A 56864-nucleotide genomic window follows, 5' to 3' on the forward strand; every position below is an offset into this window, starting at 1 on the left:
CTATCCTCGCCACAGCAGGGCCCGAACATGAGGAATTACGTGACGGCAGCCCCTGGGGAATTACGTGACCGTCGGCAGCTACACCGCCTCGGAATCCGTCAAATCAACTCCACCCCCAACCACCCCACCACCTGCGGGAAGGTCGAACGCTTCCAACAAACACTCAAAAAGTGGCTCACCCACCAACCCAAAGCCAGCACCATCGACGAACTCCAAACCCAGCTCGACGCATTCACCGACGAATACAACCACCGCCGACCCCACCGCTCACTACCTCACAAAGCCACCCCAGCAGTCATCTACACCAGCCGACCCAAAGCCACCCCAGCAACACGAATAGACACCCACAACCGGGTCCGCACCGACCGCGTCGATCAAGCCGGCGCCATCACCCTGCGCGTCAACGGCCGCCTCCACCACATCGGCATCGGACGCCACCGCTACCGAACCCGCGTCCTAGTCCTCGCCCAGGACCACCACATCACCGTCATCAACGCCGCCACCGGAGAAGTCCTGCGCGACTTCATCCTCGACCCCACCAGGGACTACCAGCCCACCGGCGCCCCCAAAGGCCCCAAACGGAAAAAACCGCGGACCTAAAGTAGGTCCGCGGCTATTCCGATGTCTTGCGACATCACATGGTAGCGGGGACAGGATTCGAACCTGCGACCTCTGGGTTATGAGCCCAGCGAGCTACCGAGCTGCTCCACCCCGCGTCGGGTGAACGCTAGGTTACCGGGGCCGCGGCCAGCCCTCCAAATCGCCTGCTCAGCGACCCGTTGGGGGCTAAAACCTGTCTAGGACGAGTCCCCGACCGCGCGTGTCAGCCGCTCTGCCAGGAGCCCTGCGAACCGCGCCGGATCCTCCAGCACGCCTCCCTCGGCAAGAAGAGCGGTGCCGTAGAGCAACTCGGCGGTACCGGTCAGCTCGTCGTCGGCGCCCCGGCTCAGGTGCGCCTGCCGGAGTCCCACGACGAGCGGGTGGTTGGGATTGAGCTCCAGAATCCGCTTCTCGACCGGGACCGGTTGACCGGACGCGCGGTACATACGGGCCAACGCCGGTGTGATGCCGAAGGTGTCGGTGATCAGGCACGCCGGCGAATCGGTCAGGCGGGTGGACAGCCGCACTTCCTTGACGTGATCGCTGAGGGTCTCCTTCAGCCAGGCGGTCAGGTCGGCGAACTCCTTCTCACGCTCCTGGCGTTCGGCTTCCTGGGCGTCTTTGTCGGCCTCGGAGTCGAGGTCCACCTCGCCCTTGGCGACCGACTGCAGCGGCTTGCCGTCGAACTCGTGAACCGACTCCACCCACACTTCGTCGACCGGGTCGGTGAGCAACAGCACCTCGTAGCCCTTGGCCTTGAACGCCTCCAGATGCGGCGAGTTCAGCAGCTGCTGCCGCGATTCGCCTGCGGCGTAGAAGATTTGGCTCTGCTCCTGCGGCATGCGGGCGACATATTCGGCCAGCGTGGTCGGTTCGTCCTCACTGCGGGTCGAGGCGAACGAACACAGGCGCAGCAGTGTCTCCTGGTTGTCGGTGTCGCTCAACAATCCTTCCTTGAGGACTCGGCCGAACTGGGTCCAGAAGGTGCGGTACTTCTCGGGCTGCTCGTTCTGCATCTCGGCGATCGTGGAGAGCACCTTCTTGGTGAGCCTGCGCCGGATCGCCCGGATCTGCCGATCCTGCTGCAGGATTTCGCGAGATACGTTGAGCGACATGTCTTGTGCGTCGACGACGCCCTTGACGAATCGCAGATACGGTGGCATCAGCTGGTCGCAGTCGGCCATGATGAAGACACGTTTGACGTAGAGCTGAACCCCGACAGCAGCGTTCTGGTTGAACATGTCGAACGGCGCATGCGATGGGATGAACAGCAACGCCTGATATTCGAACGTGCCCTCCGCCCTCATCGCGATAATTTCCAGCGGCTGGTCCCACGCATGGGCGATGTGCTTGTAGAACTCCGTGTACTCCTCGTCGGAAACCTCGTCGCGGGGCCTGGCCCACAACGCCTTCATCGAGTTCAAGGTCTGTGTCTCCACGGTGACCGACTCCTCGCCACCGTCCTCGGTCGCCGGCGTCCGGCGCTCGACGTCCATACGGACGGGCCATGCGATGAAGTCCGAGTACTGCTTGACGAGCTCCCGGATCTTCCACTCCGAGGTGTAGTCGTGCAGCTCGTTCTCTCGGTCTTCGGGCTTGAGGTGAAGCGTGACCGAAGTGCCCTGCGGCACTGCGTCTCCGGTCGCCTCGACCGTCTCGATGGTGTAGCTGCCCTCGCCGGTGGACTCCCATCGGGTCGCCTCACTCTCCCCGGCCTTGCGGGTGAGCAGCTCCACGCGGTCGGCCACCATGAAGCTTGCATAGAAGCCGATCCCGAACTGGCCGATGAGTGCCTCGGAGGCATCTTCCTTGGCATCGCGCAGTTGTTGCCGCAGCTCGGCCGTTCCCGACTTCGCCAGCGTCCCGATCAGCCCCACCACCTCGTCACGCGACATGCCGATGCCGTTGTCACGCACGGTCAGAGTGCGCGCCTGCTTGTCGACATCGATCTCGATATGCAGATCGGAAGTGTCGACGTCCAGCTCCTTGTTCCGGAACGCTTCCAGTCGAAGCTTGTCCAGCGCATCGGAAGCGTTCGAGATGAGCTCCCGCAGGAACGAGTCCTTGTTGCTGTAGACGGAGTGGATCATCAGATCCAGCAGTTGGCGTGCCTCCGCCTGGAATTCGAGCTGCTCGACGTGTGCGGCCATGCGCGTTTCCCCTTCGACAAAACGACCTCGGATGCCGGGAGGAAAATAGTAACCAGTGTCACCGGAGATCTGTACCGGCGGCTACGCAGGCGTCCGGATGACCTGACCCGTCGCCAGCACCCGCGCGGGGTCGTAACGATCGGCGAGTGCGGCGAGCCAATGCAGCGTGTCCGGGGTGTAGACCCGTGACGGGCGTGCCGGGTCATAGGAGGGTGCGAAGTTCGGCATCTGACCGCCCGTCGACCACTGCGCCACGGCCTGCGTCACCGCCCTCGCGTGCTCGACCACCATCGCCGCGATCTCGGGAGCCGACACCCCGATGACCGTGAGCGCGAACGCCGCATTCCGGTGGCAGAACGCGCTGCGGTGCTGCGGTTCGCGTGCCATCGCTCCCCCGAGCATCCGAAGTTCGACGATCACCTGCGGCGACTGCGATCCGGGCCCCGCGACCGCGAGGATCGCGTCAACGGCCTCGGCGGGCAGGCCGGACAGCAGCGCCTGGTCTTCGTTGACCGGCATCGGGTCCAGCGGATCGGCATGCACCGCGCCGATGGCCGCGTATGGCAGCACTCCGGCCGTATCCATCAGCGGAGCGGCCGCATTTCGGATCGGGGCGAGCAACCGCTCTGCTTCGGCGAAATCGCCGACAGCGGTGTAGCGCACCGAGATTGTCATCCGGCCCGCCAGCGGCTCGGGCACGCCCGGCAGCGGTGGCAACTGCTGGATCGCGATCGACGTGTTCACCATCTCGGGCAGATCCGCACACCATTCGCGCCAGGCGTGCAGCACCGCCGCCGCGTCGGGGCCGTCGAAAAACACAGCACCCCCGTAGAATTCGGAGACCGACGGCAGGTCGATCTCGACTGACGTCACGATGCCGAGCGTCGCCTTGCCCCCGCGCAGACCCCAGAACAGGTCGGCGTTCTCGTCGGGTGCCGCCCGCAGCAGGCGACCCTCTCCGGTCACCACATCGAACGAGCGCACGTGGTCCGACGAGACCCCGAACGTCCGCACCAGGGGACCGATCCCACCGCCGGTCAGGAATCCCACCACGCCGACGTTGGGCGCCGACCCGCACAGCGGAGCCAAGCCGTGCGGCGCCGCGGCGTCGATGACGTCTTGCCAGCGGGCACCCGCACCCACCCGCGCGGTGCGATTCAGCGGGTCCACATCGACGTGCTTCATCGCCGAGGTCTGCACCAGGATGGTGTCCGGGCCGACACCGACGGCTCCGTGCCCGGTCGCCTGCACCGTGACGGTGAAGCCGTGCGCGGCGGCGAACCTGACCGCGCCGGCCACGTCCTCGGGGGAAGTCGCCAGCACCACCGCCGCGGGGTTCACGGGTGCCGCCACGTTCCACGGCATGCAGCGCTCATAGCCGGGTTCACCGGGCAGCGCCACATGCGTCGCAACCTGGTCGCGCAGCGTGCGCAGCGCCTCGTCGCGCCTCAGGTCGGCCGTCATCGTCATGGGAGTCCTTTCTCGGATGCCTTGTGTCGGCGTGCAGCATCGCCGACCAGGCTTGGCAGCGCCTTAAGCAGGCGAACCAAGAAAAATCCAAGCGGACGCTACCGCGCGCTCACGAATGACGCGCGGCAGACCACGACGCGTCTACACCAGTTCGGGCACCCGCAAATGGGCCAACACCAGGTCGAAGTCGCACTTGTCGAGCACCTGCACGCCATCGCGTATCGAGGCGGTCTCCAGCTCGTCGAGGGCGTGGCGACTTCTCCTCATAGCCTCGGCGCTGTCGAAGGTCACCGACACCACGCCGAAGCCCGAATCGCGATCAGCCATAAGGCTGGCACTGCAGAACCCGTCCGACTCCTCCAGCGCCGGCATGGTGGCCAGCCGGAAGCCGTCGATCGCGCGATCGGCTTCGTTGGCGTCGACCCGGGCCCACGTGACCCGCACGCACGCGCCGGGCAACGAGCGATGGTCGCGGTGCAGCGCCGCGATCTCCCACTCGTCGACTGTGGGGCGCCCACCGAGGATCTCTGCCGCCCGGTCGCGGTAGTCCTTGGTGGCGGGCCCACTGGCCTTCATCGCCTCCTCGGACTCCCAAGCCGTGGTCGCGATGCACCGGCCGCTGAGCCGGTCGACCAGTAGCGACAGGCCGATGTAGCCGTCCAGACCCGTCAGCGCGGGCCAGACCGTGTCGTGGATGTAGGCGATCCCCGCGTCTATCGCCGAGGACCGTGCATGGATGGTGGAGCTGCGCGCATACATATCTGCCTCCGTCGAACGCGGCAGCGTCCCAGCGGCGCCGCCGGACCTTTCGATCGTCCTCCTGCCAAGGATTCGGGGCAATGGGCGATGCGGGCGCTCGATCGCGGCGAGCGTGCGCGAAATGCCGGCGATAGCGGCGCGTCGGCGTGCAAACACGCGCGCTCGCGGTGCAACCGAACGACCGGTCATATAAGGGCGCGGGCGGCGGCAGCGACCGCAGCCATGCCCACCCCGGCCGCTTCCGATGCCAATGCCGATGCCGCCGCAGCGCGCTCGGCTGTCGGTTCGGCCATTTGCAGCTCCAGTAGCCGGCACCGCAGAAGCGCCGGGACCCCTGCAGTGCGCTCGGCGATACCGCGCGCCACAGCGATGTCCGCGAGTGCACGCGGAGTTTCCCCCCGCAACGCGTGGAGCCGCGCCGTCGCCAACGCGACGGGCCCTGCCAACCCGACCTGGCCGATGACCGCGATCCGATCGCGGAACGGGTTCAGCGCGTTCAGCAGCGGATCGATGAACTCGGGCAGGTCATGGTCGGCGGCGAGATGGGCCAGCAGCGTGTGATGGCCCAGCGTCGTCCAGATGTGAGCCCGGTCCGGGTTGCCCGCCCACTGGCGCAAGGTGGCAAGCCCTTCGGCCCGAGCCTCGGGCCCGTCCAGCAAGGTCAGCACCGCGGTGCGCACCACGCCGACCATGCCCATGCCACCGGTCTCTTCGTTGGCGCGCAGGCTGTTCCAGCTCGGATCGACCGGGCCACCTCTCTCACGCAACAGCGTCGCGGTGGCCAGCAGCCCGCTGCCGGCCTCGTACAGTTCGGTCTGCTCGTGGACGTGGGCGGCGATGGCGTGGTGGCGTTCCGCCTCGGCGAAGTCACCGATCCAAACCGCGAGCACCGCCTCCATCCACCGCAGTTGCGCGCGCAAGACCGGTAACTGCAGCTCTTCGCTACCCGCGATCCCGGCTTGCACGTATCGGCGTGCCCCGTCGACGTCACCGAGGTTCATCGCCGCCATCGTCGCGACGGAATGCGCGATCACCGCGTCCTCACGAGACCTGCTGTGGTGCAGTGATTTCAGACGCTGCACCCAGGACAGAGTTTCTGCGCTCAGCGTCGACACGCCGGAAAACGTGATCAGCCGGCCGATCAAGACGTCGGCGATGACGTCCGGATCACCCGTCCCGGTAGCGAGAATCTCGGCTCGATCCAGCAGACCGGGCGCTATGGTCGCATCGGGGTGATAGCAGTGTCCTACGGCGAGCGCGGGCAGCACCCGCGCCGCCGACGCCGGCTCTGCTTCCGATAGCGCTGCGGCGCGTTCGAGCAGCCCCAGCAGCTCACCGGGATCGTGACCCGGCGCCAGCCACGGCCATCCGCCGCTGGCCCGCAGCAGTGCACTGGCCACCCGTCCGGCAGATGCGACCTGCCTGCTGCGCAACGCCTCACCGAGGTAGCGCTGCACGCTGTCGAGCACCAATTGCCCACGGCCCGCGCGGGAGTGGGCTTCCAGAAGTTCCACCGTCAGCGCATCGCGCTCCCCGTCATCACGTACCGATACGGGCTGGCTGTCATAGGCGTCCAGCGCGGCCTGCCACCATCGCGCGGCGATGTCCGAACTCCACTGCGCCGTCGCGTGTTCGGCCGCAAGACGGCAGGCCTGCACGATCAGCGCCGGTTCGACGAGCGGCTGAGCGGCGACGAGATGTTGCGCCCGGCGCGTCGGCGCATCCTGGGCCGTGCTGTCGGCCAGAACCTCGGCAACCTTGGCGTGAATCCGCTGACGCCGCAACGCAGGCATGCTTGCCAGCAGTTGCTCTCGGAGCAGACCATGGGCGAACTCGTAGCCGCCGCCCGCATGCGCCGCGACGATGATGCGCTCATCGGCCGCTTCGTCGAGGTAGTCGGCAAGAGTGTCCAGGTCCAGCCTGGTGGCAGCGGCCAGCACCGGGACGGCACCAGCATCGATCTCGTCGCCGATCACCGCAGCGACCCGCAGCACCTGCACCACGGCCGGGTCGAGCGCGGCGAGCCGGCGGTCGAGGACCGAACGCACGGCATGCGGAATGTCATTGCCCACCCGCTCTTCTCGCGGCAGTCGCGCATACTCGGAGACGAAGAACGGGTTCCCGCCGGTGCGCGCGGCGAGCTCCGCGGCCTCGGCTGCGGTGACGGTGTCCTCGGCGACCTCGTTCGCCAGGACGGCGACATCGGCCGACGACAGTGCGGGCACCTCGATGTGACGGTTGTGTTCACCGCGGGCAACCGTGCTGAGCAGCCGCGCGACTTCCGGCGAGTGCTCACCGTCGCGGACGGTGACGACCACCAGGACGGGATGGTCGCGAAGCGAGCCGCTGATGTAGGACAGACAACTCGCGGAGGCGGTGTCAGACCACTGGACGTCGTCCACGACGACGGCCAGCAACCGTGGCGCCGATTCGAGGAGTGTCTGAATACGTTCGTAAACAAGAAATCTGGCCGTGTCGGGATCCGCGTGCGGCGGCACCTCAAGTACCTCGTCGGCGTCGGCACCGAGCGCCCTGACGAGGTGCCGCATCGGCCACCACGGTGGCGTACCACGTTCATCGGGGCAGTTGACCCACACCACGTCACCGCCACCCTCAGCAACGAGGCCGGTGATTTCCTCGGCCAGCCGGGTCTTGCCGATCCCCGGCGGTCCCGACAGGACCAGCCAGCGCGCTGCGCCGGCCGCTACGCGGGCCAGAACCTCTGCAGCCCTTGCGAGTTCGCGGTCACGTCCCACCAGCGGGGCACGATGCGCAGTGGCTTCCACGGCCATCGCCGGTGGCGGCACCGGGTCAGGCTCCGGGAGGGCACCCGCGCCCGTCCACTCCGGAGTACGCGGCCACCCGGCGAGCTCGGGGGCCTGCCGAAGCACAGCGGTCTGCAGACCACGCAGCTCCGCCCCCGGCTCGAGCCCGAGCTCGTCGTCCAGCATCCGCGCATGACGCGTATAGGCGTCCAACGCGTTAGCGGCCCGCCCCGCCTGATAGAGCGCCAGCATGTGCAGCCGACAGCCCCTGTCAGCCAGTGGCTCCAGTTCACGCAACCGGGACGCCTCGGTCACCGCCTGCGCCGACTTTCCCAAGGCCAGAAGCGAGATCACCTTATTGGCAAGGCATTCCGTGCGCATCTCGGTCAGCCGCGCCGCGTCCTCGCGCAGCCAGTCGACGTCTCCCATGTCCTCGAGCAGGTCACCCCGCACCACGCCCAGCGCTGCGTCGGCCTCGCGGAGCGCCTCATCCCACCGCTCGCCGTCGATGGCCGCGGCCGCACGGGCGCAGCTCGCCGCGAACACCGAGACATCCACATCGTCGGTCGCGACGTCGAGGTAGTAGCCGGGTGACCGACGCACGATCGGCGACGCCATCTGCGACTCGCCGCGCAGTGCGCGCCTCAGGTTCGAGATGTACACCTGCAGGCTCGCAGTCGCACTGGCCGGGACGTCATCACCCCACACGGCATCGATCAGCCGGTCCGTCGACACCACCCGGCCCTGCGCCAGCAGCAGAGCGGCCAGTACTGCCCGCTGCTTGCGCGGCCCGACGTCGACCGGCACTTCCCCGTCGACCACCTGCAGCGGCCCGAGCAACCGATAGCGCACCGGCGTCGGTGGCTTAGTTGGTGGACTGGTACTTGGTCACAGCGTCGTCGAGGCGTTGCAGCGCTTCGCCGTACTGCGCGAAGTCACCACTTTCCTGGGCGCCCTTCAGGGCATCCAGTGCCGCGTTGACATCTTGCAGCGCAGCGGCTTTGGCTGCCGACAGCTGAGTCGGGCCCGCCCCAGGAACCGCCACCGGAACCTCCGGTTGTGCAGCGGGCGGCGCCTGTCCCTGGCGGGTCGGCGGCTGTGCCGCCGGCGGCTGGTTGTTGGCCGGCGGACGCTGCTGCGACTGCTGGCCGGCCGGCGGCTCGGTGGCCGCAGGCCCCGTGGCGGTGGCGTCCGCACCCGGACCGAACAAATCGGTCAGCGCGTCGCGCACCGTCGGACCGTAACCGATCTGGTCGTTGTACATCATCGCCACGCGGATAAGTCGGGGATAGGTGGATGCCGCGTCGGTGTTGCCCGGCGACGCATAGATCGGTGCGACGTACAGCAATCCGCCGTCGCCCATCGGCAGCGTCAGCAGGTTGCCCCACCGGATCCGGTTCTGGCCGTCGCGACCGATCTGACCCAGCTCAGTCGAGATCGCAGTGTCGGTGCTGATCGCGTTGAACGCCAGCTTCGGACCGTTGACCTGTCCCGGAACGGTCAAAACGGTGATTCGACCGTACGTTTCGGGATCCGAGCTGGCGCTGATGTAAGCCGCCAGGAAGTCACGTCGGAACCTGTTCATCGCACTCGTCAGCTGGAACGAGGTCGAGTCGTTGTTCTCCGCCAGGTCCTTGGCGACGATGTAGTAGGGCGGCTGAAAGCTGCTGGCCGTCGGGTTCGGATCCAGCGGCACATCCCAGAAGTCCGACGTCGAGAAGAAGGTCACCGGGTCGTCGACGTGGTACTTGGCCAGCAGAGCTCGCTGCACCTTGAACAAGTCCTCGGGGTAGCGCAGATGGTCCTGCAACTCCGGGCTGATGTCGCTCTTGGGCTTGACGGTGTCCGGGAAGACCTTCATCCACGCCTGAAGCACCGGGTCCTGCTCGTCCTGGGCGTACAGCGTCACGGTGCCGTCGTACGCGTCGACCGTGGCCTTGACCGAGTTGCGGATGTAGGAGACCTGTTTGTCGAGTTGGAGCCGGTTCTGCGCGACCTCATTGGAGTCGGTGGTGACCGAGGACAACACCGACAACTCCGAATACGGATAGTTGTCCAGCGTCGTGTAACCGTCGACGATCCAGACGATGCGCTCGTTGACGATCGCCGGATACACCGTGGTATCAGTGGTCAGCCACGGCGCGACTGCCTCGACACGTTCCGCCGGGTCGCGATTGAACAGGATCTTGCTGTTCTCGTTGATGACGTTGGAGAACAGGAAGTTCCGCTCGGCGTACTTGGCGGCGAACACGCTGCGCGTCAGCCAGTTGCCGATCGGGACGCCACCGCTGCCCGTGTACGTGTAGTTCCTGGTGTCGGTGTTGGTTTCGTAGTCGTACTCACGAGGGGTGCCGCTCCCACCGACGATCGCGTAATCGTCGGCGGCGCCGGCGATCACCGGGCCGAAGTAGATGCGCGGCTGCGCCAGCGGTGCGGGCCCGGGTGAGACGACCTCACCATTGGCGCCGACGACGCTGGCCAGGAACTCGGGGTAGCCACCGTTCTGGTTGGGGTCGTTGGCAATCCCGCGCACCGTGTTGGCCGGCGAGGCGATGAACCCGTTGCCGTGAGTGAACACGGTGTGCCGGTTGATCCAGTCGCGCTGGTTGTCGATCAGGCGGTCGGGGTTGAGCTCACGGGCGGCGACCACGTAGTCGCGCAGGTTCCCCTGCGCGTCGCGGTAGCGGTCCATGTTGAGCCGCTCGGGGAAGAAGTAGAAGTTCTTGCCCTGCTGGAACTGCGTGAACGCCGGGCTGACGATGTTGGGATCCAGCACGCGAATGTTCGACGTCGTCGCACGATCTGCGGCAACCTGCTGTGCGGTAGCCGTGGCATTGCCCGCATAGTCGCGGTAGGTCACCGCCTCCTCGGTGAGGCCGTAAGCCTGTCTGGTGGCGGTGATGCTGCGGCTGATGTATTCGCTCTCCTTCTGTGCCGCGTTGGGACGCACGCTGATCTGCTCGACCACCAGCGGCCAGCCCGCACCGATCACCAGCGACGACAACAGCAGCAGCACGACACCGATCGCCGGGATCCGCAAGTCGCGCAGGACGATCGCGGAGAACACGGCAACAGCGCAGATCACCGCGATCGCCATCAGGATCAGTTTGGCCGGCAGCACCGCGTTGATGTCGGTGTAGCCCGCGCCCGTGAACGGCTTCCCGCCGCGGGTGTGGCTGAGCAGCTCGTAGCGATCCAGCCAATACGCAACGGCCTTGAGCAGCATGAGGATTCCGACCAGCGTGATCAGCTGGATCCGGGCCGCGCGGCTCAGGGCCCCGCTGCGACCGGCCAGCCTGATGCCACCGAACAGGTAGTGCCCCAGCAGGTTCGCGATGAACGCCAGGAACGTGGCGACGAACAGATACGACAGGATCAGTCGGTAGAACGGCAGGTCGAATGCATAGAAACCGAGGTCGATACCGAACTGGGGATCGGTCACCCCGAAACTGCCGCCGTTGAGGAACAGCTGCACCTGCTGCCAGTAGCTCTGCGCCACGAAACCGGCGAGCACGCCGATGAAAGCGGGCACGCCGATGCCCACCAGACGGAGCCGCGCCATCACCGCGGTGCGGTAGCGCGCGATCGGATCGTTGGGTCCCGCCGTCGGCACGAACACCGGCCGGGTGCGGTAGGCCAGCGTCAGCGCGGCGAAGACGACCGCGCCGAGCAGGATCGCGACGACGAAGAAGATCACCAGGCGGGTGACGATCTGCGTCGTGAACACCGACCGGTAGCCGAGCTCGCCGAACCACAGCCAGTCGACGTAGGTGTCGACGAACCGTGGTCCCAACAGCAGCAGCACCACGACGGCCAGGGCGACCGCGATCAGAACCCGGCTTCGTTGCGTCAGCTTCGGCATTCTCGCCGCGGGCCGCATACCCACTCGATTACTCCACTCTCAGAAATTCCCAGCAGATTTACAGGTGCGCTATCTCAGCCATAACTTTACGCATCCGACCAGTGCCGCCGACTCAGCAGCGGGGAGGTTCGCCACCAGCCGAAAGCGTCCTCAGCCCGTCGATCGCGTGTTCCAGCGTGTCGACCTTGAGGAGCTCGATCCCGGAGACCTCCGCGGTCTTGGCTTCTGCGCAGTTGTCCGCAGGCACCAGGAACGCCGTTGCGCCCGCCTCCTGAGCCGCCACGATCTTGTGGGTGATGCCGCCGATCGAGCCGACGACACCGTCGCCGGTGATCGTGCCGGTACCCGCCACGAACTTGCCTCCGTTGATGTCGCCTGTGGTCAGCTTGTCCACGACGGCCAGGCTGAACATCAGGCCCGCGGACGGGCCGCCGATGTTGGCGAGGTTGAAGTCGATGGTGAACGGGGCCCACGGGGCGTCGAGGACGTTGACCCCGAGCAGGCCTTGATCCTTGTCGGGATGCTTGCCGAGCGTGATCTCGATGGTGCCCGCCGGCTCGTTCTTGCGGCGGTAGTCGACGATGATCTTCTCGCCGGGCTTGGTGGACTTCAGCAGTTCCTGGAACTCCTCCAGCGTCGCGATCGGCTTGTTGTTGACCGCGTCGATCGCATCGCCGGCCTGCAGCTTGCCCTTGGAGGCGCCGTCGGAGTCGATGCTCTCCACGGTCACCGCCATCGGATACTTCAGGTAATGAAGTGCGGCGTACTCGGCGCTGTCCTCGGACTGCCGGAAGTCGGCGCTGTTGGCCTCGTCGATCTCTTCTCGCGTCTTGTCCGGCGGATACACCAGGTCCCGCGGCAGCAGCTGGTCACGGCCCGAGGCCCAGAAGATGAGTGCCTGGCCCAGCGTGAGCCCGTCGCGCTGGGACACCGTCGTCATGTTCAGGTGTCCGGACGTCTTGTGCAGGTCGGCACCCTCGATGTCGACGACTTCCTTTCCATCGACCTCACCCAGGGTGTCGAACGTCGGCCCCGGCCCCAGAGCCACGTACGGCACGGTCACCGCGGACAGCAGCAGCCCGAAGATCAGGATCGGCGCCATCGCGACGATCAGGGTCGACATCCGCCTGTTCACGCCGCCCACAGTAAAGGGCAATGGCTGAGTCGGGCCGCGAAGACCACCCCGGTTCACTCTCAGCGTGACCCGCGCAGGCGCATGACGAGCCCACCATGAGTACCGTTGGGGGCATGGCTGACCTGCCCTTCGGCTTCTCCGCCGGGGACGACCCCGACCGCGACAAGCCCAAGAAAGACCAGGATCCGTTCGGTATGGGGATGCCGGGCGGTGAATTCGACATGTCTCAGCTCGGTCAGATCTTCTCCAAGCTCGGTGAGATGTTCAGCGGGGCAGGCACGTCGATGACCGGCGGCTCGTCCGGCGGTCCGGTGAACTACGACCTGGCGCGCCAGCTCGCGGCCAGCTCGATTGGCTTCGTCGCCCCGGTCCCCCAGCAGACCGCGACGGCGATCTCAGACGCGGTGCGTCTCGCCGAGACGTGGCTCGACGGCGTGACCCCACTGCCTGCGGGCACCACCCGGACGGCGGCGTGGACGCCGACCGACTGGATCGACAACACCATGGACACATGGAAGCGGCTGTGCGATCCGGTCGCCGAGCAGATCTCGACGGTGTGGGCGCAAGCGCTGCCCGAGGAGGCCAAGGCCATGGCCGGCCCGCTGCTCGCGATGATGTCGCAGATGGGCGGCATGGCGTTCGGATCTCAGCTGGGTCAGGCTCTCGGCACGCTGTCCAAGGAAGTGCTCACGTCCACCGACATCGGACTTCCGCTGGGCCCCAAGGGTGTCGCGGCACTCATGCCTGAAGCGGTCGAGTCGCTGTCGGAAGGCCTCGAGCAACCTCGCAGCGAGATCGTCACGTTCCTGGCGGCGCGCGAAGCCGCCCACCACCGCCTGTTCAGCCACGTGCCCTGGCTGTCGAGCCAACTGCTCAGCGCCGTCGAGGCGTTCGCCAAGGGAACCAAGATCGACATGTCGGGCATCGAGGAGTTCGCCCGCGGTTTCAATCCCGCGTCGCTGACCGATCCGTCCGAAATGGAGCAGCTGCTCAATCAGGGCATCTTCGAGCCCAAGGCCACCCCGGAGCAGACTGCTGCGCTGGAACGGCTGGAGACGATGCTGGCGCTGATCGAAGGCTGGGTGCACACCGTCGTATCCGACGCGTTAGGCGAGCGCATTCCGGGCACGGCAGCTTTGAGCGAGATGCTGCGCAGGCGGCGTGCCACCGGCGGCCCCGCTGAGCAAACATTCGCGACGCTGGTGGGACTGGAACTGCGTCCTCGCAAGATGCGCGAGGCCGCCGATCTGTGGGCGAAGCTCACCGAGGCAGTCGGCGCCGACGCCCGCGACGGCGTCTGGCAGCACCCCGACCTGCTCCCGAGCGCGGCGGATCTCGACGAGCCCGCAGGCTTCATCGACCGGATGATCGGCGGCGACACCAGCGGTATCGAGGAAGCTCTCGCCGATTTGGAACGCGACATCCAGCGCGGAGACGACGGCGACGACCAGCCCAAGGCGTAGTTCGTCTGCCTGTGGATAACTCGCTGCGGCGTCGGTGCAGCGTGACAGGGTCGACGCATGACGCGATACGCGCTCAGCCCCAGCACCCCCGTGCTCTCACGGCCCGACGGCACCGTCCAGGTCGGGTGGGATCCGCGGCGCGCGGTCGTCGTCCGCCCGCCTGACGGGCTGTCGCGCACCGTCCTCGTCGAACTGCTCCGCATACTTCAGAACGCCGCGACGACAACCGAACTCCAGACGATCGCGGCGGGCCACGGCGTGGATGCCGCCGTCGTCGACGGTCTCGTCGCCCACCTGGTGAGCAACGGCGTCCTCACGTCCGCCCCGCGCACTCACGTCCCGGCGATCTCAGTGCGCGTTCACGGTGACGGTCCACTGACCGACCTGCTGATCGCGTCGTTGCGTTGCTCCAACATGCGTATCAGCCACAGCACGCGGACGAACGCGTCCACCGGGCGGTCCGATCTAGTGGTCCTGACCGACTACCTGGTGGCCGATCCTCGGCTCGTCCGTGATTTACACGAGGCCGGCGTGCCGCACCTCCCCGTCCGAGTCCGGGACGGCACCGGACTCGTCGGTCCTCTGGTAATCCCGGGAGTGACCAGCTGCCTGCGGTGCGGCGATCTGCATCGCAGCGATCGGGATGCGGCCTGGCCCGCGGTCGCCGCACAGCTGTGCCGCACCATCGGCAGCGCGGACCGGGCCACCCTGCTGGCCACTGCGGCGCTCGCGTTGCACGAGATCGAATCGATTGCTCGCGGAATCCGCGCCGACGGCGCCGGATCTGCGGCACGCTCGCCGTCGACGTTGGACACCACACTCGAATTCGACGTCGCGAGCGGTTCGATCGAGGCTCGCCGATGGTCGCGCCACCGCGAGTGCACATGTTGAGAGCACGGGTTCCCAACTGGTTGGTGGAAGTTCGTCGGAGTCGTGGATGATGGACTCGTGAGTGAGATCAAGCGGGGGCGCGCAGCCAGAAATGCGAAACTGGCGTCGCTGCCCGTCGGCATGGCCGGGCGTGCCGCCCTCGGCTTCGGGAAACGACTGACCGGCAAGTCGAAAGACGAGGTCAACGCGGAACTGCTCGACAAAGCTGCTCAGCAGCTGTTCACCGTCCTCGGCGAACTCAAGGGCGGCGCTATGAAGGTCGGCCAGGCACTGTCGGTGATGGAAGCCGCGATTCCAGAGCAGTACGGCAAGCCGTATCGCGAGGCGCTGACCAAGCTGCAGCGCGAGGCACCCCCGCTGCCTGCCGCCAAAGTGCACCGCGTCCTCGACCAGCAGCTCGGCACGAAGTGGCGTGACCGCTTCCGGTCGTTCGACGACAAGGCGGTGGCATCGGCGAGCATCGGCCAGGTTCACAAAGCCGTGTGGTCCGACGGCCGCGAAGTTGCCGTCAAAATCCAGTATCCCGGCGCTGATGAGGCGCTGCGGGCCGACCTCAAGACGATGCAGCGCATGGTCAGCGTGCTCAAGCAACTCTCCCCCGGCGCCGACGTCCAGGGTGTGGTCGACGAACTGATCGAGCGCACCGAGATGGAGCTCGACTACCGGCTGGAGGCCGACAACCAGCGGGCGTTCGCGAAGGCCTATGAGGGCGACCCGCACTTCGTCGTTCCGCACGTGGTGGCCAGTGCGCCCAAGGTCGTCATCCAGGAATGGATCGAAGGCATCCCGCTCTCGCAGATCATCCGCGACGGCGATCAGGCGACACGCGACCTCATGGCCACCCGGCTGTTCGAATTCTGCGACGACGCGCCGACCCGGCTCGAGATGGTGCACGGCGACGCCCATCCCGGAAACTTCATGTTGCTGCCCGGCGACAAGATGGGTGTCATCGACTTCGGCGCAGTGGCACCGATGCCCGGCGGCTGGCCGATCGAACTGGGCCAGATCTTGCGCTATGCCGTTGACAAGAATTACGACAAGCTGCTGCCCACCATGGAGAAGGTCGGTTTCATCCAGAAGGGCCAGAAGGTGTCGACGCGGGACATCGACGACATGCTCAAGCAGTATGTCGAACCACTCGAGGTTCCCGTCTTCCATTACACACGCAAGTGGCTGCAGAAGATGACGGCGCTCGACCTCGAGAAAGCCCCCGGGCAGATCAAAACCGCACGGCAGATGGACATCCCGCCGAAGTTGATCATCCCGATGCGGGTTCTCGCGTCGATCGTCGCCATCTCCTGCCAGCTCGACGCCCACGTCGATACGCGGCGCATCGCGATGGATAAGGTGCCGGGGTTCGCCAACCCCGATGAGGTCTGACGGCGGTAGACCCCGTCGCCGCGTGAAACTTACGCGGCGACAGGATCTTTCGCGTCCTTACGCGGCCGGCCGCGCGGCCGCTTGCGAGCGATGACCGTACCCCGGTCGAGGATCTCGCCACCCCACACGCCCCACGGCTCCTGACGCTCCAGCGCCGCGTTCAGGCACTCCCGCCGGATGGGGCACTGCGCGCACAGCGCCTTGGCACGTTCGAGATCACGCGGATCCTCGGCGAACCACAGATCGGGTTCCTCAACATGACACGGCACGATCACCTTCGTCTGCGTCGTCATCTCGCATGTCGGCGAAGACATGTCCGGTCCTCTGCTTCCTGGTCGTTAGTTCTCGTCGGTTGGGTTTTGCGAACTCTTTTCGGTGGATCGATGACCAGTTGCTCTGAGAAACAAGAAGGCCACGGATCCGGCGATTGCGGGTCCGTGGCCTTGGGTGGCGGTTCGGGCTGTACCTAGACGAAGCCCCTCACGGACGCGGCAACCGTGCCGGCGGCACGACGCTTACGCGGCGCGGCGACAGCAGCTGCGATGGCAGCGGGGTGCGCGGGATGCCCTGCGACATGGAGGGTGCGCACACCGGCAGCGCTTACGCCGGAGAACATTTCATTGCTCAACATGATCGGACACCCTCCTTTCGCACATGGCAGTCGTCTGTGTGTCTTCGAGGCTAGACGCTATCAGGAAAAACCCACAACCCATTTTTGACCAGCACTTTTGGCACGATCTTTGTCATTTTTGGCGGCCTTTGACCAATGCGAGGACGTCGGGGCCGTACTGTTCGAGCTTGCGCGCGCCGATTCCGGGGATCGCGACGAGCGCGGCATCGTCGGACGGCAGCGATTCAGCGATCGCGATCAACGTGTTGTCGGAGAACACCACGAAGGCGGGCACGCTCATCTCCTTGGAAATCCGCAGCCGCCACTCCTTGAGCTCGGCGAGCAGCTCCTCATCGATATCGGAGGGACAGGTCTCGCAGCGGCGCAACATGATCGCCGGCGGGGAATTCAACGCCGCGTTGCAGACGCGGCACCGCGGCTGAGGCCCGCGCTGTTTGCGTGGCTTGCTGGGGCCGTCGTCGCGCTGGGACTGCGGCGCGATGCCGTTGAGGAACCGTGACGGACGCCTACCCTGGCGACCCCCGGGGTTGCGGGCCAGTGCCCAACTGAGTGTCAGATGCACACGAGCCCGAGTGACGCCGACATACAGCAGCCGGCGCTCCTCCTCGACCGGCTCACTGTCGGGCCCATGCGAGAGCGCGTGGGAGATCGGCAGGGTGCCGTCGGCGAGCCCGACGAGATACACCGCGTCCCACTCCAGTCCTTTCGCGGCGTGCAACGAGGCCAGCGTGACGCCCTGCACCACCGGTGGATGACGCGCGTCGGCGCGCTGACGTAACTCGGTGAGCAGCGCGCGCAGATCAAGCTGCGGACGTTGCGCGACTTCGTCGTCGACAAGTTCGGCCAACGCGACGAGTGCCTCCCAGCGGTCGCGGGCGCGGGTGCCCGGCGGCGGTTCGGCGGTCAACCCGAGCGGTTCCAGGGTGGCGCGCACGATCTCCGGCAGCGATCCCGCCGCGAACCCCTCGGCGCGTTCGGCCACGCGCTGCAGCGCCAACAGTGCCTGCCGGATTTCCTGGCGACTGAAGAACCCCTCGCCGCCGCGCACCTGAAACGGGATCCCGGCCTCGGTGAGTGCCTCCTCGTACACCTCCGACTGTGCGTTGATGCGGTAGAGGACCGCGACTTCCGAAGCGGGAGTACCGGATTGGATCAGCTTTTGAATGCTCTTGGCGACGGCCGTCGCCTCGGCGACTTCGTCGGGGTACTCCTTGAAGACCGGATTGGGCCCCGGTGGGCGCTGGCCCACCAGGTGCAGCTTGCTGCCCGCCATCCGGCCTCGCGCCGCCGCGATCACACGGTTGGCCAGCGACACCACCTGGGGCGTGGAGCGATAGTCGCGCTCCAGCCGAACGACCGCCGCATCGGGGTAGCGACGCGAGAAATCCAACAGGTAGCGCGGCGAAGCGCCTGTGAACGAGTAGATGGTCTGGTTCGCGTCGCCGACGACGGTCAGGTCGTCTCGGCTGCCGAGCCAGGCATCAAGGACACGCTGCTGCAACGGGGTGACGTCCTGGTATTCGTCGACCACGAAGCAGCGGTACCGGTCGCGAAATTCCTGGGCCACCGCGGCGTCGTTTTCAATCGCAGCAGCGGTGTGTAACAGCAGGTCATCGAAATCAAGGAGCGTCATGCCTTCGCGCCGGGTCTTGAGCGCCTCGTAGTTGGCGTAGACGGTCGCGATCTTGGCGGCGTCGAACGGGATGTCGCGGCCGACGTCGGCGACGGCTGCGGCGTACTGCTCGGGGCTGATCAACGAGGCCTTCGACCATTCGATTTCGCCGGCCAGGTCGCGGACGTTGTCGGTGCCGGTGGGCAGCCCGGCGCGGTTGGCAGCTTGTGCGACGACGGCGAACTTGCTGTCCATCAGCTGCCAATCGGTGTTGCCGACGACCCTCGGCCAGAAGTAGGCCAATTGCCGCCGCGCGGCGGCGTGGAACGTCTGCGCCTGCACCGAACCCGTCCCCGCACCCTCGTCGAGCGCACGCAGCCGGCCGCGCATCTCGCCCGCGGCGCGCTGGGTGAACGTGACCGCCAGCACCTGACTCGGGGCCACGTGCCCGGCGGTCACCAGATGCGCGATGCGGCGGGTGATGGTGCGGGTCTTCCCGGTGCCGGCACCGGCGAGCACGCAGACCGGCCCCCGGGGTGCGAGCACCGCGTCGCGCTGTTCCTCGTCGAGATCACCCAGCAGCCGGTCGCGGGAGGCCGTGGGGGACATGGCGACCATCATGTCAGCGGGGCCTGACAAGCGCGGACCTCCGGCCGGGCATGTCGGCGCCGTCGACTACGTTGAGGGTCTTATGAGCACTGACGGCGCAGCCCTGACCATGTACACGACGACGTGGTGCGGCTACTGTTCGCGCCTGAAGATGGCCCTCAAGTCCGAGGGCATTGCCTGGACCGAGGTCGACATCGAGGCCGACCCTGCCGCGGCGGAGTTCGTCGGATCGGTCAACAACGGCAACCACGTGGTGCCGACGGTGAAGTTCGCCGACGGATCGACCCTGACGAATCCGAGCATCAAGCAGGTGAAGGCCAAGCTCGCCGGTTAGATCGCGACCCGCTCGTCACCGTCGCCGCGCCAGACCTCGACAGCCTGCGCAAGCGGAAGCCCCAGTGCGTCGCACAACCCGACGACCGTGCCGAAGCTTGGGCTGGGCAGCCTGCCGACCTCGATCTTGCGCAATGTCTCCGGTGAGATTCCCGCCTCGCGGGCGATCACGTCGGCGGGGCGGCCGGCACGCGCGGTTCTGATCAACGCGCCGAGGCGCTGTCCGGCACGGATCTGATCGGGACTCAGGGGCACGCGGACCATGGGGTGATCCTAACCGAGCGCGGTATTAAAGTACCGGGACTGGTACTGTCGGGCCCGGTATAAAAATACCGAGCCGACCGGACCTGATGGGGTTGCCCGACATGATCGAACTCAAGACCGCCGCCGAGATCGACAAGATGGCTGTCACAGGTGCGTTCGTGGCGCGGACGCTGGCCACCTTGGCGGGCGAGGCCGAGCCCGGCGTCGACCTGATGCAGCTCGAGCATCGCGCGAGGGCATTGATCGCCGACTCCGGCGCGGTGTCGTGCTACTGGGACTACTCGCCGTCGTTCGGCCGCGGCGCTTTTCGGAACGTCATCTGCCTGTCGGTCAACGACGGTGTGCTGCACGGACTTCCGCGCTCATACGTGTTGCGCGACGGCGACGTCCTCACCATGGACTTCGCGGTGACCATCGACGGCTGGGCAGCCGATTCCGCGGTCACGCTGGTCGTCGGCGACAGCAACGATCCCGCCGACACGGCGTTGGTCGAGTCCACCCGACGTGCGCTGGCCGCAGGCATCGCCGCTGCCGTCCCCGGTAACCACCTCGGCGACGTCTCGGCGGCGATCGGCGCCGTCGCTGCCGCCGACGGTTACGCCGTCAACACCGATTTCGGCGGGCACGGCATCGGCCGAACCATGCACGAAGACCCCCACGTCCCCAACCGCGGGAAGCCGGGACGCGGACTGCTGCTTGCGCCGGGCATGACCCTTGCGCTGGAACCGTGGTGGGGACGCGGAACGAATCAGTTGATCGTCGACGCCGACGGCTGGACGCTGCGCTCAGCAGATGGCTCCAACACCGCGCACTCCGAGCACACCATCGCGGTGACCGAAGACGGTCCGCGCGTGCTCACCGCTGTCGCGGATTAATCCAGCGCCGCCCACGACTCGATGATCTCGCGCGCAATCGAGATCGAACCAGGAAGAAGCAGCCGGGAATCGCTCGTCGAACCCCAGTCACCCAATTCGAGCGCCTCGCGGATCTCAGCGCGGGTGAACCAGTGGGCCTCCTCGATTTCGCCGTCGTTGAATGCGAACGGCTGCTCGGGATCGCCGAGCGCGTGGAAACCCACCATCAGCGACCGCGGGAACGGCCACGGCTGAGACCCGAGGTACTGCACATCGGTGACCGTCAGGCCGATCTCCTCGGCGATCTCGCGCACCACGCACGACTCGAACGACTCCCCCGCCTCGACGAACCCGGCGAGGATCGAGAACCGGCGCTGCGGCCACACTGCCTGCCGGGCCAACACCGCGCGATCGTGGCCGTCGTGCACCAGGCAGATGACTGCGGGATCGATGCGCGGAAACTCCTCGCGGCCGGTCACGGGGTCGATGCGCGACCAACCGCTCTTGATCGGTTTGGTCGGGGCACCGGTGGACGGGCTGAACTGAGCGCTGGCGTGCCAGTTCAGCAGCGCGGTCGCCGTCGCGACGAGCTGGGCACTGACGTCGTCGAAGATGTCGCCGGTGCCGCGCAGATCGAGCACCTCGGTCTTGACGGTCGGATCCTCGGGTGGCTCCAGGTCGGAACGCAGTGCCCACACGTGACGGCCGTCGTCGAGCTTGCCGAGGAACACGGCGTCCTCCGGCGGGGCGTCGCCGACCTTGCCGGCCCTGTTGAGTACGACGCTGCCCTCGGCGATCAGGACCTGATTGCGACGATCCACCCGCAGAAGCAGCGCATCGTTCCAACCGGCCACCGCGGCGTCGATGTCGGTGCGCAGCGTGTCGGCGCGGTCGGCGCCGACCCGGGACAGCAGCGGGATATTGCGCAGTCGAAACGGCGTCATCGCTGCCTTCTGCTCTTCGCGACGCAAGCGCTCATCGCTCCTCGTCCGCGCTGCGGATGTACAACAGCCGGTCTCCTAGTTCGAGCGCGTCGACCTCGGCATCGTCGACCCGGATGAGCTTGTTGTTACGCACCACGCCCAGCACGATGTCGGATTGATGCCGAGGCGAACTGCCCGCTTCTTTGGGTGTGACCTCACGTTCGGCGATCGCGAACCCGCGATCGGGGGTCAGTAGGTCTTCCATCATCTCCACCACGCTGGGTGTCTGCACGGCGATGCCGAGCAGTCGGCCTGCGGTCTCAGACGTGACCACGGTGGAGTCCGCGCCGGATTGTTCGAGCAGATGCTGGTTTTCGGCCTCGCGAACCGCGGCGATGATCTTGGCCTTCGGAGCGAGTTCTCGCGCGGTCAGCGTGACCAGCACAGCGGTGTCGTCGCGGTTGGTGGCGACGATGATTGATTTGGCGTGCTGCGCGCCCGCGAGCCGAAGCACCTCGGAGTCGGTCGCGCTGCCGCGGACGGTGACCAGCCCCGCGCTCTTGGCTCGCTCAAGTGAGGCAGCGTCTTCGTCCACCACGACGATGTCGGCGGGGGCGACCTCGTCGCCGACCATCGCCGCGGCGGCTGTCCGGCCCTTGGTGCCGTAGCCGACGATGATGATGTGGTTGCGCAATCTGCTCCTCCAGCGCTGGATTTGATAGACCTGCCGTGATTGCGTGGTGAGGGTTTCGACCGTCGTACCGATGAGCACGATCAGGAACGCCACCCGCAGCGGCGTGATCACCAGGACGTTGACCAGCCTCGCCGTGGGCGTGATCGGAGTGATATCGCCGTAACCGGTGGTCGACAGCGACACTGTCGCGTAGTACAGACAGTCGAGGAAGGACAGCTGATTTTCCTGGCTGTCGCGGTAGCCGTCCCTGTCGATGTAGACGATGAGCACCGCGGCGAACAGTGCCGCCAACGCGTAGATGACACGCACCGTGATGCGACGCGCCGGACTGACTGTCTCGGTCGGGATCTGGACGCGATCGGTGATCGCGTGAACCGGCATGTCGGTCAGGGACCGGTCGAACCGGCGCACCCGGCGGCGCAGGCGTCCCTTAGCCATGAGGCCCGGTCAGTTGGTGAGGCAGCCGCACCAGCACAATGTACTCATGTCCGCTTCCGCATCTGCACTGCAGCAGATCTCCAAGTCCTCACGTGGCGCCAAGATGGGCGCCTGGCTGGTCGGGATGGGGGTGTTGCACTTCGCCGCCCCCAAGCCGTTCGACACCATCGTCCCCGAGGAGCTCCCCGGCACCCAGCGCTTCTACACCTACGCCTCCGGTGTCGCCGAGATCGGTGTCGGGGCCATGCTGCTCGCGCCGCGGACGCGGAGGGTCGGCGCACTGTCGGCCATCGCCCTGTTCCTCGGCGTGCTGCCCGGGAACGTGAACATGGTGCGGCTGTGGAAGGACAAGCCGCTGCCGATGCGCGTCGGCGCGTATGCCCGCCTTCCGTTGCAGATCCCGATGATCACGCAGGCCTGGAAGGTCTACAAGGAGAGTTAGGCAGCCTCCGCCCCCGCCTGATCGCTCAGCAGAGCGATCAGATCGCTCTCGTCGGGGAGCACGTCCGGAACCACGGTCTCACCAGACCGCACGTAGTGGAACACCGCCCGCACCGACGACAGCGGGCATTCGTGGAGCCGGGCCCATGCCAGCCGGTACACAGCCAACTGAATGGCATTGTGCTGTAATTCTTCTGGAGTGGACGGCACCTCACCAGTCTTCCAGTCCACCACCGTGACCTTGCCGTCCTCGCCGGCGAAGACCGCGTCGATCCGGCCTCGCACCACACGGCCCGCAATCATCATGTCGAACGGCACCTCGACATCAACCGGTGTGCGGGCAGCCCACGGCGACAGTGCGAATGCTGACTGCAGTTCCTCCAGCTCGCCCCTGTCCTGGCGATCGGCGTCGGCCGCGCCGGGAAGGTCGTCGAGATCGAAGAGCTTCTCGGCTTGGAAGTATCGCTGCACCCATTCGTGAAAAGCTGTACCCAGCAGCGCCTGTGAGTCTGGCCGACGAGGGAGCCGCCTCTGCAGCCGCTGCGCGACCGCTTCGGGATCCTTGCCGAGTTCGACCATCGCACTGACCGACAGCTGCACGGGCAACGCCGGAGCGGGTCTGTGTGCGGCCAGTTCCCGTTCCGCCAGAAGCGCGTCGACGTCTGCGGCCCAGCCGTGTACATCGGTCTGCGGAACGATTGAGGCGCCCCCTTCGATGGCGGCCGCGACGAGGTGTGCACCCCGGTCGGTGGGTTCCCGGCGGCCGCCCATCGGGTCCACCGGCCACATTGCCTCGATCTCACGTTCCCGCAATGGGTTGGCCTCGCCGTCGGCGGGTGCCTCAGCCCAGACGTCGACCGTTCCGCACGGTGTACCCGTCTCCGCCGAGGTCTCGATGACATCTTTCAGCCCGCAGAGGAATTCCGAAGGGCCGCGAGGTTTGGACTCGGTCGCTCCCCAGTGATGTCCCGACACCAGCAGCGTGTGCTCGGCGCGGGTGACCGCCACGTACAGCAGCCGCCGTTCCTCGTCGGTGCGCCGCTGCTCGAGACGGCGCTTGTGATCGGAGATCTTGTCGGACAACCCTTTCCGGTCGCTTACATCAGAGGTGTCAAGGACAGGGACACCGTGTGCGGACACGGTGGCGCAGTCACCGCGCAGCAGCGGCGGAAGGTCGGCGGCGTCGGTCAGCCAGGTGCGAGGTGATGCGGTCGACGGGAATACCCGCTTCGACAGGTGTGGCACCGCAACGATCTGCCATTCGAGGCCCTTGGCTGCGTGCACGGTCAGGATCTGGACCCGATCGGCGGACACGGTGACCTCGGCGGGCGCGAGACCGTTCTCCACCTGCTCGGCGGTGTCGAGATAGGCCAGCAGGCCCGAGGCCGTCGCCGACCCGCGTGACGAGAAGTCGGCGACCACGTCGCCGAAGGCGTCGAGATGCTCGGTGCCCGACCATCCCGCTGAAACTGGTTGAGCAGCACGGACTTCGGCGTCGACACCGAGGACGCGCCGTATTTCGGCGACAAGGTCGGGCAGCGGGCTCTCCAGGTGGGCGCGCAGCGCGGTCAGCTCCCGCCCCAAAGTGATGATCCTGGCGTGGCCTGCCGCGGAGTACGCCGCAGCCGGGCCGGGATCGCAGATGGCGTCGGCCAGACAGGCGGTGTCGGCGTCCGGTCCCAGCGCCGCGACGATGTCCGCGGTCGCCGACGATGCATTGGGAGAGCCCGGGTCGACCAGCGCCGCGGCCCGTCGCCACAGCGCGGCGACATCGCGGGCGCCCAACCTCCAGCGCGGTCCGGTCAGCACCCGAACGGCGGCAGCGCCGGCGGTCGGGTCGACGCACAACCGCAGCATTGCCACTAGGTCTGCGACCTCGGGCACGGCGAGCAGGCCGGCGAGCCCGACCACCTCGACCGGCACCCCTCGCCGGTTCAGGGCTTCAGCCATCGGCGCGGCATCGGCGTTGCGGCGGACCAGCACCGCGGCGGTGGGAACCGCGGCGGATCGCCGGCTCCCGTCGTGCCAACGGGCAGCGATCTGGTCAGCGACCCAGTCTCGTTCGGCCTCCACGTCGGAAAGCAGCGCGCAGTGCACAGCACCCGGCTCGGCGCCGGGCCGCGATTGCAGCGACCGCACCGACACCGACCGGCGCCGGGCGTCGACGGACATCTCGTTCGCCAGGTGCAGCACCTCCGGCGGGTTGCGCCAACTGGTGCGCAGCTCCAGCGTGGGCGCCGGCGTTCCGTCCGACCGGGGGAAGTCGGTGGTGAAGCGAGGGAGATTGGTCGCCGATGCACCCCGCCAGCCGTAGATCGACTGAATGGGGTCACCGACGGCGGTCAGGGCCAGATCGTCGTCGGCGCCGCCGCCGAACAGCGCCGACAGCGCGACACGCTGTGCGTGGCCGGTGTCCTGGTACTCGTCGAGGAGCACGACGCGGTATCTCTGTCGCAATTGTTCGCCGACGGAGGGGAATTGCGAAGCCAGCCGTGCTGCCGAAGCCATCTGCATACCGAAATCCATCACACGTTGCTCGCGCATCCTGCGGTGCAGTTCGTCGATCAGCGGGACCAGCATCGTGCGTTCGGTTTGGGTGGCCAGCATGCGCAGCAGCCACTGGCTGGGGCCGCGGTCGCGCTGGTATCTGCCCGCGGGCAGGGTATGCACCAGCCGGTCGAGTTCGACGTGGGTGTCGTTCAGTTGCGCCGTGTCAACAAGGTGCTCGGAGAGCTGCCCGGCCAGTCGCAACACCATGCCGGTGATGGAGGCCGGCGATTTGTCGGTCTCCAGCACTGCCGGATGTTCGCAGACCACACGAAAGGCCAACTGCCACAACTCCGTCTCGCTGAGCAGTCGGGTATCGGGCTCGACGGGAAGCATCAGCCCATATTCACGCAGCAGGTTTCCCGCGAAGGCGTGATAGGTGCCGACGGTGACGGGGTCTTCGGTGAAACCGGCCCCCGCCGCCGAGGGCACCACAAGCCCGGTGCCGGCGAGGCGCGCAAGCCGGGCCCGCACCCGCCGCAGAAGCTGACCGGCGGCCTTCCGGGTGAAAGTCAGGCCCAGGACCTCTCCGGGATGCGCGTAGCCATTGGCGACGAGCCACACGACACGGGCCGCCATGGTCTCGGTCTTTCCTGCGCCGGCTCCCGCGATGACGACGAGCGGCCCCGGGGGCGCGGCGATCACGGCCGCCTGTTCCTCGGTCGGCTCGAATATTCCCAAAGCCTTTGATAACTCAGCGGGACTGTATCGGGGTGTGGTCATTCCTTGCTCCTGGAATTCTGTGCCGGACACATCGCGCGAACCGGGCAGTGGGCACATCCTTCGTTGACCCGTGCGACGAACTCCGGGCCCTGGGTCGCCGCGGCTGCCTGGCGGACCCGCGAGTGCCACTCGGAATGACCATCGGAGGTCAAAGCGTCCTGATGGCGTTCGGTGGCCCCGCCACCCGTGGCCTTGCCGAGATAGACGAGCCGCCCGCCCCCGGGCTCGTCGCCCTCGGCGAGCAGACCCGCGGCCACCGCCAGCTGATACATCGCCAGCTGCGCGTGGGACTGTGCGTCGTCCTTGGTAACAGGACTCTTGCCGGTCTTGATGTCCACGACGACGAGCCGGCCCTCGCTGTCGCATTCCAGCCGGTCGAGCCGGCCGCGGATCCGCACCGAGGGGCCCTCGGAATCTGCGTCGCCGATCAGGCCGTCGACGTCGACCTCGGTGCCGACCTCGGTCAATTCGGAGCGGCTGTCGGTACGCCACCGCAGAAAGGTCGAGAGCATCTCCAGATGCCGCGCCAGCTCGTTGTCCGAATGCCACTGTGCATCGAAAGGCAATTCCTGCCAGACCTTTTCGAGTTCATTGAGCAGCTGACTTTCGGACTTCCCCGAGTCCGAGACAAGGGCGTGCACCAGCGACCCCAGGGCCGAGCGGATATCGCGACCGCGCGAGCCTCCGTGGCGTTCCAGTAGCCAGCGCAGCGGGCAGTCCGCCAGCATCTGCAGCGTCGACGGCGACATGGTGACCACATGGTCGTCGCCCTCCCACAGAGGCTCGTGGGTCGACAGTTCACGCGTGCCGTACCACGAGTCGGGATCCGCCCCGTGCACACCCGCCTCGGCCAATCGCGCCAACTGAGCTGCCGCACAGGCTCTTTCCGTGTCGTCCACCGCGCCGGGCGGTGCGCACACCACGGCACGCAGCCGCCCGACCAACGCGGCGGGTGCCAGCATCCGCGGAGCCCTGATCGGCACGGCGGGCTCGGTCGCCGGCTCGGTAGCCAGTGCGGCGAGCTCGTGACAGAACGACGACGGCAGCAGAGCGGAATCACCGCAATCGCTGTCGACTGCCGTCACGAGCAGGCGGCTGCGTGCCCGGCCCATCGCAGCGATCAGCAGCCGCCGTTCCTCAGCCAGCAGCGGCGCGCGGCTCGACAACCGTTGGCCCGCTTCGACAACACCATCGATCACGTCGACGAGATGCTGGGTGCCCAACACGCCGCCACGAGGAGATACGTTGGGCCACAGTCCTTCCTGCAGACCGGCGATCACCACGAATTCCCATTCGCGGTTCAGTGCCGAGTGTGCGCTGACCAGCGAGACGCCGGCGCGGGCCTGATCGTCGCCGCGGGGCGGAAGGGAAAGAGACCGGATGTGATCGATCAGGCCGCGAATCGATGCCCCTGCCGTGCGGTCGACGTACTGCTCGGCGACGTCGAACATCGCCGTGACGGCGTCGAGGTCGCGCTCTGCCTGGGCGGCTGCGGGTCCGCCGCGCTCGCTCGCTGCCAGCCACCGCCGCTGCAGGCCAGAGCGGTGCCATGCCTGCCACAAGGTGTGGCGCGGATCGCTGCCCTCCTCGGCGCTGCGGCGCGCGGCGGTCAGCACCGAGCGCACCCGGCGCAGAGCACGCGCCTGCTCATCGGGCAGCACCACGAGGTCGGAGTGCAACGCCGTCACCAGGAGCTCGCCGAAACCGTCGGGTGAGCCCGGCGAGGCCCGGCGCAGTGTGCGACGCAGCTGGCGCAGCGACACCGGGTCGACGCGCCCGATAGGTCCGGTCACCAGGGCCAGCGCCCGGTCGCCATCGAGGTGGTCGGCGGTGGCTTCCAGGATCGTGAGCAGTGTCCGCACGGCCGGCTGATCGGCAAGGGGCGCATCGGTGTGCGGTTGGTCCACGGGGACACCAGCCGCAGCCAGCGCGCGCGCCAAAGCCGTGCCCGAACGGGGAACCGAGCGGACGATCACAGCCATCTGGTCCCACGGCACGCCGTCGACGAGGTGTGCGCGACGCAGCGCGTCTGCGATCAGAGCTGATTCGGCGTGTGGCGACGCGGCGATGCGCACCGTCAGCGAGCCCTCCCCTTCTCTGCCGGTGAACTCGCGCGCAGCCTCAGCTCCCGGAAGCCGCCGTGTGACAGCGCTTATCGCCTCTGCGAGCGGCGCCGCGCAGCGGTGGGATCGGGTGAGCGCCAGTGTATGGCCGTCACCGCGCAGTAACGCCGGGTCGGCGCCGCGATACCCGAACACCGTCTGGTGCGGATCGCCGGCGATCACAGTGAGTTCGGCACCGGCGGCCAGGATCTCGACGAGCCGGGCGGTCTGCGGGTCGAGGTGTTGCGCATCGTCGACCAGCAGCAGTTGAATGCGCGCCCGTTCGGCGGCCAGCAGGTCGGCGTCCACGGCGAAAGCCTCCAGCGCCGCGCCGACCAGCTCCGCGGCGCCCAATGCCGGCACGGTGGCCTGGGGGGCGGCCATGCCAACAGCGGAACGCAGAAGCATGATCTGCTCGTAGGCCTGCGCGAACCGGCCGGCCGCCTGCCACTCGGGGCGGCCGCTGAGACGACCGACGCGTTGCAGCGCAAGCGGATCGACGCCGCGCTCACTGCAGCGGGCCATCAGGTCGCGCAGTTCGGTGGCGAAGCCGACGGTGCTCAGTGCAGGGCGCAGCTGCCCCGGCCACCGGACCGGCGACGCGTCGCCGTCTTCGAGGTCGCCGGCGAGTAGCTCGCGGATGATCCCGTCCTGCTCTGCGCTGGTGATCAGCCGCGGCTGCGGGCTTCCGTTGCGCTGCGCGGCGAGGCGCAGCACCGCGAACGCGTACGAGTGCACGGTGCGTACGAGCGGTTCGCGCACCGCGTCACGCCCACCCGCACCCAGCAACCGAGAGGTGATGGATGCCCGGGCGTGGGCGCTGAGTCTCGCCGAACCCGTCAGCAACAGAACCGATTCCGGATCGCAACCGGCCGCGATGTGGGCCACCGCGGTGTCCACGAGCAGGGTGCTCTTGCCCGTGCCCGGCCCGCCCAGCACTCTGACGGTGCCGCGCGTATCTCGGCGACCCAAGGCGTCGAGTGTCAGTTCGGTGTGCGGGGCGGACATGCCACGCATGACATCACGAGGGTCCGACAACTCCGCCTCACCTGGTCTGCGCCGGACGCGCCTGGCACCATCGGCAAGGTGACCGACCTGCTGTGCACCTACCGATTCGGACCGACCGGACCCGCCACGGTCCTTGCTCTCCATGGACTGACCGGACACGGCAAGCGCTGGGAAACGCTGTTCACTCGCCATCTGCCCGACGTGACGGCGATCGCCCCCGACCTCCTCGGACACGGGCGCTCGTCGTGGGATGCGCCGTGGACGATCGAGGCAAACGTCGCGGCGCTCGCTGCCCTTGTGGACGCCGAAGCCGATGGTCCGGTCGTCGTGGTGGGCCATTCGTTCGGCGGTGCTATCGCACTGAACCTCGCTGCGGCGCGGCCGGATCTGATCACCGGCCTGGTGCTTCTGGATCCGGCCGTGGCGTTGGACGGGCGATGGATGCGTGAAGTGGCCGACGACATGTACAGCTCGCCCGATTACACCGACCGAGCCGAGGCCCGTCAGGAGAAGGTCGGCGGTTCGTGGGGCGAGGTGCCCGACGACGAGCTCGATCGCGAACTCGACGAGCACCTCGTCGATGCGGCCGACGGCCGCGTGGGGTGGCGCATCAGCATTCCGGCCATGTTGTCGTACTGGAGCGAGCTGACCCGACCTGTTCCCGTGCCGCGCGATGGCACCCCCACCACGCTGGTACGGGCCACGCACACCGACCCGCCCTACGCGAGCGACGAGCTGATCACCGCGCTGGAAGCTGGTCTCGGACCGAATTTCACGCTCTTGGAATGGGACTGCGACCACATGGTTCCGCTCGCGAAGCCCACCGAGACCGCGGCCGCGATCCGGGACCGGCTGGCCTGACGATGGCCGCGATCACCGAGGAGCAGGTGGAGACGGTGCGCGGCCTGGTGGCCTCCATTCCGTCCGGTCGCGTGTCCACCTACGGTGACATCGCCGACGCCGCAGGGCTTTCCAGTCCGCGAATCGTCGCCTGGATCATGCGGACCGACTCGTCAGACCTGCCGTGGCACCGGGTGATCCGGGCATCGGGACGGCCCGCGCCGCATCTGGAGACGCGCCAGCTGGAGCGTTTGCGCGCCGAGGGGGTGCTGGCCGACGACGGCCGGGTATCGCTGCGAGAGTACCGCCACACGTTCTGAGGATCGCGGGAGCGAAGTCACGGCTGTGGATTCGGGCGCGATCACAGCCAGGAATGCTATTCCGCGGCACTCACAACGCGAGGCGCACCAGTGCCGCTGTGCGCGCAAGACCGGGGAACGCCGCGGCCGTCGACCTCGGGTGCAGCGCATGCACACTCAAGCGGAACATCAACGCACGCAACAGCATCTGCGGCCATTCTGGCAGTGCGGACCACCGCTCGATCAGCGCGTCGTCCGCCTCGCCCCAGGCCAGAGCGTCCACGACGACAACGCCCGCGGCCCACGCGGGTGGACGCCAATACGGCGTGATGTCGGTGATTCCCGGTGCCGCAGTGCCCGCGAAAAGCACTGTGCCGTAGAGATCTCCGTGCACCAACTGGCTGGGGCTCTTGGTCGGGCGACGCAGCATGGCGAGCTGGTTGATCAACTCGATGGACTTCTGTCCGTCAGCGGTGCCCGGCCCGACTCGCGCGCCCGGCGGCAGGGAATGAAGCGGGCGCTCCTCCCACGCCGCACGGTCGGCGGCGATGAACACGTCGACATCTCCCCACGGAGCGATCGGCGGCTGGGTCAGGAAGCGGGGACGCTCCAACTTGGACGTCGCCTCGTGCAACCGCACTGCGGCGGAGACGACTTCGTCGTGACGGGGCTCCGGGGTCCCCGCGACGTAAGTGTCCGCTCGCCAGCCCGCGACGACGTAGCGCCCGTCCGTCGAACGGACGGGGCGGGCCAGCCGCACCCCGTCGACGAACAGCGTCTCCCTAACCTTCGCCGACCAGGCGGCACGGGCGTGGTCGGCGACCATCGACAACACGACCTCGCCGCAGCGCCAGCCACCCTCCCAGCTGGATCCCAGCGGCGCCGGCTGCACCCCGGACAGCCCGAAAGCTGCAAGTACATGCTCGGGCGGGCGCTCTGCGGTCACCGCAACAGCGTAAGCGCAGCGGCGGCCAACCCAGCGTTAGTACATGACCATGTCGGGTTCGAGTTGCTTGCCCCACGCAACGATTCCGCCTTGCACGTGCAGCGCGTCGGAAAATCCCGCCTTCTTCACGATGGCGAGCACCTCGGCAGAGCGGACCCCGGTCTTGCAGTAGAACACCGGAGTCTGGTCGACCTTCAGCTTGGACAGCGCCTCGCCGGTCTCGAACGAACCCTTCGGGATCAACTCGGCACCCTGGATGTGGTTGATGTCCCACTCGACCGGCTCCCGGACGTCGATCAGCGCCAACGGCTTGCCGGATTCCAGAAGCTCCCGCAACTCGCGGGGGGTGATGGTCGATTCGGCGGCAGCCTCCGCAGCCTCGTCGGAGACGACGCCGCAGAACTCCTCGTAGTCGATGAGTTCGGTGATCTTCGGCGTCGACGGATCCTTGCGGATCTTGATCGTCCGATACGTCATGTCGAGCGCGTCGTAGACCATCAGGCGGCCCAGCAGCGGCTCGCCGATACCGGTGAGCAGCTTGATGGCCTCGGTGCCCATCACCGACGCGATCGAGGCGCACAGGATTCCCAGCACGCCACCCTCGGCGCACGACGGCACCATCCCGGGTGGCGGCGGCTCGGGATACAGATCGCGATAGTTCAGACCCAAGCCGTCGGGCGCGTCCTCCCAGAACACCGACACCTGGCCTTCGAAGCGGTAGATCGAGCCCCACACATACGGCTTGCCTGCCAGCACGGCGGCATCGTTGACCAGGTAGCGCGTCGCAAAGTTGTCGGTGCCGTCGAGAATCAGGTCGTACTGGGCGAACAGGTCGACCGCATTTTCCGGTTCCAGGCGGAACTCGTGCAGGTTGACGGTGACGAGCGGGTTGACCTCGAGGATCGAGTCCTTGGCGCTCTGCGCCTTCGAGCGGCCGATGTCGGACTGGCCGTGGATGATCTGACGCTGCAGATTGGACTCGTCGACGACGTCGAACTCGACGATGCCGATGGTGCCCACGCCCGCGGCGGCCAGGTAGAGCAGCGTCGGCGATCCGAGGCCTCCGGCCCCGATGACGAGGACCCTGGCGTTCTTCAACCGCTTCTGCCCGTCCAGGCCGAGGTCGGGAATGATGAGGTGGCGGCTGTAGCGCGCGACCTCTTCGCGAGTCAGTTCAGCCGCTGGCTCTACCAGCGGCGGCAACGGTGAGGACACCGACTTCTCCTTGGTTGGCTGTATGACCCATCTCAGCAGGTACGCAGTTCAACAGCAACGAGGCCCCATCGCTTCCCGCGCGGTCACGATCGCCGGGCGTGCGCGAATGCACAGAATTACCGGCGCGGCGGGGTACAGACACGCACGCTCGCGGTGCGTGTGGGGCCCAGGATCAGGCGATCGGATAGGGCCAGGGATTGAATCGGCACGTCAGCCCATCGGCGGTGACCGTGCCCGGGTCGAACTTGGCCGCGTCGTTGTTGTTCGTGGAGAACGTCTGCTGCATCATGATCGGCGCGAGAGCACCGTTTTCCAGACACTGCTCGTGACGCGCGTAGCCCATCGCGTGCCCGACCTCGTGATTGATGACGTACTGCCGGTAGGACCCGATGTCGCCCTGGAACGGCACCGCACCCCGCACCCAGCGCGCCTCGTTGATGAACACCCGGGACTGGCCCTGGAAGGCAGGGTTGTAGCAGGACGCTTCCAGCGGGATGTCGTATCCGCAGCCGTCGCGAATGGTCATCGGCGAGGTCAGCGACACCCGGAAATCGGGAACCACGCCGGCGGCGGCATCGATGCGCGTGAACGCGAACTCCGGGTTGTGCGTCCAGCTCTTCGGGTTGGCCAGCGTCTCGGTGACCATGCGCGCGAAGCCTTCGTCACCGCCGAAGGTGGTGGTGTCCACGCCGTCTTCGACCTCGACGGTGTAGGTGAACACTTTGGTAGTGCCCTGGCCGACCTGGGGTGTCGTGCCCGGGACGACGTGCCAGGTACGGGCGCCTGCCTCGGTGAACGGCCCGCCCTGGGGCAGGATCCCGGTGGGCAGACTGGCGTCGAATTCGGTCAGACCCTTGGGCGGCGCGCCGACGATGGCGGTGCTCGCCATCCCGATCGTGGGAGGACCCTGAACGGGTCCTTCCTCCTCCACCACCTGTGGGGCGCTCGTGCCGGTGATGGTCTGGTAGACGACGACCACGGTGAGAACGACCAACAGCGGCAGCGCGTAGGCACGCCACCCGTAGGTGGAGATGAAGCGTCCGATCCAGGACTGCTTGCGCCAGCGCGCGTGCTCGTCCCGGTTGGCCCGCGGCCTACCCGGCTGCTCGGCCAGCGGGTCGCGTTGCGCACGAAGCGGCTCCCGCCACTCGTCGCGCAACACCGGCGCGCGACCGCCCCCGCGACTCCCTGGGTCGTAGGTCACCGAAACAGAATGACACAGCTCAAGGGACTTGCAGGTCCGGCGCGCCACCGAAGCACTGCTCAGGCGACCCTTGCATGTAGAGCCGACGGACCCGCTGTCCTGAGGCGTAGCGTCGATCAACGGTAGTACTGTCATTCGCAGCCATTTCAGGACGCCGGTCGCGCCGGCTGAATTTTTCGAGGTTTTGATGAGCGAACTCGCCAAGGCGGCGCAGCGACGAGGGGGCCAGCCGGCCAACGGCACCAGCTCCCCTGTCGCGGCGCGGCGCGGCAACCGTCTGCCTCGCGACGAGCGCCGCGGACAACTGCTTGCCGCTGCCAGCGAGGTGTTCGTCGACCGCGGCTACCACGCCGCGGGCATGGACGAGATCGCCGACCGCGCCGGAGTCAGCAAACCGGTTCTGTATCAACACTTCTCGTCGAAGGTCGAGCTGTACCTGGCGGTGCTGCAGCGTCACGTCGACAACCTGGTCTCCGGTGTGCGGCAGGCGCTGCGGACCACCACCGACAACCGTCAGCGCGTGCGTGCCGCGGTGCAGGCGTTCTTCGATTTCATCGAGCACGACAGCCAGGGGTACCGGCTGATCTTCGAGAACGACTACGTCACGGAGCCGCAGGTCGCCGCGCAGGTCAAGGTGGCGACAGAATCGTGCACCGACGCGGTGTTCGACCTCATCAGCCACGATTCCGGCCTCGAGCCGCACCGGGCGCGGATGATTGCCGTCGGGCTGGTCAGCATCAGCGTCGACTCGGCGCGGTACTGGCTCAACAACGAGCGCCCCATCGAGAAGGACGACGCCGTCGAAGGCACCGTCGCGTTCATCTGGGGCGGGTTGTCACACGTTCCCTTGACGCGGTCCTAGACACCGGACCCGAAACCGCGCTCCCGCAACCGTTCACGCGCAAGGCGGAACCGCGGGAGCGTGTTTCGGGCCGCGTTACTGGCTCTTGGTCACTTCCGCGCCGAGGGCGTTCACACCGAAGCCGACCCGTCGCGAATCCGCGGCTCCGATCTCGACATAGGCGATGCGCGCGGATTGGACGAGGAAACGCCGACCTTTCTCGTCGGTGAGAGCGAGCACGGCCGGATCGCCGCTCAATGCATCGGTGACCAACTTCTCCACCTCGGCCGGGGTCTGCGCGCTGGCGAAAATCAGCTCGCGCGGGCTGTCGGTGACACCGATCTTGACCTCCACGGTGAGAACCCTTCTGTTCGTGTGCTCGGCTACTCCAAGGAGGCTAATGGACGTCGGCACGGTGAGCGGCCGCTGGGCTTCTGCGTACGCGAGGAGCGAAACAGCAGGGGCGTACGCGAGGAGCGAAACAGCAGGGGCGTCCGCGAGGAGCGAAATAGCAGGGCGTGACGCACGTGCCGCGGCCATAACGCCACGGCGACCGAACCGAGTCCCGACCGTGACCGCCAGCGAGGCCGCGTCAGCCTCATCTGTCACTTCTGCCTCAGTACCATCGGCCCCGGAAACGGACAGAGCTGACTGGGAAAGTGGCATGAACAGGCCTTACACCGCACAATCGCCGTATTCTCTGACGCCGACGGAGCGCATCCGCAGCCCGCGCGGCAGCGGTCGTTACGGCGGCTACGGAACCGCCACCGACGATCCGGATCGTTACGACGACCTGGACACCGATGCGCTGCCGCCGTATCACGGCGGCGACTACGACGCCGACGATGACTACGACGCCGAGAGCTACGACGAGTACCTCGACGAGGCTCGTCTGGACCGGCGGTGGATGTGGATCGCCGGCGTCGCAGGCGCGATCCTGTTCGTCGCGGTGATCACGGCCAGCATGATCCTGGGCGGCGGCGACAGCGGTTCAGTGTCGGCGACCGTCGGGTCTCCGCTGCCGACATCCAGCGCACCCGAACCTTCCGCGGCGCCCACTCCTCGTGTCGCGGCGCCGGCTGCTCCGTCGCTTCCCGCCGAGACGGTCACGACGATCACCCCGACGGCCGAGACGCCGGTGCCCGCCCCTACGACCCCCGCACCGTTGCTGCCCGCACCGCAAGCCGCGCCACCGCCCGCGGCAGCCGCCCCCGGCACCGTGACCTACCGGATCACGGGCAACCGCGCGCTCCTAGACCTCGTGACAGTGATCTACACCGACGCCCAAGGCGCACTGCAGACCGACGTGAATGCGGCTCTGCCGTGGTCGAAGACGATCGTGCTCAACCCGGGCGTCACGTTGAGCTCGGTCACCGCGACCAGCGTGTCCGGTCAGCTCAACTGCGCAATCCTCGACGCCAACGGATCGCTGATCGCCGTCCAGAACAACAACTCGATCATCACCAACTGCACACGCTAGAACCCGCCGAAACTGCATTCCATGCGCAAAAACCCGCGGAAGCGGCGCGTGGAATGCAGTTTCGGCCGTCAGGCCAGGCCGAGCTCCTGCATGCGGGTGCTGTGGGTGTGCTGAAGCCGGTCGAAGAACTCGGTCATCTGCGAAAGGCCACCGCCGGCCATCACGAGGTCGACGAGTTCGTCGTGGTCGGCCATTACGAACTGGGCCTGGGTGATCGCCTCGCCGAGCAGCCGGCGCGACCACAGCGCCAAGCGGTGGCGCTGACGGTCGCTGGCGGTGACCGCGGCCCGGACCTCCGCGACGACGAACTGTGAGTGCCCGGTCTCGGAGAGCACCGACCGCACCACCTCGGCAACCTCGTCGGGCATTACGTCGGCGATCTCCAGATAGAAGTCGGCGGCGAGAGCATCGCCGACATATGTCTTGACCAGCGCCTCAAGCCATGTGCTGGGGGTCGTCAGCCGGTGATAGTTCTCCAGCGCGGACGCATACTTCGTCATCGCAGGGACGACGTCGACACCGCGGCGTTCCAGCGCATCGCGGAGCACCTCGTAGTGGTTCATCTCCGCGGCCGCCATGCTGGCCATGTTGATCCGACCGCTCAAATTCGGTGCCATCCTGGCCTCTTCGGTGAGCCGGTAGAAGGCGGCCACTTCGCCGTAGGCGAGCAGCGCGAACAGCTCGTTGATACCGGAATGGTCGAGCGACACGCGCGGTGCGTCCGGGCCGTTCGGCTCTGCTGCGGAGGCAGATGAGGCGGCCGCGCGCGGCGTCGAAGTCATGCCCCAACTCTAAACGCCACCGGCGTCAATGCCGCCAGAGCGCAGTCGACCGGCTACCATGGAGTTGGTGTCGGCGCGCAAGCCGACGGATCTACCCAGGTCACGCTGGCATTCTTTTGCCGCAGACACCTTGGATATGTGCGTGCATGCAGGCGGCCCGCCCCCTCAGCGCAGGGCCCGGCGAAGGTTCACTTCACAACTCATGTGCGCGTGAGAACACATGAGGATTGACAAGTGAAAGGCTTCGTTTTCTAAGCATGACTCCCGTAACACCGCACACCACACCGACATTCGCCGAGCTCGGCGTCCGCGACGAGATCGTGCGCGCCCTCGCCGAGAACGGCATCGAGCACGCCTTCGCGATCCAGGAGCTGACCCTTCCGCTTGCGCTGGCCGGCGACGACCTGATCGGGCAGGCCCGCACCGGCATGGGCAAGACGTTCGCGTTCGGCGTTCCCCTGCTGCACCGGATCAGCACCGACACCGAGCGGCCGTTGACCGGTATTCCGCGCGCTCTGGTCGTCGTTCCGACCCGGGAGCTTTGCATCCAGGTGCACGGTGACCTGATTGCCGCATCCAAGTATCTGAAGGCCGACGAGTCCCGCAAGCTGACCGTCACCGCGATCTACGGCGGACGCCCGTATGAGCCGCAGATCGAGGCGCTGCAGAAGGGCGTCGACGTCGTCGTCGGCACCCCGGGCCGCCTGCTGGACCTCGCACAGCAGGGTCACCTGCAACTCGGTGGACTCAGCGTGCTGGTCCTCGACGAGGCCGACGAAATGCTCGACCTGGGATTCCTGCCCGATATCGAGCGGATCCTCAAGCAGATCCCCGACAAGCGGCAGGCCATGCTGTTCTCGGCGACGATGCCCGACCCGATCATCACGCTGGCGCGCACCTTCATGACCCAGCCGACCCACATCCGGGCCGAGGCGCCGCACTCGTCGGCCACCCACGACAGCACCGAGCAGTTCGCCTACCGGGCGCACGCGCTGGACAAGGTCGAGATGGTCGCACGCATCCTGCAGGCCGAGGGCCGCGGCGCGACGATGATCTTCACCCGCACCAAGCGCACCGCGCAGAAGGTCGCCGACGAACTCGCCGAGCGTGGCTTCAAGGTCGGCGCCGTACACGGTGACCTCGGCCAAGGAGCGCGCGAGAAGGCGCTCAAGGCGTTCCGTACCGGCGCTGTCGACGTGCTCGTGGCCACGGATGTCGCGGCGCGCGGTATCGACATCGACGACATCACCCACGTCATCAACTTCCAGATCCCCGAAGACGAGCAGTCCTATGTGCACCGCATCGGCCGCACCGGCCGCGCCGGTAAGACCGGTATCGCGGTGACTCTGGTCGATTGGGACGAGCTGCCCCGCTGGTCAATGATCGACAAGGCGCTGGGGCTCGACACCCCCGATCCCGCCGAGACGTACTCGAGCTCTCCGCACCTCTACGAAGAGCTCAACATCCCCTCCGAGGCCGGCGGTTCGATCGCCAAGCCTGTGCGCACCGCCGAGAAGGAACCGCGTGAACCGCGGGAGCCTCGTGAACGGCCCGCGCGCAATCGCAACCGGCGCCGCACACGCGGCGGCCAGGCCGTCAGCGGGCACCCCGAAGGGGCACCCGAGCAGGCCGTCACCGAGGACGCCGCTGCTATTGGAACCGACGCCGGCGACGGTGAGGCACGGCCGGCTCGCAGGCGCCGCCGCCGTCGGCCGAGCAAGGCGACGGCTGCAGGTCCGGCCGCAGGCACCAACTAACCGACTGCGTTGGTCAAACCCGAACGCCGCACTCGGGCGGACCTGATCGCCGCGGCCGCTATCGCCGGTGTCGTCATCGTCGTCGCGGCGGTCGTGTGGTGGACCAGTGACGCCAGGGCGACGATCAGCCAGCCGGCCGTCGAGCCGGTGCCGAGTCTCAAACCCGCTGTTGCCGTACCGGATTCGCTGAAGCAGCTGTGGACCGCGCCCAGCGCGAAGACCACGCAACCGCTTGTGGTCACCGGCGCGGTCGTCACCGGTGACGGCCGGGGCATGGAGGGCCGCGACCCGGTAACCGGCGCGACGCTGTGGAGCTATGCCCGCGACCTCGAGCTGTGCGGCGTCACGTGGGTCTACAACTACGCCGTGGCCGTCTATCCCGATGTACGCGGCTGCGGTCAGGTCAGCACCGTCGACGCCAAGACCGGTCTGCGCGGCCCTTCGCGCACAAGCTATTCCGACCGCCACGTCACGCTCTCCGGCGACGGCACCACCGTGTTGTCGGCCGGGGAGACACGGCTGGAGATGTGGCGTTCGGACATGGTCCGGATGCTGAGCTACGGCGCGCTCGACGCGCCGATCAAACCCGGAGTCCCGGCAACCCCTCTGTGCCGCTTTGTCTCTGCGGGTGCGAGCTCAAGCTCGGTATCGGTGTTGGAGGCGTGCAACAACCAGGATCTGCGCCTGACGCTGTTGCGCCCGTCCGATGAGGAGGACACCCCCGAAGTCAAGTACGCCCAACAGAAGGGCGTAGTGGACGGCTCGGGCGCTCGCGTGGTGGCGGTGACGGACTCGTTCACCGCCCTCTATGTGCCCACCCCGAAGCCGCGTCTGGATGTCATCGATGACACCGGCGCCACGGTGGACACCACGATCGTCGACGGACCACCCGCCCCCGACGCCGTTGCCTCGCGGGCTGGTGACGTGATCACGTGGTGGACGGGCAAGGCGCTCATGGTCTTCGACGCGGACAACCTGCAGTACAAATACACCGTCGCCCCGTCGGGAGACGACGCCCCGATCGGTCCGGCGACGGCGATGGCGGGCAAGTTGCTCGTGCCCGTCACCACGGGTTACGACGTCTTCGATCCGAACACCGGTGCGGGCGACAAACACATTCCGCTGCAACGCCCGGCCGTCGACGGTCCCGTCGTGCCCGCCGTGGCAGGCGCGACAGTGCTGGAGCAGCGGGGCGGCGAACTCGTCGCGCTAGGCCCCTGACACTTCCTCAGAGCTCGGGTGTGAACGTCGCCAGCGCCTTGCCGCTCTTCCAGTGCTTGAGCAGTGCCGTCGCGAACTCCCGGTAGGCCACCGCGCCCTTGTTCTTGCGGCCGGTGAGCACCGACGCACCGGAGGCGCTGGCCTCGGCGAAGCGCACGGTCCGCGGGATCGGCGGGGCGAGGACCGGGAGGTTGTAGCGGTCGACCACGTCGAACAGCACGTCCCTGCTGTGCGTGGTGCGCGAATCGTAGAGCGTCGGCAGGGCGCCGAGAAGTTTGAGCTTCGGATTCGTTATCGCCTGCACATCGGACACCGTGCGCAGGAACTGCCCCACGCCTCGATGTGCGAGCGTCTCGCACTGCAGCGGTACGACGACCTCATCGGCGGCCGTCAGCCCGTTGAGCGTCAGCACGCCCAGTGAGGGCGGACAGTCGATGATCACGACGTCGAAGTCGGCGCTCACTTTGTCGAGTGCGCGCTTGAGCGCATGCTCGCGGCCGGCGCGCATCAGCAGCATCGCCTCGGCCCCCGCGAGGTCGATGTTGGCAGGCAGCAACGTCATGCCTTCGGGTGTCTGCACCAGGGCGGCGTCGGGTTCGACGTCACCGAGAAGAACTTCGTGCACCGAGACCGGCAGTTTGTCCGGGTCGTGCCCCAGGGAGAAGGTCAACGAGCCCTGCGGGTCGAGGTCGACGAGCAACACCTTCTTGCCCTGCTCGACCATTGCCGCACCCAACGACGCGACCGTCGTCGTCTTGGCGACACCACCCTTCTGATTGGCGATCGCCAGTACTCGCGTCACATTTCCCATTCTGAAGCCCGTTCTGCCATCGTGTTGTCCTCCCCTGTCCATCTTGGCCCGCGGACGCCGCGTGAACCGAGGCGTACGGCAGAATCGAGTGTTGTGGGCCTCCTGCAGCACCGACTGATCCTGCTTCGGCACGGCGAAACAGAGTGGTCGAAGTCGGGCAAGCATACGAGCCGTACCGAACTCGAGCTCACCGAGCATGGCCGTGTTCAAGCCGAAGCCGCGGCAGACACGCTGAAGCAGATGCAACTCGAGGACCCGTATGTCATCAGCAGCCCTCGTGTTCGCGCCACGACCACCGCCGAGCTGGCGGGCTTGACAGTCGACGAAGTAAGTCCGTTGATCAGCGAATGGGATTACGGCGACTACGAAGGCACCACCACAGAGGAGATTCGCAAGGCCGTACCCAACTGGCTGGTGTGGACCCACGGCTGCCCCGGCGGCGAGACCTCCGCCGAGGTCTGTGAGCGTGCCGATCGCGCCATCGAGGTGGCGTTGCAGCACATGCAATCCCGTGATGTCGTGTTCGTCGGGCACGGTCACTTCTCCCGCGCGGTGATCACCCGGTGGATCGAGCAGCCGGTATACGAGGGAATCCGCTTCGCGATGCCGGCAGCGTCCCTTGCCGTCTGCGGCTTCGAACACGGCGTTCGTCAGCTCAGCGCGCTGGCACAGACCGGCCATCCCAATCCCGCCGTGTCGACGTGACTCGCGAGCCGACCTTCGTCCTGGACGGCCCCGACGGGGTGATCGTCGGTGAAGGTGTGCACACTGCGTTCCCGCACATCGCGGATGCGCGCGCCGCACTGGCCTCACACAGCACACCAATCGTTGTGGGCGCCTTGCCTTTCGACCTCACCAAGCCCGCGGCCCTGATCCGGCCACAGGCGGTGCGGTTCGCCGATGCGCTACCGGATTGGCCGCTGCGTGAGATGCCGACGGTCGAGATCGCGGCGACGACGCCGGACGCCGACGAGCATGGTCGCCGTATCGGCGTGGCGTTGGCCCGGCTGCGCGATCCGGCTGATGACCTGCACAAGGTGGTGCTGGCCCGCGCCCTGCGACTGGCGGCCGACGGGCGCCTGGATGCGCGGACCCTGCTGAGCCGGCTCGCGGCGAAGGACGCTCAGGCGACCAAGTACCTGGTCGATCTGTCGGCGGCCGGCGACGGTTACTCCGGCAGCATCCTGGTGGGCGCGAGCCCCGAACTTCTGGTGGCCCGGCACGGTCAGCAGGTCCTCTGCCGCCCGTTCGCGGGCTCGGCCCCCCGCCTGGCCGATCCCGAGGCCGACGCGGCCAGCGGTGCCGCCCTCGCCGAGTCGCAGAAGAACCGTCACGAACATCAGCTGGTGGTCGACGCCTTACGCACCGCTCTCGAGCCGTTGTGCACCGATCTAGAGGTCGCCGAAAGCCCGCTGCTCACCAAGACAGCTGCCGTCTGGCATCTTTACACGCCGATCACCGGCCGGCTCCGCGAAAAGTCCACCACCGCACTGGATCTGGCCGTCGCACTGCATCCCACCCCCGCAGTGGGCGGCTCACCGACCGATCAGGCCGTCGCGTTGATCGAGGACATCGAAGGCGACCGCGGGTTCTATGCGGGCACCGTGGGTTACTGCGACCAGCGAGGCGACGGCCGGTGGGTGGTGTCGATTCGGTGCGCACAACTGTCCCCCGACCGGCGCACCGCCACGGCCCATTCCGGTGGCGGAATCGTCGCCGAATCCGACCCCGGCGAGGAAGTCGACGAGACCACGACGAAGTTCCGGACGATCCTGTCGGCGCTGGGAGTCGAGCCGTGAGCGCGCGGGACGAGCGAAGCGACGGGGAAGACATCCTCGTCCGTCCCGTCCGTCGCGGCGACGAAGCGGAACTGACGGCCATGATCCACGAGCTGGCCGAGTTCGAGAATGCCTCCGCCGAATGCACCGTCAGCGAAAGCCAATTGGGCGAAGCGCTTTTCGGACCCGAGCCCGTCGTGCGCGGCCACCTCGTGGAGGTCGACGGACAGGCGGCCGCGGCGGCGCTGTGGTTCCGCAACTTCTCGACCTGGGACGGCGTCGCGGGCATCTATCTGGAGGATCTGTTCGTGCGCCCGCAGTTCCGCAGGCGGGGCCTGGCTCGAAAGCTGCTCGCGACGCTTGCCCGCGAATGCGTCGAGCGTGGGTACTCGCGCCTGAGCTGGGCCGTGTTGGACTGGAACGTCAATGCGATCGCCCTGTACGACGGGGTCGGCGGGAAGCCGCAGAGCGAATGGATCACCTATCGGGTGTCGGGACCGGACCTGTCCGAGTTGGCGTCCGAAATCTCACCGGGCGCCTGAGTCAGCCAGTGCAGCCCTGACGGACTGAACAGCATCGCGAGCGCCGCGATCGCCGTCGCGGCCACCACCAGGGCGATGCCCAGCCAGCCGGAGCTGAAGACGTACCAGGCGACGCCCAGCAGCACCAGGTTCGCGAAAACCGCGATACCCCTGCCCCATCGGCGTCCAGTCCACAGCGCCCAGCCGGCAGCGGCCACACCGGAGCCCATGATCGCGAACCAGCCTGCCGTGCCGTAGCCGCTGATCGCAATCTCATGATGCCCGGCCGCTTCGCGCACGACGAGCACGGCAGCCATCGCGATCGCCAGAAACCCTTCCAGCGCGGCGATCCCGCCCGCGATGCGCACCGGGCGGGGCGGGTGAGACGTCACTGCGAGAGCCTGTCCGCCAGGTATCGCACCGCCATCTCATAGCCGAGAGGGCCCGCACCGGCTACCACCATCTCCGCGACCGCGGACACATACGAGTGGTGCCGAAACTGTTCGCGGGCATGGATATTGCTCAGATGCACCTCCGCGACGGGCAGACCGACGGAGCGCAGCGCATCGGCGATCGCCACCGAGGTGTGACTGTAGGCGGCGGGGTTGATGACGATGCCTGCGCAATCGGTGCGCGCCGCCTGGATCGCGTCGACGAGCTCACCTTCGTGGTTGCTCTGCACCGCACGGACCTTCAAACCCACCTCCGCAGCCACCTCGGCCACCCGCGCCTCGATCTCGGCGAGCGTCGTAGAGCCGTATACCTCCGGCTGCCGGGTGCCCAGCAGGTTCAGGTTCGGCCCGTTGACGATGAGCAGTCGACGTTCGGTCACCGTTGTACGGTACCGATGCCCGCGCCACAGAGCTGGCACTCCCGGCGGCCCGATAGGCTCAAGCCCCGTGCGCGCCGTGCTGATCGTCAACCCGAACGCGACTTCGACGACGCCGGCGGGGCGTGATCTGTTGGCCCATGCCCTGGAGAGCCGCGTCCAGCTGCGTGTGGTTCACACCGACCACCGCGGCCACGCCATCGAGATCGCCCAGGAAGCCACGCGCAGCGGTGTCGAGGTGCTCATCGTGCACGGCGGCGACGGCACGGTGAACGAGGTCGTCAACGGCATCCTCGGCGAGGGCGGACCCGGCAGTGCCGGACCGGCAGTTGGGGTGGTGCCCGGCGGATCGGCCAACGTCTTCGCCCGCGCATTGGGCATCAGCCCCGACCCGATCGAAGCCACCAATCAGCTGGTCGATCTACTTGGCGACTACCGGCGCGGACGGAAATGGCGGCGGATCGGCCTGATGGACTGCGGTGAGCGCTGGGGCGTGTTCACCGCGGGAATGGGGGTCGATGGCGACGTCGTCGCCGCGGTCGAGGAGCAGCGCGCGAAGGGCCGAAAGGTGTCCGCGTCCCGCTATGTGCGCGTAGCGATTCGCGAGGTGCTCGCCAGCGCGCGCAGAGAGCCGCGTCTGACTCTGCATCTGCCAAACCACGAACCCATCACCGGCGTGCATTTCGCGTTCGTGTCGAACTCCAGCCCCTGGACGTACGCCAACTCGCGGCCGGTGTGGACGAATCCGGACACCACGTTCGAAACCGGGCTGGGCGTCTTCGCCACCACCAGCATGAACGTGTGGGCCAACCTCGGCCTGGTGCGTCAGATGAATTCGAGGAAGCCGCGCCTGGAGGCCAAGCACCTCATTCGCGACGACGACCTGCCGTGGCTCAAGGTGACCAGCGACGGCCCGGTCTCCTGCCAGATCGACGGCGATTACGTCGGCAAGCGCGAAATGATGGAGTTCACGTCGGTGCCGAACGCCCTTGCGGTCGTGGCGCCGCCCCCCAGGATGGGAAAATAGGGGCTTGATCTGCGCGAATGCCAACAGGCAGGAAGTTGCCAGCGCCGAATTAGAGCGCAGGTAGATTGAGTGTAGTACAACGGAGTTAGGGCTTCGGTAACGGTCCTGGCTAGTGACATTGACCACGTGTTAACGGACTCCTATTGACATCTGTTCAGCCTGTGAAAGCATCGGATGCAACAGCGCAGAAACATTTGGTGCGCTCGCGTTAACAGCCGAAGCAAAGTTCGTGCGCCTTTGTTGCGTGCACACGTGATGATTACGAGGAGTTAGACCATGGATTGGCGCCATAAGGCGGTCTGTCGTGACGAGGATCCGGAACTGTTCTTCCCGGTGGGGAACAGCGGTCCGGCCCTTGCCCAGATCGCTGACGCGAAGCTCGTCTGCAACCGCTGTCCGGTGACTGCGGAGTGCCTGAGCTGGGCTTTGGAGTCCGGCCAGGATGCTGGCGTGTGGGGCGGAATGAGCGAAGACGAGCGACGCGCCCTCAAGCGGCGCAACGCGCGGACGAAGGCCCGCACCGGCGTCTGAGCTTCCCACGACTTAAGCAAGCGACGGCCCCGACGAAAGTCGGGGCCGTCGCTTTGTGAATTCAATTTCGTTACGTCGCGTCCCATTAACGAAATTCGCCGGAAACGGTCAGTATTGGCTCACTCGCACGCGTCTGCCGATCGGGACTCGCAGAATGACGTCCGTGCCGCCCCCGGCTCCGTCATGCATCCCAAGTGACCCGTCGAGTTCCGCCGAGACCAGGGTCCGCACGATCTGCAGGCCGAGCCGGTCCGACTTCTCCAAGCTGAATCCCTCGGGAAGTCCGCGTCCGTCGTCGTGGACGATGACGTCGAGCCACCGCGCGGACCGCTGCGCGCGAATGGTGACGCAACCCTGCGGTGCTGTCGCGTCGAACGCGTGCTCGATGGCGTTCTGCACCAGCTCGGTGATGACCATGATCAGCGCCGTGGCCCGGTCGGCATCCAGAACACCCAGGTCACCGACGCGGTTGATGCGGATCGGTGAATCGACGGTCGCGACGTCGTTCATGATCGGCAGGATGCGGTCGATGACCTCGTCGAGGTTGACCTCCTCGTCGACCGACATCGACAGCGCATCGTGTACCAGCGCGATCGAAGACACCCGCCGCACGGATTCCATCAGTGCTTCGCGCCCTTCGGGATTCGTTGTCCGGCGGGCCTGCAACCGCAGCAGCGCGGCGACGGTCTGAAGGTTGTTCTTGACACGGTGATGGATCTCGCGGATGGTCGCGTCCTTCGACAGCAGGGCGCGATCGCGGCGCTTCACCTCGGTGACGTCGCGGATCAGCACCGCGGCGCCGACGCCCACCCCATGCACGCCCAGCGGCAACGTGCGCAGCAGAACCGTGGCGCCGCCTGCGTCCACCTCCATGCGCATACTCGAGCCGCCAGCGAGCGAATCACGGATGTGGTTGGCCATTTCCTGCGCTTCGAAGGTGTCGGCGATCAGAGGCCGGGTGACGCTGACGAGATTGTGACCTTCGAGCTCCGCGGACAACCCCATCCGGTGGTATGCGGAGATGGCGTTGGGGCTGGCGAAGGTCACGACGCCGGCCTCGTTGAGGCGGATGAATCCGTCACCGACGCGGGGGCTCGACCGCGACATGGCCAGATCGCCGACATTGGGGAAGGTGCCCTCCGACAGCATGTGGAGCAGGTCGCCCGCGCAGTCGACGTACGCGGCCTCCAGTGGGCTGGCCTGACGCGGAGCCAGCGACGTCTGGTGGGTCAGCACCGCGACGACGTCGCTGCGGTACCGCACGGGCACGGCTTCGACGTTGAGTCCGGGGGCACCGAGCTCACCCTCGACGGTCGCCCGGCCGATCGCGCCCGACCGGAAAGCCGCGGCGACGATCGGGATGTCGTCGGACTCCGCGAGAGTCCCGACGGCGTCGGCGAGAAGGACGGTCGGCGCGGTGTTGGGCCGCACCTGCGCGACACAGACCACCTTTGCGTCGTCGCGCTGTACCCACATCAGGTAATCGGCGAACGACAGATCGGCAAGCAGCTGCCACTCGCCGACCACGGCATGCAGGTGGTCGACGGCATTGCCGGGCAGGACAGTGTGCTCGGCGAGCAGATCACCGAGGGTCGACATGGCCTACTGCGAAGACGCGCTGTGTCGTGGCGACGGCGCTAGCTGATGACGGCGATCAGGTCACCGGCCTGGATGACGTCGCCGACGGACACGCTGACCTGGCTGACCGTGCCGGCGACCTCCGCGAGGACCGGGATCTCCATTTTCATCGACTCGAGCAGCACGAGAGTGTCGCCTTCACCGATCTGATCGCCCTCGTGAACCACGACCTCGAGCACACTGGCCACGATTTCCGCGCGAACATCCTCGGCCATCTTCACCCCACTCCACGTACTGCTGGTGCCTGACGCGTCTATCGAACCACACCGCCACCACCGCTGTCGCCGGTCGCAGGCCGCGGCGGATCTGGTGTCGGCAAAGCATGCGACAATGGGAGCAACTCACCCCGCATCGACGGGGGGTCACCCGATCACCATCTGGAGGTACACCATGGCCAAGCGTGGCCGTAAGAAGCGCGACCGCAAGCACTCGAAGGCCAACCACGGCAAGCGGCCCAACGCAGGTTCGAAGTCCGTAGGTCGCTGACCCTAGGCTCGAAACACAACCGCCCGGCGCTCCTTCGGAGGCCGGGCGGATCTGTGTCTACGGAGCAGCTCAGCCGCCGCGGATGATCGTGGTCTGACTGATCTGGATGCGGAGTCGCTCGCGCAGACCCTCGGGGGCCCGCTCACCGCTGCACTTCGTCGCGATGAGCCGCTTGATCTTCTCCTCGATGCCGTAATGGCGCAGGCAGGTCGGGCACTCCTCAAGGTGCTGTTTGAGCTTGTCGCGGGTTTCGACCGTGCACTCGCCGTCGAGCAGCGTCCACACCTCGGCGATGACCGCGGCGCATTCGGGGTGCTCGGGATCGATCGGGCCGATGGGCGGTGTCCAGCGATCTTCATCTGGGGTGTTCGCGCCGCTCATGACGTGACCTCCTCGGCGGTATCGAGCTGTTCGCCGCGAATAAAGCCGCGATCGCGGGCCACACCGGCCAGCAATTCCCGCAGTTGACGTCGGCCGCGATGCAGTCGCGACATCACCGTTCCGATCGGCGTCTCCATGATTTCAGCGATCTCCTTGTACGGGAAGCCCTCGACGTCGGCGTAGTAGACGGCCATCCGGAACTCCTCCGGCAACGCCTGCAGAGCTTCCTTGATCTCACTGTCGGGTAGCAGCTCCAACGCCTCGACCTCCGCCGACCGCAACCCCGTCGAGGAGTGCTCGGCGTTGGCCGCAAGCTGCCAGTCGGTGATCTCTTCCGTCGGATACTCCGACGGCTGGCGCTGCTTCTTGCGATAGCTGTTGATGTAGGTGTTGGTCAGGATGCGGTACAGCCAAGCCTTCAGATTGGTTCCCTCGCGGAACGAGCGGAACCCCGAATAGGCCTTGACCATCGTCTCCTGCAGAAGGTCCTCGGCATCGGCCGGATTTCGCGTCATCCGCAGCGCACCACCGTAGAGCTGGTCGAGCATGGGAATGGCATCGCGTTCGAACCGGGCGGTCAGCTCGGCGTCGGTTTCCTCTCGGACGGGAACCGCATCACCGTCCAGGGTGGCCTCGGCGGCCGACCCGTTGGTGTCGGTCATCGTGGGCAACACCGTCCCTTCTGTAGCGGCGCCACGGATCACGTCCAGCAAGAGCACCGGACTCGGCGGGGCCTCCATGTCCATGACTGGAACCATCAATACCCCTTCTGTTGATCCTAAAGGCTGACACCGACTACATGCTCTGACCGGCGACGAGGCCGTCCGAGCTGCACTGAACAACAGCGACGCCCGCGGATGTTGTTCCCTGCCCCTCTACGCTGTGCCGGTGCCACGTGCAGCTACCCCGGCGATTGCGGCCCTCGTCGCCGCGGGCGTCCCGCACGAGGTCGTGCAGTACCAGCACGATCCACGCAGCGATTCCTTCGGTGACGAGGCGGTCGCCGCGCTGGCCGAGGCCGGCGGCCTTGCGCCTGAACAGATCTTCAAAACGCTCGTCGTCGCTCTGCCCAGAGGTCTCGGCGTCGCGGTGCTGCCGGTGCCGTCGAAGCTGTCGCTGAAAGCCGCGGCCGCTGCATTGGGTGCGGCGAAGGCCACGATGGCCGACCCTGCCGATGCGCAGCGCTCGTCGGGGTACGTCGTCGGCGGCATCTCCCCTCTCGGGCAACGTAGAGCGCTGCCCACGGTCGTCGACGCGTCGGCTCTGCAGTGGGACCGCGTGCTGTGCAGCGCAGGAAAGCGGGGCTGGGACGTCGCGATAGACCCGCGAGATCTGGTACGGCTCACCAATGCCGTCACCGCCGACATCTGCGCTGTCTAGTGTTGGGCCATGTCATTAGCGGGAAAGACCATGTTCATCTCGGGCGCCAGCCGCGGTATCGGGTTGGCGATCGCCAAGCGGGCCGCCGCCGACGGGGCCAACATCGCGCTGGTCGCCAAGACCGCAGAACCTCACCCGAAGCTTCCCGGCACCGTCTATACGGCGGCCAAGGAGATCGAGGAAGCGGGCGGCCAGGCACTTCCCATCGTGGGTGACGTCCGCGACGGAGATTCGGTGTCGGCCGCCGTCGCCGCGGCCGTCGAACAGTTCGGCGGCATCGACATCTGCGTCAACAACGCCTCGGCGATCAACCTCGGCTCCATCGAGGACGTCCCTCTCAAGCGGTTCGACCTCATGAACGGCATTCAGGTGCGCGGCACCTACGCGGTGTCACAGGCCTGCATTCCGCACATGAAAGGCCGGGAGAACCCGCATATCCTGACGCTCTCACCGCCGATCCTGCTGGAGCCCAAATGGCTCAAGCCGACGCCGTACATGATGGCTAAGTTCGGAATGACGCTGTGCGCGTTGGGCATTGCCGAAGAGTTGCGAGATGCGGGCATTGCTTCGAACACGCTGTGGCCGCGCACGATGGTCGCTACCGCCGCGGTGCAGAACCTGCTGGGCGGTGACGAGTCGATGGCGCGCTCCCGCAAACCCGAGGTGTACTCCGACGCGGCCTACGCGATCCTGACCAAGCCGTCGAGCTACACCGGCCATACGCTTCTGTGCGAAGACGTGCTCCTGGAGGCCGGTGTCACCGACTTGTCGGTGTACGACTGCGTGCCGGGATCCGATCTCGGCGTCGACTTCTGGGTCGAGTCGGCCAATCCGCCGGGCTACACCGGACCCTAGTTTTCCGCGGAATAGCATTCCGGGTCGCGGTCCAGGCCCGGATTCACAGCCAGGAATGCTATTCCGCGGGCTAGTGGCGTGGCTTGAGCCCCAGCCGGCGCACTCCCTTGCCCGCGGCGAGCCGGATGACGCCGGAGAAGACCCTGGTCTTCCCACGCGAGTACGGGTACCAGTTGATCTCCCGTTTCTGCGTCGGGATGCGCGGCGCCGTGATCGCTTGCGGGCGACAGTATTTCAGGATTCCGTCGGCTCCGCCGTGACGTGAGCCGATGCCCGAGTCCTTCCACCCCGGCATCGGCAGGGCGAAACTGAAGCCGTTGGACAGCACATCGTTGATGTTGACGGCGCCGGCATCGAGACGACGGGCGATGCGCTCCGCGCGTGCGAGGTCCGCCGTCCACACCGACGCCGACAGCCCGTAGCGGGAGTCGTTGGCCAGCCGGATTGCTTCGTCTTCGTCGGCGACCTTGACCACGGGTAGCGTCGGGCCGAACGTCTCCTCGGTGATGCAGGCCATTGACTGGTCGACATCGGCGAGGACGGTCGGTTCGTAGAAGGTCCCGACGCCGGTGGGCTTACCGCCGGTGGTGACGCGCGCCCCCGCGGCGACGGCGTCGTCGACGTGACGCGCCACGATGTCGCGTTGCGCGGGCGTGGCCATCGCCCCGACGTCGAAGCGATAGTGATCGTCGTCCTTGCCCTGCCGCAGCCGCGCGACCTCGTCGGTGAGCTTGGCGACGAACTCGTCGTACACCGAAGCCTCGACATAGACCCGTTCGACGGAGACACACACCTGACCGGAATTGAACATGCCGCCCCAGGCGATGCCCGCCGCCGCGCGGTCGAGGTCCGCGTCGGCGAGCACGATCGCGGGATCCTTGCCTCCCAATTCCAGCGTGCACGGAATCAGCCGCTCGGCGCACGCGACCGCGACCTTGCGACCCGTTGCCGTCGACCCCGTGAAGTGCACGCAGTCGGAATTCGCGATCACCGCCGCACCAGTCTCGGCGTAGCCGGTGGTCAGCGAAAGTACCGGCGGTGCACCGATTTCCGCCCAGCCGCGAGCGAACTCGACGCTACTGAGGGGAGTCACCTCCGACGGTTTCAGCAGCACCGCCGCGCCTGCCGCCAGCGGCGCAATTCCGTCGAGGGCGATGTTCAACAGCGGGAAATTCCACGGGATGATCAGTCCGACGACCGGATAGGGGCGATAGACGGTGGTCAGCCGCTTGACCTTCATCAGTGGGCTGTGCGCCGCAGGATGCCGGTCGGCGAGGAACTTCTTCGCATGACCCGCCCAATACTTGATCAAGTCCGCGCACAGCGGCGCTTCGATGGTCGCCTCCGTGCGCGGCTTGCCCGTTTCGGACTGCAACACCGCCGCCAGGTGGTCGGCGTTGTCGAGAATCCAGTCCTGCATGGCCAGCAGCCAGGGTTTGCGGCCGTCGGGACCCAGCGCCTCCCATTCGGGTTGCGCCGCGCGCAGCGCGCGCGCCTTGGCTGCCACGGTCTGGGCGTCGTCGATCGGAACGGAGCCGACGACGGAGCCGTCGGCGGGGTTGCGCACGGTGATGGTCGTGAGAGCAGGAGCTGCCTGCACGTCGGTCATCTCCGCAGTATCGGCCTCTCGACGGCGCACTACACGGTTTTCACCGGATGCGGCTGGGCCGACCGAAGCGAGCGGGGACTCCCGGCGTGAACAGCGGTCGCAGCATCGGCCCCGAGGTGGAAACTGTTGCCGCGGCAACGAGTTCGTCGTCGAGCTCGGTGACCTCGGCGCTGCGCAGCGGCCAGGTCGGGTGTTCGTTGGGCAGCCACCAGGTGTATCCGGCCTTTGCGGTGTGCGCACCCCAGCGGGCGGTCAGCCAGATCTCCAGGGGTGTCGGCGCGACCGGCGCGCCGATGTCCACGCTCACGTGGCAGCGCAGCCCGCGGCGCGGCCACCGGCGTGCGCTGACGTAGGACATGTGCCCGGTAGAGCGGCTGACCGACATCTTCGCCCACGTGTAGGGGATGCCCATTGCCGCGCGGATGACCGGCACCACTGCCAGGCGCTGTGTCTCCAACGAGCAGAAGAGCACCCCGTGCCTGCCCACGTCGTCGACCGAGTAGAGACGGACGTTGGTTTCGGCGAACGCTCCGAAGTACGGCAGCGGAGCCCTCGGACCGAGCGTGGTGTGCCGCATGACGAACGGCACGAGGCCGACGTACGTGTGGCCGTCGAAGACGTCGGGGCGCGTGCCCGACGGGAAGAGTGGCGCGACCGCGGCCGGGTCGACCGGCCAGTGCAGGAATGTCAGGTCGGCCCAGAACTGCGTGAAGATCACCGGCCGCGGCAGCGGCGGGGCGTCGACCGCGAAGGCCGGATCGAGCTCACCGTTCACGTCTCCATCGTGGCACGCTGGAGCCATGAGCTCCCCGACAATCTGGTCCTCAGGACGCTACGACGCCGTCGGCGAACGCATCGCCCCCATCGCCGCCCAGGTGGTCGACGCGGCCGAACAGCGGCGCGCACTCGGTGGAGCCGACGTCGTCGACCTTGCCTGCGGAACGGGAAGTGCCGCACTCGCTGCCGCCGCCCGCGGCGCCCGGGTGACGGGGGTCGACTACACACCGGAACTCGTCGCCATCGCGAAAGAGCGAGACGGCGCTGACGCGGTCACCTGGCGCGTCGGTGACGCGTCGGACACCGGACTGCCTGCGGGCGCGTTCGATGTGGCGGTATCGAACATGGGCATCATCTTCGTCGACCCCTACCGGCAGGTCAGCGAGATCGTCCGCTTGCTCAAACCGGCTGGTGCACTTGCCTTCTCGGCATGGGTGCGCAATGTCGAGAATCCGCTGTTCGATCCGGTGGTGGCCGTGCTCGGCGCTCCCGCCAAGGCGGCTTTCTCCCCCGATCAGTGGGGTGACACCGTGGTGCTGACCGAGCGTTTGGGCGACCACTTCGACGACATCGACGTCCAGCGCGGCGAACACCGCTGGGAGTTCGAGTCCATGGCCGCGGCCCTGCACTGGCTGCGCGCCGAATCACCCGTACACGTCGAGACCTTCCGGCGGGCGGATACCGCCCAACAAGAACTTCTGGCAACGGAATTCGAGAAAGCACTGCGACCACATCGGCAGCGCTCCGGCGCGGTCGCCTTCACCAGTCCCTACGTCGTGGTGAGCGCGCGCAAGGCTCACTCCGCCTGATAAAGGATCCCGCGGCCGATGGCCTCCCGCACCACAGGCATCGCCGCGGCGGCCAGCGCGTCGGCGTCGACGCCGTGGTGGGCGGCGAGCAGTTCCACGAGCGTGCCCAACGGCACCTCGCCGCGACAACCCGCGAGCAGCGCGCGGGACACCTCGTCGACGCCGATGACGGCGGCCGGTCCGCCGGGGCGCCGCACGGCGGCCCCCACGACCTGCCACCCCTGCTCTCCGGGAAGAGACTGCTCTTCCAGAAACACCGGCGCGGTCGACAGTTTGGCGGCGAGTAGCTGGCCGTCGCTGGTGGCATGCAGGTATTCGCGGCGGGCGAAGAAGGCGTCGATCTCAGGACCGGTCAGCGCTTCGTCGGCCCCGGTGATGGATTCGAGAATGTGCTCTGGCGGGCGCTTATCGCCGGCCCGCGGTGCGCGCAGCGTGACCATACCCATGCCGACGCCGGCGATGCCTTCGGCGTCGAACCAGTCCAGCCATCGGCCGCCGCGCTCGGCCGCCTGCTCCGGCGTCTCCCCCGCGTCCGAGGTCCACAGCGAGACGTAGCTGACGGGATCGGCGAACTCGCGCTGCACCACCCAGGCGTGCAGGCCACTGCCTGCCAGCCAGTCGGCGACGCGTTCCTGCCAGTTCTCCGGGTCACGGACGATCCAGTTCGCCATGATCTGCGCGGTGCCGCCGGGTTCGAGGTGGTCGGCAGCGTGCTCGATCAGGTTCTGGCACAACGCATCCCCGGCCATCCCCGAGTCGCGGTAGATGTAGTCCAGCGCACCGGCGCCCACCACGAACGGCGGGTTGGAGACGATGAGGTCGAATCGCTCGCCCGCGACGGGCTCGAACATGCTGCCGCACCGCAGATCCCAGGTCATGCCGTTGAGGCGGGCCGTCGCCGCGGCGAGCGTCAGCGCGCGCGGGTTGGTGTCGGTGGCGACGATCTCCTCGCAGTGCGCGTTCAGGTGCAGCGCTTGGATGCCGCATCCGGTGCCGAGGTCCAACGCCCGCCCCACCTTAGTGCGCACGACCGCGTGGGCCAGTGAGACCGTGGCACCGCCGATGCCCAGTACGTGGTCGTGCCGCACCGGCCCGGAACGCAGCGCGGCGTCCTGATCGGAGACGACCAGAAAGTCGTTGATGCCGTCACTGGTCGGTCGGATGTCGAGGGCGGCCCGCACCGTGCCGTCCCGGCCGTGTTCGAGGACGCCGTTGTCCACCAGACGGTCGACGGTGGTGCCGGGCAGGGCCAGTTCGGCTCGGTCGCGCGACTCGTCGGTGCCGAGCAGGAACAACCGAACCAGCACCGCAAGTCGCTGGTGCTCGGGTGCCGCGCGCTCAGTGGCGCGCAGCGCCGACCACCACAGTCCCCGGCTGAACGCGGCGCCCGCGTCGGCCCCGAGCAGCTCGGCCACCCCGTCGGTGGTGTAACCGGCGGAGCGCAGATCGGCCCCAATGGTGTCGACGACTCCAACCGAATGGAGCGGACCCGTCAAAGCAGGGTGCCTTGCTCGGCTTGAGGCTGAGCGGGCTCGATGAGTTCGGGCCCGTTGTTGCGGATGCTGTTCACCAGCGTCGACACCTCGCGGATCTCGATGCGATCCAGATCGCCGTGGCCGCGCAGCAGGCCCTCGTCGATCGGGGCGTCCGGATCGAGCCAGCGGTCCCAGTCGGGGGCGCTGATCGTCAGCGGCATCCGGTCGTGGATGTCGGCGAGCTGGGCGGCCGCGTCGGTGGTGATGATCGTGCAACTCAGCAGGGGTTTGGCGTCCTTGGGTGCCTCTTTGGGTCGCCAAGTGGTCCACAGACCCGCCATGAACAGCGGCTCACCGTCACCCGCGTACATGTAGTAGGGCGTCTTGGCGCCCTTGGCTTCGCCTCTCTTAGTCCACTCGTACCAACCGTCCATCGGCACCAGGCACCGCTTCGCTTTCGCCGAACTCCGGAACGCCGGCGACGACGTCACCTTGTCGGCGCGGGCGTTGATCAGCAGCGGCCCGCTCTTGGTGTCCGGCCCGCCGTCCTCGGCCGTCTTCGCCCACGGCGGCACCAGCCCCCAGCGCATCAGCCGCACCCGCCGCGTCGACTCGTCCTCGGGATCGGTATGGCGCTTGACCACCGTGGCCACGGTCGTCGTGGGAGCCACGTTGTAATTGGCCGTCGGCGGATCCTTCTTATCCGATGTTGCTTCGTCGATGGCTTTGATCTTCTCGGCCAGCAGCGCCGGATCGGTCGTCACCGCGAATCGTCCGCACATGATCCCCATGGTGGCAGAAAGTCCCGACAGGCCAGAATGGACGCTGTGAGCAACTGGCCGGCCCCGTCGACCGCAACCCCTGTCCACGCCACCGTCACGGTGCCCGGCTCGAAGTCCCAGACCAATCGGGCGCTGATCCTCGCCGCACTCGCAGCCCCGCAAAACACCTCGACATCGTCTTCTCTTCGCGCAAGCGGCTCATCGACAGTCTCCGGCGCGCTGCGCAGCCGCGACACCGACCTGATGATCAGCGCGTTGCAGGCGCTCGGCATCACCGTCGATGCGTCCGACACCGACGACACCGAACTGACCATCGGCGGTGCGCTGGCCCCGAAGGCGGGCACCCGCATCGACTGCGGCCTCGCCGGAACCGTGTTGCGCTTCGTGCCGCCGCTCGCCGCGCTGAGCACCGAGAGCGTCGTCTTCGACGGTGACGAGCAGGCTCGATCGCGGCCGATCGCGCCGCTTCTCGACGGGCTGCGCGGCCTCGGGGTGCCCGTCGCCGGTGACGGGCTGCCGTTCACGGTCCGCGGCGCGGGGTCCGTGCGTGGCGGCACCGTCGAAATCGACGCGTCGGGCTCGTCGCAGTTCGTGTCAGGGCTGCTGCTGTCCGGCGCGGCGTTCACCGAGGGGCTGACGATCGTGCACACCGGCGAGTCGGTGCCGTCGGCGCCGCACATCGCGATGACGGTCTCGATGCTGCGCGACGCCGGCGTCGAGGTCGACGACTCGCAACCCGACGTCTGGCGGGTCGCGCCCGGCCCCATCGCGGCGCGGCACTGGGCCATCGAGCCGGACCTGTCCAACTCCGTGCCGTTCCTTGCGGCCGCCGTCGTCAGTGGTGGCGCCGTGCGAATCACCGGCTGGCCCGGTGTCAGCACGCAGCCCGCCGACACCATCCTGTCGATCCTGGAAAGCCTGGGATCGCAGGTGCGC

The 56864-nt window shown here is 67.2% G+C and carries 53 protein-coding genes and 1 tRNA gene (1 of these 54 running past the window's edge); 23 read left to right on the forward strand and 31 right to left on the reverse strand.

The window, feature by feature from the left end; translation table 11 throughout:
- A partial coding sequence (locus AWC12_RS25635) for an integrase core domain-containing protein (RefSeq protein WP_207576482.1) occupies nucleotides 1-600 on the forward strand: 600 nt, incomplete at its 5' end.
- A gap of 39 nt (nucleotides 601-639) precedes the next feature.
- On the opposite strand, the gene AWC12_RS25640 is transcribed toward AWC12_RS25635, so the two are convergent.
- From AWC12_RS25640 to AWC12_RS25670, 7 genes are all read right to left on the reverse strand, one after another.
- Nucleotides 640-716, reverse strand: a tRNA-Met gene (locus tag AWC12_RS25640).
- An 81-nt stretch (nucleotides 717-797) separates the two neighbouring features.
- Nucleotides 798-2750: a molecular chaperone HtpG gene (gene htpG / locus AWC12_RS25645; protein WP_085177899.1), complete on the reverse strand. Its 1953-nt coding sequence runs from the start codon at nucleotides 2748-2750 to the stop codon at nucleotides 798-800.
- 81 nt (nucleotides 2751-2831) lie between these two features.
- Nucleotides 2832-4220: an FAD-binding oxidoreductase gene (locus AWC12_RS25650; RefSeq protein ID WP_085177900.1), complete on the reverse strand. Its 1389-nt coding sequence runs from the start codon at nucleotides 4218-4220 to the stop codon at nucleotides 2832-2834.
- A 141-nt stretch (nucleotides 4221-4361) separates the two neighbouring features.
- Nucleotides 4362-4979: a hypothetical protein gene (locus AWC12_RS25655; protein ID WP_085177901.1), complete on the reverse strand. Its 618-nt coding sequence runs from the start codon at nucleotides 4977-4979 to the stop codon at nucleotides 4362-4364.
- 185 nt (nucleotides 4980-5164) lie between these two features.
- On the reverse strand, nucleotides 5165-8596 hold the full coding sequence (locus AWC12_RS25660; RefSeq protein WP_110808751.1) for an ATP-binding protein: 3432 nt from the start codon (nucleotides 8594-8596) through the stop codon (nucleotides 5165-5167).
- Between the two features lie 13 nt (nucleotides 8597-8609).
- Nucleotides 8610-11630, reverse strand: a complete 3021-nt coding sequence (locus tag AWC12_RS25665) for a UPF0182 family protein (protein ID WP_085177902.1) — start codon at nucleotides 11628-11630, stop codon at nucleotides 8610-8612.
- Nucleotides 11631-11718: 88 nt separating this feature from the next.
- Nucleotides 11719-12741 (reverse strand): YlbL family protein, encoded by a 1023-nt coding sequence (locus AWC12_RS25670; protein WP_085177937.1) that lies wholly within the window; start codon nucleotides 12739-12741, stop codon nucleotides 11719-11721.
- A gap of 113 nt (nucleotides 12742-12854) precedes the next feature.
- On the opposite strand from AWC12_RS25670, the gene AWC12_RS25675 reads away from it, so the two are divergent.
- Genes AWC12_RS25675 through AWC12_RS25685 form a run of 3 tightly spaced genes read left to right on the forward strand, consistent with a single transcriptional unit; the run spans nucleotide 12855 to nucleotide 16475 of the window.
- Nucleotides 12855-14204 carry a zinc-dependent metalloprotease gene (locus AWC12_RS25675; protein ID WP_085177903.1) on the forward strand — a complete coding sequence of 450 codons (1350 nt, stop codon included), beginning with the start codon at nucleotides 12855-12857 and terminating at the stop codon, nucleotides 14202-14204.
- A gap of 57 nt (nucleotides 14205-14261) precedes the next feature.
- Nucleotides 14262-15095 (forward strand): cyclodehydratase, encoded by an 834-nt coding sequence (locus AWC12_RS25680; RefSeq protein ID WP_024448620.1) that lies wholly within the window; start codon nucleotides 14262-14264, stop codon nucleotides 15093-15095.
- A gap of 42 nt (nucleotides 15096-15137) precedes the next feature.
- A complete protein-coding gene (locus tag AWC12_RS25685; protein ID WP_024448619.1) occupies nucleotides 15138-16475 on the forward strand; it encodes a macrolide-binding ATPase MABP-1 in 1338 nt (445 codons plus the stop codon).
- Between the two features lie 29 nt (nucleotides 16476-16504).
- Here the strand turns inward: AWC12_RS25685 and AWC12_RS25690 are convergent, their stop codons facing one another.
- The 3 genes from AWC12_RS25690 to AWC12_RS25695 form a co-directional block, all read right to left on the reverse strand.
- Nucleotides 16505-16789 (reverse strand): WhiB family transcriptional regulator, encoded by a 285-nt coding sequence (locus tag AWC12_RS25690; RefSeq protein WP_024448618.1) that lies wholly within the window; start codon nucleotides 16787-16789, stop codon nucleotides 16505-16507.
- Nucleotides 16790-16941: 152 nt separating this feature from the next.
- A complete protein-coding gene (locus AWC12_RS31240; protein ID WP_162562269.1) occupies nucleotides 16942-17106 on the reverse strand; it encodes a hypothetical protein in 165 nt (54 codons plus the stop codon).
- Nucleotides 17107-17218: 112 nt separating this feature from the next.
- Nucleotides 17219-19339 carry an ATP-dependent DNA helicase UvrD2 gene (locus AWC12_RS25695; protein WP_085177904.1) on the reverse strand — a complete coding sequence of 707 codons (2121 nt, stop codon included), beginning with the start codon at nucleotides 19337-19339 and terminating at the stop codon, nucleotides 17219-17221.
- Between the two features lie 70 nt (nucleotides 19340-19409).
- Here AWC12_RS25695 and mrx1 point away from each other — a divergent pair, with 70 nt between their 5' ends.
- The gene (gene mrx1 / locus AWC12_RS25700; RefSeq protein ID WP_110808752.1) at nucleotides 19410-19661 is read left to right on the forward strand and encodes a mycoredoxin Mrx1; all 252 of its coding nucleotides are present in this window, start codon (nucleotides 19410-19412) and stop codon (nucleotides 19659-19661) included.
- Here mrx1 and AWC12_RS25705 read toward each other — a convergent pair.
- Nucleotides 19658-19924 (reverse strand): helix-turn-helix domain-containing protein, encoded by a 267-nt coding sequence (locus AWC12_RS25705; RefSeq protein ID WP_085177905.1) that lies wholly within the window; start codon nucleotides 19922-19924, stop codon nucleotides 19658-19660. The genes mrx1 and AWC12_RS25705 overlap by 4 nt on opposite strands.
- A gap of 101 nt (nucleotides 19925-20025) precedes the next feature.
- Between AWC12_RS25705 and map the strand changes: the two genes are divergently transcribed.
- Nucleotides 20026-20799, forward strand: a complete 774-nt coding sequence (map, locus tag AWC12_RS25710) for a type I methionyl aminopeptidase (RefSeq protein ID WP_085177939.1) — start codon at nucleotides 20026-20028, stop codon at nucleotides 20797-20799.
- Here the strand turns inward: map and nudC are convergent.
- Together nudC and AWC12_RS25720 are read right to left on the reverse strand one after the other, a co-directional pair.
- Nucleotides 20796-21722 carry an NAD(+) diphosphatase gene (gene nudC / locus AWC12_RS25715; RefSeq protein ID WP_085177906.1) on the reverse strand — a complete coding sequence of 309 codons (927 nt, stop codon included), beginning with the start codon at nucleotides 21720-21722 and terminating at the stop codon, nucleotides 20796-20798. The genes map and nudC overlap by 4 nt on opposite strands.
- Before the next feature lie 31 nt (nucleotides 21723-21753).
- Nucleotides 21754-22833 (reverse strand): potassium channel family protein, encoded by a 1080-nt coding sequence (locus tag AWC12_RS25720; protein ID WP_024448612.1) that lies wholly within the window; start codon nucleotides 22831-22833, stop codon nucleotides 21754-21756.
- A gap of 46 nt (nucleotides 22834-22879) precedes the next feature.
- On the opposite strand from AWC12_RS25720, the gene AWC12_RS25725 reads away from it, so the two are divergent.
- Nucleotides 22880-23275 (forward strand): DoxX family protein, encoded by a 396-nt coding sequence (locus tag AWC12_RS25725; protein WP_110808754.1) that lies wholly within the window; start codon nucleotides 22880-22882, stop codon nucleotides 23273-23275.
- On the opposite strand, the gene AWC12_RS25730 is transcribed toward AWC12_RS25725, so the two are convergent.
- Together AWC12_RS25730 and AWC12_RS25735 are read right to left on the reverse strand one after the other, a co-directional pair.
- Nucleotides 23272-26544, reverse strand: a complete 3273-nt coding sequence (locus tag AWC12_RS25730) for an ATP-dependent helicase (protein WP_085177908.1) — start codon at nucleotides 26542-26544, stop codon at nucleotides 23272-23274. The genes AWC12_RS25725 and AWC12_RS25730 overlap by 4 nt on opposite strands.
- The gene (locus AWC12_RS25735; RefSeq protein WP_085177909.1) at nucleotides 26541-29654 is read right to left on the reverse strand and encodes an ATP-dependent helicase; all 3114 of its coding nucleotides are present in this window, start codon (nucleotides 29652-29654) and stop codon (nucleotides 26541-26543) included. The genes AWC12_RS25730 and AWC12_RS25735 overlap by 4 nt, the downstream gene beginning before the upstream one ends.
- Nucleotides 29655-29732: 78 nt before the next feature.
- On the opposite strand from AWC12_RS25735, the gene AWC12_RS25740 reads away from it, so the two are divergent.
- Together AWC12_RS25740 and AWC12_RS25745 are read left to right on the forward strand one after the other, a co-directional pair.
- Nucleotides 29733-30515 carry an alpha/beta fold hydrolase gene (locus tag AWC12_RS25740; protein WP_024448608.1) on the forward strand — a complete coding sequence of 261 codons (783 nt, stop codon included), beginning with the start codon at nucleotides 29733-29735 and terminating at the stop codon, nucleotides 30513-30515.
- A 2-nt stretch (nucleotides 30516-30517) separates the two neighbouring features.
- Nucleotides 30518-30814, forward strand: a complete 297-nt coding sequence (locus AWC12_RS25745) for an MGMT family protein (protein WP_024448607.1) — start codon at nucleotides 30518-30520, stop codon at nucleotides 30812-30814.
- Nucleotides 30815-30884: 70 nt separating this feature from the next.
- Here the strand turns inward: AWC12_RS25745 and AWC12_RS25750 are convergent, their stop codons facing one another.
- The 3 genes from AWC12_RS25750 to AWC12_RS25760 form a co-directional block, all read right to left on the reverse strand.
- Nucleotides 30885-31739, reverse strand: a complete 855-nt coding sequence (locus tag AWC12_RS25750; RefSeq protein ID WP_024448606.1) for a TIGR02569 family protein — start codon at nucleotides 31737-31739, stop codon at nucleotides 30885-30887.
- A gap of 36 nt (nucleotides 31740-31775) precedes the next feature.
- The gene (gene moeZ, locus AWC12_RS25755) at nucleotides 31776-32954 is read right to left on the reverse strand and encodes an adenylyltransferase/sulfurtransferase MoeZ (protein WP_024448605.1); all 1179 of its coding nucleotides are present in this window, start codon (nucleotides 32952-32954) and stop codon (nucleotides 31776-31778) included.
- A gap of 172 nt (nucleotides 32955-33126) precedes the next feature.
- Entirely contained in the window at nucleotides 33127-34158 is a 1032-nt protein-coding gene (locus AWC12_RS25760) for a DUF3152 domain-containing protein (RefSeq protein ID WP_085177910.1), read from the reverse strand.
- Between the two features lie 187 nt (nucleotides 34159-34345).
- On the opposite strand from AWC12_RS25760, the gene AWC12_RS25765 reads away from it, so the two are divergent.
- Nucleotides 34346-35020 carry an HTH-type transcriptional activator FasR gene (locus AWC12_RS25765; RefSeq protein WP_024448603.1) on the forward strand — a complete coding sequence of 225 codons (675 nt, stop codon included), beginning with the start codon at nucleotides 34346-34348 and terminating at the stop codon, nucleotides 35018-35020.
- Nucleotides 35021-35095: 75 nt separating this feature from the next.
- Here the strand turns inward: AWC12_RS25765 and AWC12_RS25770 are convergent, their stop codons facing one another.
- Nucleotides 35096-35353, reverse strand: coding sequence for a DUF3107 domain-containing protein (locus tag AWC12_RS25770; protein WP_024448602.1), 258 nt, complete (start codon nucleotides 35351-35353; stop codon nucleotides 35096-35098).
- 310 nt (nucleotides 35354-35663) lie between these two features.
- Between AWC12_RS25770 and AWC12_RS25775 the strand changes: the two genes are divergently transcribed.
- Nucleotides 35664-36479: an MmpS family transport accessory protein gene (locus tag AWC12_RS25775; protein ID WP_024448601.1), complete on the forward strand. Its 816-nt coding sequence runs from the start codon at nucleotides 35664-35666 to the stop codon at nucleotides 36477-36479.
- 68 nt (nucleotides 36480-36547) lie between these two features.
- Here the strand turns inward: AWC12_RS25775 and AWC12_RS25780 are convergent, their stop codons facing one another.
- Nucleotides 36548-37261, reverse strand: a complete 714-nt coding sequence (locus tag AWC12_RS25780) for a ferritin-like fold-containing protein (protein WP_024448600.1) — start codon at nucleotides 37259-37261, stop codon at nucleotides 36548-36550.
- Between the two features lie 257 nt (nucleotides 37262-37518).
- Here AWC12_RS25780 and AWC12_RS25785 point away from each other — a divergent pair, with 257 nt between their 5' ends.
- A complete protein-coding gene (locus AWC12_RS25785; protein ID WP_024448599.1) occupies nucleotides 37519-39018 on the forward strand; it encodes a DEAD/DEAH box helicase in 1500 nt (499 codons plus the stop codon).
- A gap of 9 nt (nucleotides 39019-39027) precedes the next feature.
- On the forward strand, nucleotides 39028-40239 hold the full coding sequence (locus AWC12_RS25790; RefSeq protein ID WP_024448598.1) for an Rv3212 family protein: 1212 nt from the start codon (nucleotides 39028-39030) through the stop codon (nucleotides 40237-40239).
- Between the two features lie 7 nt (nucleotides 40240-40246).
- On the opposite strand, the gene AWC12_RS25795 is transcribed toward AWC12_RS25790, so the two are convergent.
- Complete coding sequence (locus AWC12_RS25795) at nucleotides 40247-41041, reverse strand: ParA family protein (RefSeq protein ID WP_085177940.1); 795 nt, start codon at nucleotides 41039-41041, stop codon at nucleotides 40247-40249.
- A 102-nt stretch (nucleotides 41042-41143) separates the two neighbouring features.
- On the opposite strand from AWC12_RS25795, the gene AWC12_RS25800 reads away from it, so the two are divergent.
- The 3 genes from AWC12_RS25800 (at nucleotide 41144) to AWC12_RS25810 (ending at nucleotide 43370) form a co-directional block, all read left to right on the forward strand.
- Nucleotides 41144-41755, forward strand: coding sequence for an acid phosphatase (locus AWC12_RS25800; RefSeq protein ID WP_024448596.1), 612 nt, complete (start codon nucleotides 41144-41146; stop codon nucleotides 41753-41755).
- On the forward strand, nucleotides 41752-42849 hold the full coding sequence (locus AWC12_RS25805) for an isochorismate synthase (RefSeq protein ID WP_024448595.1): 1098 nt from the start codon (nucleotides 41752-41754) through the stop codon (nucleotides 42847-42849). Before AWC12_RS25800 ends, AWC12_RS25805 begins: the two co-directional genes overlap by 4 nt.
- Before the next feature lie 80 nt (nucleotides 42850-42929).
- The gene (locus AWC12_RS25810) at nucleotides 42930-43370 is read left to right on the forward strand and encodes a GNAT family N-acetyltransferase (RefSeq protein WP_051226895.1); all 441 of its coding nucleotides are present in this window, start codon (nucleotides 42930-42932) and stop codon (nucleotides 43368-43370) included.
- Here the strand turns inward: AWC12_RS25810 and AWC12_RS25815 are convergent.
- Entirely contained in the window at nucleotides 43310-43741 is a 432-nt protein-coding gene (locus AWC12_RS25815; RefSeq protein ID WP_036465785.1) for a hypothetical protein, read from the reverse strand. The genes AWC12_RS25810 and AWC12_RS25815 overlap by 61 nt on opposite strands.
- Nucleotides 43738-44181 (reverse strand): type II 3-dehydroquinate dehydratase, encoded by a 444-nt coding sequence (gene aroQ, locus AWC12_RS25820; protein ID WP_024448592.1) that lies wholly within the window; start codon nucleotides 44179-44181, stop codon nucleotides 43738-43740. Before aroQ ends, AWC12_RS25815 begins: the two co-directional genes overlap by 4 nt.
- Before the next feature lie 67 nt (nucleotides 44182-44248).
- Between aroQ and AWC12_RS25825 the strand changes: the two genes are divergently transcribed.
- Both AWC12_RS25825 and whiB1 read left to right on the forward strand, forming a co-directional pair.
- On the forward strand, nucleotides 44249-45205 hold the full coding sequence (locus AWC12_RS25825) for a diacylglycerol/lipid kinase family protein (RefSeq protein WP_085177911.1): 957 nt from the start codon (nucleotides 44249-44251) through the stop codon (nucleotides 45203-45205).
- Nucleotides 45206-45481: 276 nt separating this feature from the next.
- Nucleotides 45482-45736 carry a transcriptional regulator WhiB1 gene (gene whiB1, locus AWC12_RS25830; RefSeq protein WP_003929142.1) on the forward strand — a complete coding sequence of 85 codons (255 nt, stop codon included), beginning with the start codon at nucleotides 45482-45484 and terminating at the stop codon, nucleotides 45734-45736.
- Nucleotides 45737-45844: 108 nt separating this feature from the next.
- Here the strand turns inward: whiB1 and AWC12_RS25835 are convergent, their stop codons facing one another.
- Both AWC12_RS25835 and AWC12_RS25840 read right to left on the reverse strand, forming a co-directional pair.
- Nucleotides 45845-47335, reverse strand: coding sequence for a two-component system sensor histidine kinase PdtaS (locus AWC12_RS25835; RefSeq protein WP_024448590.1), 1491 nt, complete (start codon nucleotides 47333-47335; stop codon nucleotides 45845-45847).
- Between the two features lie 38 nt (nucleotides 47336-47373).
- A complete protein-coding gene (locus AWC12_RS25840; protein WP_024448589.1) occupies nucleotides 47374-47589 on the reverse strand; it encodes a biotin/lipoyl-binding carrier protein in 216 nt (71 codons plus the stop codon).
- A gap of 175 nt (nucleotides 47590-47764) precedes the next feature.
- On the opposite strand from AWC12_RS25840, the gene AWC12_RS32065 reads away from it, so the two are divergent.
- Entirely contained in the window at nucleotides 47765-47860 is a 96-nt protein-coding gene (locus tag AWC12_RS32065; RefSeq protein ID WP_006245863.1) for a 50S ribosomal protein bL37, read from the forward strand.
- A 69-nt stretch (nucleotides 47861-47929) separates the two neighbouring features.
- Here AWC12_RS32065 and rsrA read toward each other — a convergent pair whose 3' ends face one another.
- Entirely contained in the window at nucleotides 47930-48241 is a 312-nt protein-coding gene (gene rsrA / locus AWC12_RS25845; RefSeq protein ID WP_024448588.1) for a mycothiol system anti-sigma-R factor, read from the reverse strand.
- Nucleotides 48238-48903 (reverse strand): sigma-70 family RNA polymerase sigma factor, encoded by a 666-nt coding sequence (locus tag AWC12_RS25850; protein ID WP_110808755.1) that lies wholly within the window; start codon nucleotides 48901-48903, stop codon nucleotides 48238-48240. Before AWC12_RS25850 ends, rsrA begins: the two co-directional genes overlap by 4 nt.
- Before the next feature lie 226 nt (nucleotides 48904-49129).
- On the opposite strand from AWC12_RS25850, the gene ybaK reads away from it, so the two are divergent.
- Together ybaK and AWC12_RS25860 are read left to right on the forward strand one after the other, a co-directional pair.
- Nucleotides 49130-49621: a Cys-tRNA(Pro) deacylase gene (ybaK, locus tag AWC12_RS25855; RefSeq protein ID WP_085177941.1), complete on the forward strand. Its 492-nt coding sequence runs from the start codon at nucleotides 49130-49132 to the stop codon at nucleotides 49619-49621.
- A gap of 9 nt (nucleotides 49622-49630) precedes the next feature.
- Entirely contained in the window at nucleotides 49631-50476 is an 846-nt protein-coding gene (locus AWC12_RS25860) for an SDR family oxidoreductase (RefSeq protein WP_024448585.1), read from the forward strand.
- Between the two features lie 70 nt (nucleotides 50477-50546).
- Here the strand turns inward: AWC12_RS25860 and AWC12_RS25865 are convergent, their stop codons facing one another.
- Together AWC12_RS25865 and AWC12_RS25870 are read right to left on the reverse strand one after the other, a co-directional pair.
- Nucleotides 50547-52085, reverse strand: a complete 1539-nt coding sequence (locus AWC12_RS25865; RefSeq protein ID WP_085177912.1) for an aldehyde dehydrogenase family protein — start codon at nucleotides 52083-52085, stop codon at nucleotides 50547-50549.
- Between the two features lie 40 nt (nucleotides 52086-52125).
- On the reverse strand, nucleotides 52126-52860 hold the full coding sequence (locus AWC12_RS25870) for a YqjF family protein (RefSeq protein ID WP_234814162.1): 735 nt from the start codon (nucleotides 52858-52860) through the stop codon (nucleotides 52126-52128).
- A gap of 25 nt (nucleotides 52861-52885) precedes the next feature.
- On the opposite strand from AWC12_RS25870, the gene AWC12_RS25875 reads away from it, so the two are divergent.
- Nucleotides 52886-53671, forward strand: a complete 786-nt coding sequence (locus AWC12_RS25875) for a class I SAM-dependent methyltransferase (protein ID WP_085177914.1) — start codon at nucleotides 52886-52888, stop codon at nucleotides 53669-53671.
- On the opposite strand, the gene AWC12_RS25880 is transcribed toward AWC12_RS25875, so the two are convergent.
- The gene (locus tag AWC12_RS25880) at nucleotides 53659-55167 is read right to left on the reverse strand and encodes a DUF7782 domain-containing protein (RefSeq protein WP_085177915.1); all 1509 of its coding nucleotides are present in this window, start codon (nucleotides 55165-55167) and stop codon (nucleotides 53659-53661) included. The genes AWC12_RS25875 and AWC12_RS25880 overlap by 13 nt on opposite strands.
- Entirely contained in the window at nucleotides 55164-55928 is a 765-nt protein-coding gene (locus AWC12_RS25885; protein ID WP_085177942.1) for an SOS response-associated peptidase, read from the reverse strand. Before AWC12_RS25885 ends, AWC12_RS25880 begins: the two co-directional genes overlap by 4 nt.
- Before the next feature lie 36 nt (nucleotides 55929-55964).
- Here AWC12_RS25885 and aroA point away from each other — a divergent pair, with 36 nt between their 5' ends.
- Nucleotides 55965-56864, forward strand: the 5' portion of a protein-coding gene (gene aroA, locus AWC12_RS25890; protein WP_085177916.1) for a 3-phosphoshikimate 1-carboxyvinyltransferase. The gene runs 447 nt beyond the window's last position; 900 of the gene's 1347 nt are visible here — the first part of the coding sequence; its start codon is at nucleotides 55965-55967; its stop codon lies off the right edge, out of view.

Source organism: Mycolicibacterium iranicum (assembly GCF_002101705.1).
GTDB classification, from domain to species: domain Bacteria; phylum Actinomycetota; class Actinomycetes; order Mycobacteriales; family Mycobacteriaceae; genus Mycobacterium; species Mycobacterium iranicum.

Excerpts from the sequence above, each read along its gene's own strand:
- AWC12_RS25775 (WP_024448601.1), top strand. The coding sequence starts at position 35,664 with ATGAACAGGCCTTACACCGCACAATCGCCGTATTCTCTGACGCCGACG.
- map (WP_085177939.1), top strand. The coding sequence starts at position 20,026 with ATGATCGAACTCAAGACCGCCGCCGAGATCGACAAGATGGCTGTCACA.
- htpG (WP_085177899.1), bottom strand. The coding sequence starts at position 2,750 with ATGGCCGCACACGTCGAGCAGCTCGAATTCCAGGCGGAGGCACGCCAA.
- AWC12_RS25655 (WP_085177901.1), bottom strand. The coding sequence starts at position 4,979 with ATGTATGCGCGCAGCTCCACCATCCATGCACGGTCCTCGGCGATAGAC.
- AWC12_RS25730 (WP_085177908.1), bottom strand. The coding sequence starts at position 26,544 with ATGACCACACCCCGATACAGTCCCGCTGAGTTATCAAAGGCTTTGGGA.
- AWC12_RS25705 (WP_085177905.1), bottom strand. The coding sequence starts at position 19,924 with ATGGTCCGCGTGCCCCTGAGTCCCGATCAGATCCGTGCCGGACAGCGC.
- AWC12_RS25745 (WP_024448607.1), top strand. The coding sequence starts at position 30,518 with ATGGCCGCGATCACCGAGGAGCAGGTGGAGACGGTGCGCGGCCTGGTG.
- AWC12_RS25835 (WP_024448590.1), bottom strand. The coding sequence starts at position 47,335 with ATGTCGACCCTCGGTGATCTGCTCGCCGAGCACACTGTCCTGCCCGGC.
- nudC (WP_085177906.1), bottom strand. The coding sequence starts at position 21,722 with ATGACGCCGTTTCGACTGCGCAATATCCCGCTGCTGTCCCGGGTCGGC.
- AWC12_RS32065 (WP_006245863.1), top strand. The coding sequence starts at position 47,765 with ATGGCCAAGCGTGGCCGTAAGAAGCGCGACCGCAAGCACTCGAAGGCC.
- AWC12_RS25695 (WP_085177904.1), bottom strand. The coding sequence starts at position 19,339 with ATGATGGTCGCCATGTCCCCCACGGCCTCCCGCGACCGGCTGCTGGGT.
- AWC12_RS25735 (WP_085177909.1), bottom strand. The coding sequence starts at position 29,654 with ATGTCCGCCCCGCACACCGAACTGACACTCGACGCCTTGGGTCGCCGA.
- AWC12_RS25810 (WP_051226895.1), top strand. The coding sequence starts at position 42,930 with ATGATCCACGAGCTGGCCGAGTTCGAGAATGCCTCCGCCGAATGCACC.
- mrx1 (WP_110808752.1), top strand. The coding sequence starts at position 19,410 with ATGAGCACTGACGGCGCAGCCCTGACCATGTACACGACGACGTGGTGC.
- AWC12_RS25720 (WP_024448612.1), bottom strand. The coding sequence starts at position 22,833 with ATGGCTAAGGGACGCCTGCGCCGCCGGGTGCGCCGGTTCGACCGGTCC.
- AWC12_RS25675 (WP_085177903.1), top strand. The coding sequence starts at position 12,855 with ATGGCTGACCTGCCCTTCGGCTTCTCCGCCGGGGACGACCCCGACCGC.
- AWC12_RS25785 (WP_024448599.1), top strand. The coding sequence starts at position 37,519 with ATGACTCCCGTAACACCGCACACCACACCGACATTCGCCGAGCTCGGC.
- AWC12_RS25725 (WP_110808754.1), top strand. The coding sequence starts at position 22,880 with ATGTCCGCTTCCGCATCTGCACTGCAGCAGATCTCCAAGTCCTCACGT.
- whiB1 (WP_003929142.1), top strand. The coding sequence starts at position 45,482 with ATGGATTGGCGCCATAAGGCGGTCTGTCGTGACGAGGATCCGGAACTG.
- AWC12_RS25865 (WP_085177912.1), bottom strand. The coding sequence starts at position 52,085 with ATGACCGACGTGCAGGCAGCTCCTGCTCTCACGACCATCACCGTGCGC.
- AWC12_RS25690 (WP_024448618.1), bottom strand. The coding sequence starts at position 16,789 with ATGTCTTCGCCGACATGCGAGATGACGACGCAGACGAAGGTGATCGTG.
- AWC12_RS25875 (WP_085177914.1), top strand. The coding sequence starts at position 52,886 with ATGAGCTCCCCGACAATCTGGTCCTCAGGACGCTACGACGCCGTCGGC.
- AWC12_RS25780 (WP_024448600.1), bottom strand. The coding sequence starts at position 37,261 with ATGACTTCGACGCCGCGCGCGGCCGCCTCATCTGCCTCCGCAGCAGAG.
- AWC12_RS25650 (WP_085177900.1), bottom strand. The coding sequence starts at position 4,220 with ATGACGATGACGGCCGACCTGAGGCGCGACGAGGCGCTGCGCACGCTG.
- AWC12_RS25860 (WP_024448585.1), top strand. The coding sequence starts at position 49,631 with ATGTCATTAGCGGGAAAGACCATGTTCATCTCGGGCGCCAGCCGCGGT.
- AWC12_RS25885 (WP_085177942.1), bottom strand. The coding sequence starts at position 55,928 with ATGTGCGGACGATTCGCGGTGACGACCGATCCGGCGCTGCTGGCCGAG.
- AWC12_RS25765 (WP_024448603.1), top strand. The coding sequence starts at position 34,346 with ATGAGCGAACTCGCCAAGGCGGCGCAGCGACGAGGGGGCCAGCCGGCC.
- AWC12_RS25850 (WP_110808755.1), bottom strand. The coding sequence starts at position 48,903 with ATGACCGACACCAACGGGTCGGCCGCCGAGGCCACCCTGGACGGTGAT.
- AWC12_RS25840 (WP_024448589.1), bottom strand. The coding sequence starts at position 47,589 with ATGGCCGAGGATGTTCGCGCGGAAATCGTGGCCAGTGTGCTCGAGGTC.
- rsrA (WP_024448588.1), bottom strand. The coding sequence starts at position 48,241 with ATGAGCGGCGCGAACACCCCAGATGAAGATCGCTGGACACCGCCCATC.
- AWC12_RS25680 (WP_024448620.1), top strand. The coding sequence starts at position 14,262 with ATGACGCGATACGCGCTCAGCCCCAGCACCCCCGTGCTCTCACGGCCC.
- AWC12_RS31240 (WP_162562269.1), bottom strand. The coding sequence starts at position 17,106 with ATGTTGAGCAATGAAATGTTCTCCGGCGTAAGCGCTGCCGGTGTGCGC.